The organism is Acetobacter vaccinii (assembly GCF_008365315.1).
GTDB lineage: Bacteria > Pseudomonadota > Alphaproteobacteria > Acetobacterales > Acetobacteraceae > Acetobacter > Acetobacter vaccinii.
Map to the genome: position 1 here is coordinate 115343 of NZ_CP043506.1, position 57111 is coordinate 172453.

The following is a 57111-nucleotide window of genomic DNA, read 5'->3' on the forward strand; positions in this document are numbered from 1 at the left end:
TTGCGGGCAATGCGGCGCAGTTCCAGAGTGCCGTCAACAACGAACCACTGCTGGTTCTCGCCGCCCTCGTTGCTGTCTATGTCACCCTTGGTATTCTGTATGAAAGCTATGTGCACCCGCTGACCATTCTTTCCACCCTGCCTTCCGCCGGGGTGGGAGCACTGCTGGCCCTGCAACTGGCTGGGGAGGAGTTCTCCCTGATTGCCATGATCGGGATTATCCTGCTGATTGGGATCGTCAAGAAAAACGCCATCATGCTGGTGGATTTTGCCATTACCGCCGAGCGTGATGAGGGGCTGTCACCGCTGGAAGCCATACGCACCGCCTGCCTGCTACGCTTCCGCCCGATCATGATGACATCGGTTGCTGCGGCACTAGGGGCCGCCCCACTGATTATTGCCAACGGCTATGGGGCCGAGTTGCGGCGCCCCCTTGGCATTGCCATTGTCGGCGGGCTTATCGTCAGCCAGGCGCTGACCCTGTACACAACCCCTGTTATCTACCTGACATTCGACAAATTACGCCTGCGGGCCAGCACGCTGGCCGCCCGCTCCTTCTTCCTTCGCAGCACCAGACAGGACATCTGATGGCCCCGTCGTCTTCCTCCTCTCCCCGTTTTCATTTCCGGCATCTGGGCGCACTGCTGCTTCCTGTCCTGGCAGCCGGATGCATGGTGGGACCTGACTACAAACGCCCCAGCGCCGTGATTTCACCCACCTTCAAGGAACTGCGCCCCGCTCCCGGCTGGCATTATGCCAACCCGCAGATGGCAGAACTGCCCAAGGGAGCCTGGTGGCGCATTTACAATGACCCGCTGCTAAACCAGTTTGAAGCGCAGGTTGAAATCAACAACCAGAATGTCCTGCAATACGAAGCCCGCTATCGCAACGCCCGCGCGGCCATTAACGCAATCCGCGCCCAGCTTTATCCAACACTCAGCGGCTCCCTCTCCTTCAACCGTCAGAGTTCGGGGCGTGGGTCGCGCTCATCGGGCACCATTATCAACTATGGATCGTCCACTACCAGCAGTGTTGCGTCCAACTCGACCGAGAACACCTATGCCCAAGGGCTTAATGCCTCCTGGGACCTTGACCTGTGGGGGCGCATCCGTCGGCAGATCCAGGCCCAGGTGACAGAAGCCCAAGCCTCTGCCGCCGATCTGGCCAATGCCAAGCTGTCCTATCAGGCACAGTTGGCGACTGCCTATTTCAACCTGCGCTATCAGGACAGTCTGCACGACATGCTTGAGCGCAATGTTGCGTTCTATGAGCGCTCTTACCAGATTACCAAAAACCAGTATGAGGCGGGCACAACAGACCCCACCACCCTCATGCAGGCCAAAACGCAGTTGGAACAGACACGCGCCCAAGCCATTGCCACCGACGCCGCCCGCGCGCAGTACGAGCACGCCATAGCCACCCTGATGGGCAAAGCCCCGGCAGACCTGTCCATCCCCCGTGGTGCCCTGCCCATGGCCATTCCGCCCGTGCCGGTGGCCCTGCCTGCCGCCCTGCTGCAACGCAGGCCCGATATTGCTGCTGCCGAACGCCGGATGGAAGAATACAACGCGCAGATTGGTACCGCGATTGCCGCCTTCTACCCCGATGTCAAACTGACTGCTTCCTATTCCTATAGCGGTGACCCCATTGGTTCTCTGGTGCAGGTGGCCAACCGTATCTGGTCACTTGGTGCCTCGGCCACGGAAACCCTGTTTGAAGGGGGTGCCCGTACCGCCGCCGTGCGGGAAGCCAACACCAATTACGATGCCTACGTCGCCACTTACCGCCAGACCGTGCTGACCGCCCTGCAAGCTGTGGAAGACCAGTTGGCCAACCTGCGGGTCTTGTCCGATCAGGCCCAGCAACAGGCCATTGCTGTTGAAAGCGCCAACCGCGCCGCCACCATTGCCTTCAACCAGTACATGGCAGGCACGGCTATTTACACCACGGTGATTACGGCGGAGGTCACCGCCCTTTCCAATGCCGAGACCTCCTTGCAAATCCAGCAAAGCCGCATTCTGGACTCTGTCAGCCTGATCGAGGCTCTGGGCGGTGGGTGGGATGCAACAAGCCTGCCCAGCAAGAACTCCATGCAGCAGGACAACCCGCTGCTGCCCTCCTTTATCCAAAAAGACAAAAACTGACAGCACGCCCCTTCGGCACAAAAAAGCCCTCCCGCTGTTTCGGCGGGAGGGCTTTTTGTTAACGGGCAGCCTCTGGCTTTGGTTCTGGCCTGCTATTTCATAATGCTGCGTCCGGCGACAAGCGCCACCACCAGGAAAACGACAAACAGCATAATACCGATAAAAAACAGGATCTTCGCCATGCCAGCAGCGGCAGAGGAAATGCCGCCAAAACCAAAAAGGCCAGCAACAAGCGAGACCACCAGAAAAAACAGAGCCAGTTTAAGCATATCGGTTGTCCTTTATGTTGTATGGTCCCCGTACGGCAAGGTCAGCCTATCAGCCTTTGCGCCGTAACAGAATACCGACGATGAAGCCGCACAGGCTTGCGGTGAACACCGCAAACAGAGGCTGGTCTATCACCACATCACGCATGGCTTCCGCCAGGGCAGAGCGCCCACCGGGGGTCAGCGCATCATACTCCGGGGTTTTACCAAACAGGCCGTCTGCCCCGTCCTGAACCCGGCCAATGCCATCTTCCAGCATGTGTTCCACTTTTTTTTCTTCACTCATGCGGGTCTTTCCTTACACCTGCTTCTGGTCATAACGCGGCATACCACTTTTTGGATGCATACAACCGCGCTCACCCCTGGGTCATATCTCGGCAGAGCGCCAGTAGGAGGCACCACCAGGGTCTGCCTCCCCCGCGATCATGGCGCGCAACCGCGTGGCATACATCCGAAATGCCGGAGAATCTGGGTCTCTTTCCGGCAGGTCGAGTGTAATTTCACCCGTAATGCCCGCCGGTGGCCCCCCTGCCAACACCACAACACGCGTGGCAAGGCGCAGGGCCTCGTCAATATCATGGGTGACGAACAGAACCGTTTTATGGGTTTCAATCCAGATCCGCCGCAGCTCATCCTGCAAGCCGGTGCGGGTTATGGGGTCCAACGCACCAAAGGGTTCGTCCATCAGCAACAGGTCCGGGTCCACTGTCAGGGCACGGGCAACGCCAACACGCTGCCTCTGCCCGCCCGACAGGCGGCGTGGCAGGCGCGTAGCCTCGGCCTCCAGTCCGACCAGACGCAGGGCCTCAAGCGCACGCTGCTTTCTGTCATCCCCCGACAGCCCCAAGCCTTCCAGCCCGAAAGCAACATTACGCAGGACCGAGCGCCATGGCATCAGCCGGGCATCCTGAAACACCATGGCGCTGCTGCGTCGGCCATCGCGCACAGCCGGGCCACCGGGGGCACAGGCGGTACCGCCAGTCTGGCCTTCAGTCGGCGGCACAAGCCCCATCAACACCCGCAAAAGGGTCGATTTACCAACGCCCGACGGCCCTAGCAGGCACACAAACTCGCCTCGCTCCAAGGTAAGATTGACACCGCGGAAGACAAACTGCCCGCCACCATCATGCGACAGCCCCCCATTGTGCAGGGAAGCAACGCTCTGCACACCAGCACTCATGGCTGCCACCGCAGCACACGGGCACGGACAAAGCCAAACAGAAAATCGGTCACTGCATACAACAAAGCCATGGTCAGCATGTAAACGACCACGACATCCGTTGCCAGCAGGCTTGAAGCCTGCATCATGCGGGCGCCAATCCCCGGCACACCAAACAGTTCCGCCGCCACAACCGACATCCAGCCCTGCCCCAGCCCTGTTCTTAACCCTGCCATGATCCCTGGGGCCGAGGCAGGCAGAACAATCTTGCCCAACCGCCCCAGAAAGCTGCCATGCCCAAAGGCTGCTGCCAGTTCAAAAAACTCAGGATCAACGCCTTTGACCGCGCCATAAGCCGCGTAAAAATTGATCCAGAAAACAGAAATCGCGATAATAAAGGTGGCACCCGCCGTATTGAGCCCAAACCAGAGAATGGCAAAGGGCACCCAGGCCAGCCCTGGCACAGGGCGCAACAGGCGCACAACCCCTTCCAGCAGGCTGTCCACAACCACCAGCATGCCGCAGACAACGCCCAGGGCGCAGCCCAGAATGGAGCCGATCAGCAGCCCCAGCGAGTAATGCTGCAAGCTGTCCCACACGGCCTGTTGCCAAAAACCGCCCCGGACTTCGTCCAGCCAGGCATCGCCCAGGCTGCTGGGAGCTGGCACCATACTGACAGGCAAAAAGCCGCAGCGCACTGCGGCTTCCCACCCCCCCACAAACACAACCAGCCCCAACATGGCCAGCCCAAGACGGGCCTGTTTACTTAAACTCTCCGTCACGGTGTCCCCTGCCGCCACAAATCCTGAATGAACAGGTCTTCCACTGGCTGCGCCTTACGCAGAAGCCCCTGCGCGACCTCAAAATCCTGCAAGTCACGCACGCCGGGAATAATCCTAGCTGGATCACTGATAAAGTGTGCTGCGGAATGCTCAAGTGCTTCTTTCATGAGTTCCTCGCTCACCAGCCCCCCACCGAGCACTTTCTGCACATAAGGCACCGCTTCATCCGGGTGCTGGGACAGCAGGGTCGTGGCGCGCACAAACAATGCCGTCAACGTCTTGGTCCACCCCTGCCTGTCAGGTGCCGTTGGGCGAAGGATGGCCAGCACAGACCCCGGCTGGTCAGGCATCATGCCTTGGCCATCCACAAAAATCCGCGCATCAGGCAGGCGGCGGCGCACGACGGTCAGCGCAGGCTCACGCAGCACGGCAGCGTCAACCGCACCGGCAAGAAAAGCCTGCTGGGCGGCATCAATATCCACACCAACAATGGTTGTGGCTGCGGCAAGGTCCGTAATACCAACCCGCTGCTTCAGCCAATACCGCAGCAGCGTATCAGGCACAGAGCCCGGCGGCTGTGTGGCAATACGCGGCAGACGCCCCTGTGTCGTATGGAAATGCTCAAACACCTCACGCGTAGCCTGTGCGCTCAGCGGTGCCTGCCCGTCTGCCGGCACTGAGGCTGCCAACGGGCCGCGCGCGATAACCGACAACTCATCGACGGATGCTGCGGCCACTACCTTAACATCTGCCCCATGGGCACGAGCCTGCAACAGCGGCAGAACACCCGCCACGTACCCATCAATCCGACCGGCAACCAGAGCCTGAATAGCCTGCGGCCCGGATGTAAAACGCACCAGTTCGAGTGTCAGTCCGGCATCCTTGGCCCAACCCTTGCCATCCAGCACAAACAGGGCGGAGGAACCCAGTACAGGAATATAACCAACCCGGATTGTTTCTGCCGCCTGCACAGGGGCCTGGGTGGTCACGGCCGCGACAGCCACGGCGGCCATCATTTTCAGAAAAAAGCGTCTCATTATACGCATGCTCCCGTATTGAAATGAAAAGAGAATTAGATATTACATTTTATATCAGTTAAAAATATTTTGAACATCACTATAACACTTGGGTCTGCGCCCTTAAGTGCCTGCAAGCCGCACGCTCTCCCATGCTTGAGGGAAAACCCTCCTGTGCTGACATAGACCCAACCAGCTTAAGACCGACTTTTCTGCGGACATAAAAAAAGCTGGCTCTTTTGCAAGAGCCAGCTTTTTCAAATCCGACAGAAGGAAACCCTTAGGCCGCGAGATCCTGAGAGGCTTCAACTTCCGGACGGGGGCCGCTGTCCTGGCCCTTGGCGCTGACATCGCGGTCAACCAGCTCGATGACAGCCATGGATGCTGCATCACCGTAGCGCACGCCAGCACGCAGGACGCGGGTGTAACCACCGTTACGGGCCTTGTAACGCTCTGCCACAGCCGAGAACAGCTTGCGGACAATCACGTCGTCACGCAGCACGGCAAAAGCCTGACGGCGGGCGTGCAGGTCACCACGCTTGCCGAGCGTGATCAGCTTTTCCACAACCGGGCGCAGTTCCTTCGCCTTGGGCAGGGTGGTGGTGATCTGCTCGTGCTTGATGAGGGCAACAGCCATGTTGCGGAACATGGCAGCACGATGAGAAGAGGTAACGCCGAGCTTTCTGCCGGCAATGCGGTGACGCATGGTTCAGTTCCTAGTTCAGTGAAAAGTCAGCTCAGAACGGCTCATCAAGCCGCTTGGCCAACTCTTCAATATTTTCCGGCGGCCAAGCCGGGACATTCATACCCAAGGACAGACCCATGGAGGTCAGGACTTCCTTGATCTCATTAAGGGACTTACGGCCAAAGTTCGGCGTGCGCAGCATTTCCTGCTCACTCTTCTGAACCAGATCCCCGATGTAGATGATATTGTCGTTCTTCAGGCAGTTTGCACTACGAACAGACAATTCAAGCTCATCCACCTTACGCAGCAGATTGCGGTTGAACGGCAGGTCATCTTCCGGCTCATCAGCCTGGACCGGACGCGGCTCATCAAAGTTGATGAACAGCTGGAGCTGGTCCTGCAGGATGCGGGCGGCCAGAGCCACTGCATCTTCCGGGGTTACAGCGCCGTTGGTCTCGACCGTCAGCAGCAGCTTGTCATAGTCGGTCACCTGGCCAACACGGGTCGGCTCGACCTTGTAGGACACGCGCTTGACCGGAGCGTAGATGGCGTCAATCGGAATCAGGCCAATGGGGGCATCTTCCGGCCGGTTGGCCAGAGCAGGCACGTAGCCCTTGCCCGTATTGACAATGAATTCCATGCCCAGGCGTACGCCGTCATCCAGTGTGCAGATAACAAGATCAGGATTCATGATCTCGATATCGTGCCCGGTCTGGATCTGACTGGCGCGGACCTCACCGGGGCCGGTTGCCGTCAGCACCATACGCTTTGGCCCTTCGCCATGCATGCGCAGTGCCAGCTGCTTGATGTTCAGGACAATGTCAGTGACATCTTCCCGCACGCCAGCAACAGACGAAAACTCATGCAGGACGCCGTCAATCTGAACCGCCGTGACAGCAGCACCCTGGAGGGAAGACAGCAGCACCCGCCGCAGCGCATTCCCCAGCGTCATGCCAAAGCCACGCTCAAGAGGCTCGGCCACCACGGTTGCGATGCGCGCTGGCTCGACACCTGACTCGACCTCAAGCTTTTCCGGCTTGATCAGCGATTGCCAGTTTTTCTGAAGGACCAATGGACCGGCCTTTCAATACGAAAAACCACTGCGATACAGTGATTTTTCTGAAGTGGACACAACAACCTAAAAGCGGTTTCCGGCGGGGAAACCGCTTCCCGAACAGCGTTCAGACGCGCCGACGCTTGCGCGGGCGGCAGCCGTTGTGCGGGACAGGTGTCATATCACGGATAGAGGTGATCGTGAAACCCACGGCCTGCAGGGCACGCAGTGCGCTTTCACGCCCCGAACCAGGACCGGAAACCTCGATTTCGAGGGTTTCCATGCCATGTTCACGCGCCTTGCGACCAGCGTCTTCCGCCGCAACCTGCGCCGCGTACGGCGTTGACTTCCGCGATCCCTTGAAGCCCTGAGCACCAGCGGAAGACCAGGAAATAGCATTCCCCTGGGCATCCGAGATGGTGATCATGGTGTTGTTGAACGTGGAAAGCACATGTGCCACGCCCGAAATAATGTTCTTGCGCTCTTTTTTGCGAATACGCGGTGTTGCGGCTTTCGCCATGTCTTTTCTACCTCAGTCCCTGCCCGATCCCTGTGTGTGCACAGGCCGGGCATTTTAGCGAGTATTGGATTAACGCGTGGCTTTCTTCTTGCCAGCGATCGCCACGGCCTTACCCTTACGGGTACGGGCGTTGGTGTGGGTCCGCTGACCACGCACCGGCAGGCCACGACGGTGGCGCAGGCCACGGTAGCAACCCAGGTCCATCAGGCGCTTGATGTTCATTGCCACTTCACGGCGCAGATCACCTTCAACGCGGTAATCACTGTCGATCAGTTCACGCAGCTTCTGGATTTCATCGTCGCTCAGCTCGTTCACGCGCTTCGCTTCCGCGATGCCCGTAGCCTTGCAGATTTCAGCCGCGCGGGTTGCGCCAACCCCATAAATGTACTGAAGCCCGATAACAACGCGCTTGTTTGTCGGGACATTCACGCCGGCAATACGTGCCACGCTTTATACTCCTGTACGCCCACCATAATGGCGAACGGCTCTGTAGCCCATGCCTGGGCAAATTTCACTTGGTGGCCGCGAAATATACTGGCCACCGGCACAAGTCAACGAAAACTGATCACTTCTTCGTGAGGTCTTTCGTTTCCCCAAGGGCTGCTTCAATTTCTGCTGTGACATCAGAGGTCGGCAACATGCCGTTGATGGCATGCAAACGACCGGACTTTTCATAGAACGGCAGAATCGGCGCAGTCAGCCTGCGGTATTCCTTCAGGCGTTCAACAACCGTATCACGGTTGTCATCAGCCCGACGCTTGAACTCATGGCTTCCACAGGCATCGCACACACCCGCAGCCTTGGGTGGGTTGGAGACCTCGTTGTAGGTCTTGCCACAGTTCGCACAGGTAAAGCGGCCCGCAATGCGATCGGCCAGAATGTCTTCATCAACATTCAGGAACAGCACCGCATCAATGCTCTTGCCATCAGCCTCCAGCATCCGCTCAAGCGCTTCTGCCTGAGCTTCAGTCCGGGGGAAGCCATCAAGGATAAACCCGTTCTGGCAATCCGGCTGGGCAATACGGTCCTTGAGCATGGCAATGATCAGATCATCCGGCACAAGCTTGCCAGAGTCCATCAGAGCCTTAGCCTGCTTCCCGACATCGGAGCCACGTGCCACTTCCGCCCGTAGCATGTCCCCTGTCGAGATCTGGATCATGCCGTATTTCTTTTCCAGAAACACGGACTGAGTCCCCTTGCCTGCCCCAGGTGGGCCAAGAAAGATAATGTTCATCGTCTGACAATCCTCTGTTTCTTGCCGCCACGTGTCTTGCGCATCAGGCCCTGATACTGGTGGGCCACCAGGTGTGACTGTATCTGGGTCACCGTATCGATCGTCACTGACACGATAATGATCAGACTGGTGCCGCCAAAGTAGAATGGCACATTATAATGACTGATCAGTATCTGCGGCAGAAGGCAGACTGCAACCATGTAGGCCGCGCCAATAGTGGTCAGGCGCGTCAGGATCTTGTCAAAGTAGGCGGCTGTAGCAGCACCGGGCCGAACAGTGGGAATAAACCCACCCTGCTTGCGCAGGTTATCTGCCGTTTCCATGGGGTTGAAGCTGACTGCCGCGTAGAAATACGAGAAGAAGACAATCATCAACGCGTAGAACAGCATATAGAGCGGTTGCCCCTGCCCCAGCTCTTCCCCAAGGAAAGAAAGCCAGCCAGGAAGCGACTTGCCATTCATCAGGCCAGCCAGCGTCACGGGGATCAACAGCACAGACGAGGCGAAAATCGGCGGAATAACACCCGCGGTATTCACCTTCAGCGGCATATGCGTCGTGTCACCACCAAACATACGCTGCCCCATCTGACGCTTGGGATACTGGATCACCACGCGCCTCTGAGCCTGCTCCATGAACACGATGAACATGATTGTCAGCGCAGCCAGCACCAGAAACAGGAGCACAAAGATCGGCGACAACGCCCCTGTGTACCCCAGCTGGAAGAGACTGGCCAAAGCATGGGGCAGATTGGCGACAATACCGGCAAAGATGATCAGTGAGATACCATTGCCAACACCGCGCGAGGTTATCTGCTCCCCCAGCCACATCAGGAACATGGTGCCACCCACAAGGGCAGTCACACAGGTGACCAGAAACAGCGGTCCAGGATCAACAACAGCGGCACCACTTTGCACATTCTCCAGCCCCAGGGCGATGCCGTAAGCCTGAAAAACCGCAATCAGCACTGTCAGATAGCGTGTGTACTGGTTGAGCTTCTTACGCCCCTGCTCACCTTCCTTCTTGAGGGCCTCAAGAGAGGGCAGCGCGGTGGACATAAGCTGGACGATGATCGACGCCGAAATATACGGCATGATGTTCAGGGCAAAGACAGTCATGCGCCCCAGCGCACCACCGGAGAACATGTTGAACATGCCCAGAATGCCGCCCTGATGCTGCGCAAGCAGCTGCCCCATCACTGTGGCGTCCACTCCCGGCACGGGAATATAGGTGCCAAGCCGATAGACAATAAGCGCACCCAGGGTAAACCAGATCCGCTTCTTGAGTTCCGTCGCCTTTGCGAACGACCCCACATTGAAATTGGCAGCCAGTTGTTCGGCCGCGGAAGCCATACATTCACCCTTTCATACAAACAGCGTCACCACAGGGTGTGGAGACGCTGGCATGATAGTCTGAAAAAATCCCAGACAGCAGTTCTGCAGACCATGAAAGGGGGAAAACAGCACAGTGTACTGCCTCCCCCCATCTCATGCTCAGGAAGCGCTAGCTTCCGCCACAACCGGCCCGAGCAGCTTGATACTGCCCCCGACCTTTTCAATGGCGACGCGGGCAGAAGCGGAAACGCCAGAAACTTCGAACGTTACGCTCTTTGTCAGTTCGCCCTCAGCAAGGATACGGACGCCCGCATACTTGCCAGAACCAACCAGCCCAGCTTGCTTCAGCGCTGCTTCCGTCACCGGAGCCGAAGCTTCCAGCTTGCCGTCAGCAATTGCCTGTTCAACAGCACCAAGGTTTACAGGAGCATACACCTTGCGAAAGATGTTCTTGAAACCACGCTTGGGCAGACGACGGTAGATAGGCAGCTGACCACCTTCAAAACCGTTCAGCGACACGCCTTCACGTGCCTTCTGACCCTTGACACCCTTACCGGAGGTCTTGCCCTTGCCGGAGCCGATGCCGCGCCCGAGACGCTTCTTGCGATAGCGCGAGCCTTCGTTATCACGAAGTTCGTTCAGTTTCATTTCAATCCTCCACCTTCACCAGGTGGGCCACCTTGCGGACCATACCCCGTGTGGACGGCGTATCTTCCAGAACCTTTTCCCGACCGATCTTGTTCAGACCGAGTCCGACCAGGGTTTCCTTCTGGCCAGGCTTACGCCCGTTGCCAGAAGCGATCTGAACGACCTTGAATGTCTTTTTCTCAGACATCAGCGCCCTCCACAGCCTGATCACGCTTGCCGAAGATTTCTGCAACCTTCTTGCCACGACGGCTGGCAACAGCGCGGGGGCTGGCGCAGCGCGTCAGGGCGTCAAACGTGGCCTTGACCATGTTGTGGGGGTTACGTGTCCCGAGGGACTTGGCCACCACGTCGTTGATCCCAAGGCTTTCGAAAACAGCGCGCATCGGGCCACCAGCGATGATCCCGGTCCCGGCTTCTGCCGAGCGCAGGACAACCTTACCTGCCCCGAAGTGGCCAGCCACATCGTGATGCAGGGTACGGCCTTCCTTCATCGGGACGCGGATCATGCTGCGCTTGGCGCGTTCCGTGGCCTTCCGGATTGCTTCCGGAACTTCACGGGCCTTACCAGCACCATAACCGACGCGACCCTTCTGGTCACCAACAACAACCAGAGCGGCAAAAGCAAAGCGCCGACCACCCTTCACAACCTTCGCAACGCGATTGATTGTGACGAGCTTGTCTACGAGCTCATCAGCTTCGCGCTCACGCTCACGGCCGCCTCGACCGCCTTCTCTTGGTTCACGAGCCATTGCGTGATCCTTTCCTCAGAAGGAGAGACCGCCCTCACGGGCCGCCTCCGCCAGGGCCTTGACACGCCCGTGATAAAGATAAGACCCCCTGTCGAAAACGACCAGAGAGACACCAGCAGCGACAGCGCGCTCGGCAATCAGCTTGCCAACAGCGCCAGCACTATCCTGGGTCGCACCGTTTTTAAGGGTCGCGCGCAGCTCTTTATCCAGAGTCGATGCCGAGGCAAGGGTCAGACCCTGTGCATCGTCAATGACCTGAGCATAAATGTTCTTGCCAGACCGGAAAACCGACAAACGAGGACGGCCACCAGCCTTGCGGCGAAGCTGGAAACGAAGGCGCGCACGCCGCCGGTTCCGCAGTTCCTGCTGAGTGCTCATTTCTTCTTGCCTTCCTTGCGACGAATGGTTTCCGTATCATAACGCACGCCCTTGCCCTTGTAGGGTTCCGGCTTGCGGTAGTTACGGATGTCCAGCGCCACCTGCCCAACCTGCTGCTTGTCGATACCTTCCACGACGACAGCGGTCGGACGCGGCGTGGTGATCTTGATCCCCGCAGGAATCGGATAAACCACGTCGTGAGAAAAGCCGAGGTTCAGCACAAGGTTGGAACCCTGCACCGCTGCACGATAACCAGTGCCGGTAATTTCCAGGGTCTTGGAGAACCCTTCGGAAACACCCTTAACCGCAGATGCGATCAGCGCACGGGTGGTGCCCCACATCATGCGTGCCTGGCTGGCGGTGCCAACCGGCTGCACAACAACCTTGCTGTCCTGCACTTCTGCCGCAACATGGGAAGAAATAGGCAGAGAAAGCTCGCCCAGCTTCCCTTTGGCACGGAACACGCCGTCCGTAATGGAAACGGTAACCCCCGCCGGCACTTCGACGGGATATTTGCCTACACGTGACATGTATCCCTCCTCAGAACACGCGGCAGAGGACTTCGCCGCCAACATTGGCGGCCCGTGCCTCTACGTCGGACAGCACACCACGAGGCGTGGACAGGATGGAAACACCCAGCCCGGCGCACACGCGCGGCAGTTCCTTGATTTTAGAATAAACGCGGCGGCCCGGGCGGGAAACACGCTGGATTTCCCGGATCACCGGTTCACCTTCAGCATATTTCAGCTCGATATGCAGCTGGGCGACACCCTTGCGCACTTCTTCGCGCTTGTAACCACGGATGTAACCCTCGCGCTGCAGCGCCTCCAGAACGTTTGCACGCAGGCTGGAAGCCGGTGCAACGCAGGAGTTATGACGCGCACGCTGAGCGTTGCGAATACGGGTGAGCATATCACCCAACGGATCAGAAAGAGACATGTCGCGCCCTTACCAGCTAGCTTTGACCACTCCCGGAATCTGGCCTGTAGACGCCAGATCACGGAAAGCGACACGACACAGTTCGAACTTGCGGTAGTTACCGCGAGAACGACCCGTGAGCTTGCACCGCAGACGCACGCGCACGCGCGAGCTGTTGCGGGGCAGTTCAGCCAGCTTCAGGGACGCATCAAACCGATCTTCCACGGGCAGAGAGCGATCCATCACGATGTTCTTGAGAGCTGTACGCTTCTCTTTATCCCGTGCCGCCATGCGCGCGCGTTTCGCATTACGCAGGATGGCAGATGTTTTAGCCATATAACATTACCTCCGGAACCCTTCGAAAACCTTCGACGGTTTTCCAAGATCAGACAATAGAGCCCGCCTGTATCATCCCGCGAAGGGAAGATCAAACGCCTTAAGCAGAGCCTTGGCTTCCGCATCCGTTTTCGCGCTGGTCACGAACACGACATCCATACCGCGGACATCGTCCACTTTGTCGTAATCGATTTCAGGGAAAACAATCTGTTCCTTCAGACCGAGGGCAAAGTTGCCACGGCCATCGAAACCCTTCGTAGCCGGCAGGCCACGGAAGTCACGGATACGGGGCATGGCAATGGTCACCAGGCGGTCAAGGAATTCGTACATCCTTGCCCGACGCAGGGTCACTTTGCAGCCAATCGGCAGGCCTTCACGAATCTTGAAGCCCGCAATTGCCTTCTTAGCCAGCGTCTTGACAGGCTTCTGGCCTGCAATCAGCGTCATTTCAGCAAAAGCAGCATCAAGCTTCTTCTGGTCACCCGCAGCTTCGCCGACGCCCATATTCAGGACGATCTTTTCAAGCTTGGGCACCTGCATTTCATTGCTGTAACCAAACTGTTCTTTCAGTTTGGCACGCAGTTCGTCCTCGTAGCGCTGCTGAAGGCGCGGGAGAGAACGGCTTCCGTTGTTCGCAGTCATTGGTGGTTTCTCAGCCTTCAATCACTTCACCTGTCGCCTTGGCGACACGGACTTTCCTGCCGTCTTCCAGCACCCGGAAACCAACGCGAGTCGGCTTCTTGGAGGCCGGATCCACCAGCTTCAGATTGGAAAGATGAACGGGCGCTTCACGAGCGATGATCCCGCCTTCTTCCCCCATACGACGGGCGCGCTGGTGGCGCTTGGCCACTGCAACACCACGAACAACCGCACGGTTCTCGGAAGGACGAACTTCCAGAACTTCCCCCTGGGTACCCTTGGAGGAACCGCTGATGACGAGAACCGTATCGCCTTTTTTAATACGGGCAGCCATTACAGCACCTCCGGTGCCAGAGAGATGATCTTCATGAACTTTTTGGCACGCAGTTCGCGCACAACCGGCCCGAAGATACGGGTACCAATCGGCTCCTGCTGCTTGTTGATCAGCACCGCCGCGTTCCGGTCGAAACGGATGGCGCTTCCATCAGGCCGACGGACGGGGTACGATGTCCGCACGATAACAGCCTGGTGAACGTCGCCCTTCTTCACCTTCCCACGGGGGATGGCTTCCTTGACGGACACGACGATCACGTCGCCGACCGAGGCGGACTTCCTCTTGGAACCGCCCAGCACCTTGATGCACTGCACCTGACGCGCGCCGGAATTGTCAGCGACGTCAAGGTTGGTCTCGGGATGGATCATAACCTAGATATCCTTACGTTAGACCGACGCGCCAGCTTCCACGCCCACGGTCTCGCCGTTGCGGGAAATCACGGTCCACGTCTTGCGCCGCGAAATAGGCGGGCATTCGACAATCCGCACGGTGTCACCCACCTTGCAGATGTTTTCCTCATCGTGCGCCGCGTATTTCTTGGAGCGACGGATGAACTTCTTGTAGAGCGGATGCATGACGCGACGATCAACAAGAACCGTAATGGTCTTGTCCATCTTGTCGCTGGTCACACGCCCGCTCAGGACGCGCCTTGGCATCGGCTAACTCTCCTCAGGCAGTGGCGGCAGATGTTGTTGCACCTGCTGCTGTCTTAGTATTCTGCGCGACAATTGTCTTGATACGCGCAATTTCACGGCGAACCGTACGGATACGGCTCTGCGCTTCGTTCTGGCCCGTCGCCTGCTGAAAACGCAGGTTGAGCTGTTCACGCTTCAGTTCAACCAGACGAGCCTGAAGCTCGTCTGGGGTCTTTGCGCGCAAATCAGCCGGCTTAACCGCCTTTGCCATCTCACGCATCTCCAATTCGGGTTACAAACTTGGTCTTGATCGGCAGCTTTGCCGCACCAAGAGCAAGCGCTTCACGCGCCAGCTCCGGCGGCACACCTTCGATCTCGAACAGGATGCGACCAGGCTTCACACGGGCCACCCAGTATTCGGGAGAACCTTTACCGGAGCCCATACGCACTTCTGCGGGCTTTGTCGAGACCGGAATATCAGGGAAGATACGAATCCACACCCGACCGGCACGTTTCATAGCACGCGTGATAGCCCGACGGGATGCTTCGATCTGCCGTGCGGTGATACGCTCGGGCTGAAGCGCCTTGAGGCCAAAGGTACCAAAGTTCAGAGTGGTACCACTTTTTGCAAGGCCGTGAATCCGGCCTTTGTGAGCTTTACGGAATTTTGTCCGCTTCGGGGAAAGCATTGTCTTTTATCCCTCTCCTCAGCGCTGAGGAGCCTGTTCGGCCGCCCGGCGATCCTGAGCCAACGGATCATGGGCAAGAATTTCGCCCTTGAAGATCCAGACCTTCACACCGCATGCACCATAGGTGGTCATTGCAGTTGCTGTGCCGTAATCGATATCGGCGCGCAGCGTGTGAAGAGGCACGCGGCCTTCACGGTACCACTCGATACGAGCGATTTCCGCACCACCAAGACGACCGGAGCAGTTGATCCGGATACCCTGGGCACCAAGACGCATGGCGGACTGCACCGCACGCTTCATGGCACGACGGAAAGCCACACGGCGTTCCAGCTGCTGGGCGATGTTTTCGGCAACCAGAGTCGCGTCGATTTCCGGCTTGCGGATTTCAACGATGTTGAGCGCAACTTCGGTGCCGGCCATACGGGTCAGCTCCTTACGCAGCGCGTCAATGTCCTGACCCTTCTTACCGATCACAACACCCGGGCGAGCCGCGTAGATCGTCACGCGCGGCTTTTTGGCCGGGCGTTCGATCACAACGCGGGAAACACCCGCACCAGCCAGCTTGCGGCGCAGGAACGCACGCAGCTTCAGGTCTTCATGCAGAAGGCGGGAATAGTCAGCGCCAGCGTACCAGCGGCTATCCCAGGTGCGGTTGATACCGAGCCGCAGCCCGATCGGATTGACTTTATGTCCCATACCTCAGGCCGCCTTCTGCTCAGAGGGGGCCGCTTCAGGCTCTACCGCCCGTTCGGCCACAACAATCTTCAGGTGACTGAAAAACTTTTCGATCCGTGCGGAACGACCACGGCCACGCGCATGGAAGCGACGCATGACAATGGACTTGCCCACTTCGGCCGTCTTGACCACCAGCTGGTCAACGTCCAGCTGGTGATTGTTTTCAGCGTTGGCGATCGCGCTTTCCAGCGTCTTCTTCACCTGCTGGGCGATACGGCGCTTGGAGAATGTCAGCGTCGCAATAGCCTGGGCTGCAGGCTTGTTACGAATCAGGCCAGCCACAAGGTTAAGCTTGCGGGGGCTAACCCGGATGTTACGCGTGACAGCTTGCGCTTCTGTTTCCGCGAGCGTGCGCGGATGCTTCGGCTTGCTCATCTGTGCTCTTAGCCCCGCTTAGACTTCTTGTCAGCACCATGCCCGTGGAATGTACGGGTCGGAGAGAATTCGCCAAACTTATGGCCAACCATGTTCTCCGTAACCTGCACAGGCAGGAACTTCTGACCGTTATAAACACCGAACGTCAGTCCCACGAACTGAGGAAGAATCGTGGAACGACGGGACCAGATCTTGATCACTTCGTTTCGGCCCGATGCGCGGGATACTTCAGCTTTGTTCAGCAGATACCCGTCGACGAACGGACCTTTCCAGACGGAACGTGCCATCTTCTATTGCCCCTTACTTGCCGGTCTTCCGGCGACGGATAATCAGACTGTCCGTCCGCTTGTTGACCCGAGTTTTGTAACCTTTGGTCGGCTTGCCCCACGGTGTAACCGGATGACGGCCACCAGAGGTACGACCTTCACCACCACCATGCGGGTGATCGACCGGGTTCATGACCACGCCGCGGTTATGCGGACGACGGCCCAGCCAGCGCGAACGCCCGGCCTTACCCATGTGCTGGTTCATGTTGTCCGGGTTTGAAACCGCACCAACAGTTGCCATGCATTCGCCGCGCACAACGCGCAGTTCACCGGACTGCAGCTTGATCTGGGCGTAGCCAGAATCCTTGCCGACCAGCTGGGCATATGTGCCAGCCGAACGCGCCAGCTTGCCACCAGCACCCTGCTTCAGCTCGATGTTGTGCACGATCGTGCCAACAGGGATTGCTGCCAGAGGCATGGCATTGCCAGGCTTGATGTCCGCACGGGCACCGGAAATGACCGTGTCACCAACCTTCAGACGCTGCGGAGCGAGGATGTAGGCGAGTTCGCCGTCCTCATACTTCACCAGCGCGATGAAAGCGGTGCGGTTGGGGTCATATTCCAGACGTTCAACCGTGCCGGCGACATCAAACTTGCGACGCTTGAAATCGACATAACGATAAGACTGCTTGTGCCCGCCCCCACGGAAGCGGGATGTAATCCGCCCGTTGTTGTTGCGACCACCTGTCTTGTTCTTGCCTTCAGTCAACTGCTTGACCGGCTTGCCCTTCCAGAGGTCCGCGCGGTCAATCAGAACCGTACCACGCAGGCTGGGCGTGACAGGATTAAAGTGCTTCAGTGCCATCAGTTTCTACCCCTGATCACGCCAGCTTTGCCGTAAGGTCGATTGACTGACCTTCAGCAAGCTGCACGAACGCCTTTTTCACGTCGGAACGCTGGCCCGTGCGCCCCTTGAAGCGCTTGACCTTGCCCTTCTGGATCAGGGTGTTGACACCAACAACCTTCACCCCGAACAGCGTTTCCACCGCAACCTTGATCTCAGGCTTGCTGGCCGACAGAGCAACCTTGAACACAACCTGATTCTTTTCAGAAAGCGCAGTCGCCTTTTCAGTGATCACGGGCGTACGAACGATGTCGTACAGTGCTTCCCGCGACAGACGCTGAGCTTTCCGGCGAATGGCAAGAATGTTGGTCATGCCAGGCGCTCCTTCAGCCCTTCGAGGCCAGCCCGCGTAATCGCAAGCACCTCGTGGTTGAGAATATCATACACGTTCGCGCCAATGGTCGGCAGGACGTCGATGCGCGGCAGGTTGCGTGCAGCACGCACAAAGCCTTCATCAACGGCACCGTCAACGATCAGAGCGGACACCAGCCCGAGGTCTTTCAGCTTCTTGGCCAGCTCGGTCGTCTTCGTCACGCCAGAAGCGGACTCCAGAACGATCAGCTTGCCATCCTGCGCCTTCTGCGACAGGGCGGAGATCAGACCCAGACGACGCACCTTCTTGGGCAGGTCATAGCCATGATCACGAACGACCGGACCATGAACAGCGCCACCGGTGCGGTACTGCGGCGCACGCAGAGAGCCCTGACGGGCGCTGCCGGTGCCTTTCTGACGGTACGGCTTCTTGGTCGTGCCGGACACTTCACCCATGCCCTTGACCTTGTGCGTACCGGCGCGGCGCTTGGCCAACTGCCAGTGAACAACACGCGCCATGATGTCGGCACGCGGTGCAACCGCAAAAATGTCATCGGGCAGAGTGGCGGAGCCAGCCGTGCCGTTATCAAGTGTCTTGATTTCGATTTCCATGATCTCAGCCCTCCGCCGTCACAAGGCCGGCCGGATAAGGCGCGTCACCATGGCGGGCTTTCTTGATCGCGTCACGAATGAGAACAACACCGTTCTTTGCCCCGGGGACGGAGCCACGAACCATGATGATATTCTTTTCCGGATCGACCGCTGCGATTTCCAGATTCAAGGTGGTCACGCGCTCATCGCCCAGGTGACCAGCCATTTTCTTGTTTTTGAAGGTCTTACCGGGATCCTGGCGGTTACCGGTCGAACCATGCGAACGGTGCGAAATGGACACACCATGCGTGGCTTCAAGACCGGCAAAATTCCAGCGCTTCATGGCGCCAGCAAATCCCTTACCCTTGCTGAGACCCGTGACGTCAACCTTCTGGCCAACGACAAAGTGGGACGCAGACAAGCTGGCTCCGACTTCCAGCGTAGCGTCATCGGCTACACGGAATTCACGAACCACCTTCTTGGGTTCAACCTTCACACGGGCAAAATGGCCGCGATTGGGCTTTGTGACATTCTTCACCTTGGCGTTGCCCAGACCCAGCTGAACAGCGACATAGCCGTCCCGCTCCTGGGTGCGGACATCAACCACCTGCACTTCATCAAGATGCAGGACAGTGACAGGCACATGCGTGCCATCTTCCTTGAACAGTCGGGACATGCCCAACTTCTTTGCGATCAATCCGGTGCGCATCGTCTGGACCTTAGAGTTTGATCTCGACATCCACGCCAGCGGCGAGGTCGAGCTTCATGAGAGCGTCCACGGTCTGCGGAGTGGGCTCAACAATATCAAGCAGACGCCGATGAGTCCGAATTTCGAACTGCTCGCGGCTCTTCTTGTCTACGTGAGGCGAACGGTTAACCGTAAACCGTTCAATATGCGTCGGCAGCGGGATAGGACCCCGAACCCGCGCACCCGTACGCTTCGCCGTGTTTACGATTTCCTTCGTGCTGTTGTCGAGCACACGGTGGTCGTAAGCCTTCAGGCGAATGCGGATGTTCTGGTTGTCCATTTGTTTCTTAGTCCAACACTTAACTTGTCCGGGAAACCCGGCCGCCAAGTAAGACCCCGGCCGGTGGAGCCGGCCGGGGCTACTCAGGCTCTAGTTCCCTTATCGATTACTCGATAATGGTAGCAACAACGCCTGCGCCAACCGTACGGCCGCCTTCGCGGATAGCGAAGCGCAGACCTTCGTCCATGGCGATCGGAGCAATCAGCTCGACATCCATAGCGCAGTTGTCACCCGGCATCACCATTTCGGTGCCTTCCGGCAGATGCACAACACCCGTCACGTCCGTCGTACGGAAGTAGAACTGCGGACGATAGTTGGTGAAGAACGGCGTATGACGGCCACCTTCTTCCTTCGTCAGGATGTAGGCTTCAGCCTTGAACTTCTTGTGCGGCGTGATGGAGCCGGGCTTGGCCAGAACCTGACCGCGCTCAACGTCTTCACGCTTCGTGCCACGCACCAGAGCGCCGATGTTGTCGCCAGCTTCACCGCGATCAAGCAGCTTGCGGAACATTTCAACGCCGGTAACGGTGGTCTTGGTGGTGTCTTTCAGGCCGACGATTTCAACTTCGTCACCCACGTTGATCACACCACGCTCCACACGACCGGTCACGACGGTGCCGCGGCCAGAGATGGAGAACACGTCTTCGATCGGCATCAGGAACGGACGATCAACCGGACGCTCGGGCTGCGGAATGTAGGAGTCAACCGCATCCATCAGGTCCAGAACGCGGTTTTCACCGATTTCTGCGTCGCCGTCTTCGAGGGTCACCAGAGCGGAGCCCTTGATGATCGGCACATCGTCGCCGGGGAACTGGTAGGAAGACAGAAGTTCACGAACTTCCATTTCAACCAGCTCAAGCAGTTCCGGATCATCAACCTGGTCAACCTTGTTCAGGAAGACGACCAGAGCAGGCACACCGACCTGACGGGCGAGCAGGATGTGCTCACGCGTCTGGGGCATCGGGCCATCAGCTGCGGACACAACCAGGATCGCGCCGTCCATCTGCGCGGCACCGGTGATCATGTTCTTCACATAGTCAGCGTGTCCGGGGCAGTCGACGTGGGCGTAGTGACGCTTGTCGGTTTCATATTCCACGTGAGCGGTGGAAATGGTGATGCCGCGAGCGCGTTCTTCAGGAGCAGCGTCGATCTGGTCGTACGCCTTGAACTCAGCGCCACCCTTCTTCGCCAGCGTCTTGGTGATAGCTGCCGTCAGAGAGGTCTTACCATGGTCAACGTGACCAATGGTGCCGATATTGCAGTGCGGTTTTGTCCGCTCAAATTTAGCCTTAGCCATTGTTTACTCCATACCCCAAAATATTCGGGATGCAGTTGTTATAAGCCCGCTCACCACCTCGCAAGGGGGAAAGCTGAACTTTCACGTAGTTACCAGCGGTAGTGGCTGAATGCCTTGTTGGCTTCGGCCATACGGTGCGTGTCTTCGCGCTTCTTGACTGCCGCGCCACGGTTGTTGACGGCATCAAGCAGTTCGTTCGACAGGCGATCCTGCATGGTGTTTTCACCACGCTTGCGGGCTGCATCGATCAGCCAGCGGATTGCCAGAGCCTGACGGCGGTCGGAACGCACTTCAACGGGCACCTGGTAGGTCGCACCACCAACACGGCGGGAACGAACTTCAACAGCAGGCTTTACGTTATCCAGAGCGTTGTGGAACAACGCGACCGGATCGGACGCTGCACCGTTGCGACGTGCCATGGCGTCAAGCGCGCCATACACGATCTTTTCGGCGGTGGACTTCTTGCCATCGAACATCAGCGCATTCATGAAACGCGTGACAACGATGTCTCCGAACTTCGGATCGGGAAGGATCTCGCGCTTTACAGCGCGATGACGGCGACTCATACCTGGACTTCCTCTTACTTCGGACGCTTGGCGCCATAGAGCGAACGACGCTGGCGCCGCTTGGCGATACCCTGCGTATCGAGAACACCACGAAGGATGTGATAACGAACACCCGGCAAGTCCTTTACGCGACCGCCGCGGATAAGCACAACGCTATGTTCCTGAAGGTTGTGGCCTTCACCTGGAATATAGCTCACCACCTCATAGCCGTTGGTCAGACGCACCTTGGCAACTTTACGCAGTGCGGAGTTCGGCTTCTTCGGTGTCGTCGTATAAACACGGGTGCAGACCCCGCGCTTCTGGGGGCAACCCTGCAGTGCGGGCACTTTATTGCGCTTGACTGCAGGCTTACGCCCCTTGGCAATGAGCTGGTTGATGGTCGGCATGCGCCTTTCCCGATCCTTACACAGTTCGGTCGGCCAGTCTGTTTCTGACTGCCGACTTTCATTAAAAAATCCCATACGGCAAATGCCAGCATGAGGCTATATTGACATCCGGCCTTACTTCCACCGGAAGCGCGCCGCATGCTGGAAACTCATACAGAAAAACCTGAGCGCTTTTTCCATCCCAAGGATGATAAAAGCTGAGGGCCGTTTCCTAACCCTCCCCCCTTCAGAAGTCAAGCTTTGCCTTGCGATTCTCCCGGGGGTAATCCACAGGCACAAAAAAAGGCCGGAGTTTTTCCGGCCTTTTCCTGTGGATAACACTGTCTGGTCGCCGGTGTTACTCGGCGGCAGAACGTCCAACACGCTGACGGTCCTGGTCCGCCGCAATGGCACGCAGGCGCTTCATCACGCTGCCTGTCCCTGCGGGGATCAGACGGCCGACAATCACGTTCTCCTTCAGCCCCATGAGCCTGTCCACCTTGCCCGCTGTTGCGGCCTCAGTCAGCACACGTGTGGTCTCCTGGAAAGAGGCCGCAGAGATGAAGGACTGCGTCTGCAGCGAAGCCTTGGTGATACCCTGTAGCACCGGCATGGCCAGGGCGGGGCGTTCACCCGCATTCAGGCACTTGGTATTTTCAACCTCGAACTCAATGCGATCAACGGTTTCGCCAATCAGGTAGGTTGTATCGCCAGGCTCCAGAATTTCGACCTTCTGGAGCATCTGCCGGACAATCACCTCAATGTGCTTGTCGTTGATTTTCACGCCCTGCAGACGATACACATCCTGAATTTCGTTGATGAGGTAGTCGGACAGTGCCTCAACCCCCATCACCTTCAGAATGTCATGCGGCACGCGCGGACCGTCGACCAGGGGATCGCCCTTTTCGACAAAGTCCCCTTCCTGAACAGAAATATGCTTGCCCTTGGGGATCAGATATTCCTGCTCTTCTCCGCTCTCATCGTTCTTCACGACAATACGGCGCTTGGACTTGTAGTCCTTACCGAACTCAACCCGACCTTCCATCTCGGCAATGATGGCATGGTCCTTGGGCCGCCGTGCTTCAAACAGTTCAGCCACACGTGGCAGACCGCCGGTAATGTCACGCGTCTTGGAGCCTTCACGCGGCAGACGGGCAAGCACGTCACCCGCGTTAACCTCGGACCCGTTTTCAACTGAAAGCAGGGTTTCAGGCGACAGGAAGTAACGTGCGTCAGACCCGTTATCGAGCTTGACGACCTCGCCATTGGCATCCTTGAGCTGCAAGCGCGGCCGCAGGTCAACACCCTTGCCTGCCTGCTTATAGTCCACCACCACCTTGGCAGTCAGGCCTGTCACCTCGTCCATACGCTCGACGAGCGTGATGGAGTCGATGAGGTCAAGATACTCAACCTTACCGGCCTTCTCGGTGATGATCGGCAGGGTGTAGGGATCCCACTCAGCCAGCTTCTGGCCACGGGCGACAGTTGTGCCATCCACTGCCAGCAAGCGGGCACCGTAAGGCACACGGTAACGCACCTTCTCGACACCGTTTTCGTCTGTCAGCAGAATTTCGCAGTTACGGGCCATGACGATCAGGACGTTCTGGCTGTTCTGCACAACGTTGCGGTTGCGGATAACCACCTTGCCATCGCGCGAGGCTTCGATCATCGACTGCTCGGCACCACGCTGGGCCGCACCACCGATATGGAAGGTACGCATGGTCAGCTGTGTGCCCGGCTCACCAATGGACTGAGCAGCAATAACGCCCACAGCCTCACCAATGTTGACCGGGGTGCCGCGCGCCAGGTCACGCCCGTAGCAGCTCCCGCAGACACCAACCCGGCTATCGCAGGTCAGAACCGAACGGATGTGAACGGTTTCAACGCCCGACTTCTCAATGCGTTCGGCGTCTGCTTCCTCAATGAGGGAGTTACGCGCCACCAGCACTGTACCCGTTGCCGGATCGACAATGTCCGTGGCCGCCGTACGGCCCAGAATCCGCTCGGACAGAGACGCAACAACCTCACCACCATCCATGACGGCGCGAACTGTCAGACCGCGTTCGCTACCGCAGTCTTCTTCGATGATGATGCTGTCCTGCGCCACGTCCACCAGACGGCGTGTCAGATAACCGGAGTTCGCTGTCTTCAGCGCGGTATCCGCCAGCCCCTTACGCGCACCGTGGGTGGAGGTGAAGTAGTCGAGAACCGACAGGCCTTCTTTAAAGTTGGCGATAATCGGCTGCTCAATAATTTCACCCGACGGCTTGGCCATAAGACCGCGCATACCGGCAAGCTGCTTCATCTGTGCCGGCGACCCACGGGCCCCAGAGTGGCTCATCATCCACACGGAGTTGATGGGCTTGCCAATTTCCTGACGGGAAATTTCCTTGGTCATCGCGGCCTGGACTTCGTCCGTGCAGCGCGACCAGGCATCAACCACCTTGTTGTAGCGTTCACCAGCCGTGATCAGACCATCCTGATACTGCTGTTCGAATTCCTTTACCTCGGTCGCGGTGCGATCAACCAGTTCCTTCTTTTCTGCCGGGATGATCATGTCATCCTTGCCGAAGGAAATGCCTGCCTTGGCCGCGTGGCGGAAACCCAGAGCCATCAGACGGTCACAGAAAATGACCGCTTCTTTCTGACCGCAGTGGCGGTAGACCGTGTCGATCACGTCCGACACAGCTTTTTTAGTCAGCTGGCGGTTAATGAGCGAGAACGGCACAGCCTGATGCTTGGGAAGAATCTGAGCAATCAGAACGCGGCCGGGCGTGGTCACCGTGGTTTCGAACACACGTGAGCCATCAGCTGCAACATGCTCGAAGCGGGCACGGATTTTGTCATGCAGCTTCAGGCCACCAGCGCTGAGCGCGTATTCGACTTCGTTGATCGAACCGAATGCCGTCGCCCCTTCGCGCAGCAGCGCGCCGGTCTGGGCATCGTATTCGCTCTTGTCCGGCGTGACCTTGAACTCAGGCGTTTCGAGGCTGAGGTAATACAGCCCGAGCACGATATCCTGAGACGGCACAATAATCGGCTTGCCGTTTGCAGGGCTGAGGATGTTGTTGGTCGACATCATCAGCACGCGTGCTTCAAGCTGGGCCTCAAGGCTCAGCGGCACGTGCACGGCCATCTGGTCACCGTCGAAGTCCGCGTTGAAGGCGGTGCAGACGAGCGGGTGAAGCTGAATGGCCTTGCCTTCAACCAGCACGGGTTCAAAGGCCTGAATACCCAGACGGTGCAGTGTAGGAGCGCGGTTCAGCAGAACCGGATGCTCGCGGATAACCTCTTCGAGGATATCCCACACTTCGGGACGTTCCTTTTCCACCATCCGCTTGGCAGCTTTAATGGTGGTGGCGTGGCCGTATTTTTCCAACTTGGCGTAGATGAAGGGCTTGAACAGTTCCAGCGCCATCTTCTTGGGCAGGCCGCACTGGTGCAGTTTCAGCTCAGGCCCGACGACGATCACAGAACGGCCGGAATAGTCAACGCGCTTACCAAGCAGGTTCTGACGGAAGCGACCCTGCTTGCCCTTGAGCATGTCGGACAGGGACTTCAGCGGACGCTTGTTGGCACCCGTAATGGCACGACCGCGGCGACCGTTGTCGAACAATGCGTCAACGGCTTCCTGCAGCATGCGCTTTTCGTTACGCACGATAATATCGGGCGCACGCAGTTCGATCAGCCGCTTCAGACGGTTGTTACGGTTGATAACACGACGGTAAAGGTCGTTCAGGTCGGACGTAGCAAAACGGCCACCGTCCAGCGGCACCAGCGGACGCAGTTCCGGCGGAATGACCGGCACCATGTCCAGAATCATCCATTCCGGGCGGCAGCCGCTTTCTGCAAACGCTTCAATCAGCTTCAGGCGCTTGACGAGCTTCTTGCGGCGGGCTTCGGACGTGGTTTCCTTCAGTTCCTGGCGCAGTTCCACCTTTTCGGCGTCGCAATCAATGCGCTCCAGAACCTTCTTGATGGCTTCCGCGCCAATCCCGACTTCAACACCTTCGTCACCATATTCGTCCATGGCGTCGAGATACTGTTCCTCGGTCAGCAGGGAATACTGCTTCAGCGGCGACGTGCCGGGCTCGAGAACCAGATAGCTTTCGAAGTAGAGAACCTTTTCCAGATCCTTGAGCGTCAGATCGACCATCAGGCCGATACGGCTTGGCAGCGACTTCAGGAACCAGATATGGGCAACCGGGCTGGCAAGCTGGATATGGCCCATGCGCTCACGGCGGACCTTGGCCAGCGTGACTTCAACGCCGCATTTTTCGCAGATAATACCGCGGAACTTCATCCGCTTGTATTTGCCGCACAGACATTCGTAGTCCTTGATCGGGCCAAAAATGCGCGCGCAGAACAGCCCGTCACGCTCCGGCTTGAACGTACGGTAGTTGATGGTCTCGGGCTTCTTGATTTCACCATAAGACCAGGAACGGATCTGCTCGGGCGATGCAAGCTGGATCTTGATCTGGTCGAAGGTCATCGCCTGGCCAGTCTGGCCAAGAATTTTCATGAGTTCATTCATGTGCCGAAGCCCCCAAAGGGAAACGGAGGGCCAGCACAACGTGGCTGGCCTCTCCCTTGAAATAAGAATGGATCGTGGCTGGGACGCGCACCGTTATTCGGCCCCCTGCTCGAGCTCCACGTTCAGACCCAGGGACTTGAGTTCCTTGATCAGAACGTTGAAGCTTTCGGGAATACCGGCTTCAAAGTCATCCTGCTCGCGCACAATGGCTTCATACACCTTTGTACGACCCGAGACGTCGTCCGACTTGACTGTCAGCATTTCCTGCAGCGTGTAAGCCGCACCGTAAGCTTCCAGCGCCCAGACTTCCATTTCACCAAAGCGCTGACCACCAAACTGAGCCTTACCACCCAGCGGCTGCTGGGTAACCAGCGAGTACGGCCCGATGGAGCGTGCATGGATCTTGTCGTCAACAAGGTGATGCAGCTTGAGCATGTAGATGTAACCGACTGTCGTCTTACGCTCGAACTGCTCACCCGTGCGCCCGTCGATCAGCTGGGACTGCCCGCTGCGGTTGACACCAGCCTTTTCCAGCATGGCCTCAATATCGGGAATGGACGCACCGTCAAACACCGGCGTTGCGATCGGCACGCCTTTGCGCAGGTTACCGGCCAGTTCTACCAGCTCATTGTTGTTCATGTTGGCAATGGCTTCGTCAAACACGGCCTCGCCATACACGTCCTTCAGACGATCGAGCAGTTCCTGACGCTTTTCACCCGTGCGCTGGTAGTCATCGACCAGATCACCGATACCACGACCGATGTTGGCACAGGCCCAACCCAGGTGGGTTTCCAGAATCTGCCCCACGTTCATACGTGACGGCACACCCAGCGGGTTCAGAACCAGGTCAACCGGTGTTCCATCTTCCAGGAACGGCATGTCTTCAACAGGCACAACGCGGGAGACAACACCCTTGTTACCATGACGACCGGCCATTTTGTCACCAGGCTGCAGCTTACGCTTCACAGCCACAAAGACCTTGACCATCTTCATGACGCCCGGCGGCAGTTCATCACCGCGCTGCAACTTTTCAACCTTGCTTTCAAAACGGGCCTGAATACGGGCAATAGCCGCATCATATTCCCGACGCAGGGTTTCCAACTCGGCCATGACACTGTCAGAGGTTACGACAATGTGGCGCCACGTTGCACGCGGGTGCTCATCAAGCACCTCGTTGGTGATCACGGTGCCAGAACGGATGCCCTTGTAGCCCGCACCTGCGGTCTGATCGAGCAGCTTTTCACGCAGACGGCTGTGGAAGGAACGCTCCTGAATACCACGTTCGTCATCGCGGTCCTTGGCCAGACGTTCGATCTCGGAACGCTCGATCGCCATGGCGCGCTCGTCCTTGTCCACGCCACGGCGGGAGAACACGCGCACATCCACGATGGTGCCTGTTGTCCCCGGCGGCAGACGCAGGGAGGTATCGCGCACGTCGGAAGCTTTTTCACCGAAGATGGCACGCAGAAGTTTTTCTTCCGGCGTCATCGGGCTTTCGCCCTTGGGTGTCACCTTCCCGATCAGAATGTCGCCCGGATTAACTTCCGCACCGACATAGACAATCCCGGCTTCGTCGAGGTTGCGCAGAGCTTCCTCACCGACGTTGGGAATATCGCGGGTGATTTCTTCCTGACCCAGCTTGGTATCGCGGGCCATGACTTCGAACTCCTCGATGTGGATCGAGGTGAAAACGTCATCCTTGGCAATCCGTTCGGAAATAAGGATGGAGTCTTCGAAGTTGTAACCATTCCAGGGCATGAACGCGACCAGCACGTTACGGCCCAGTGCCAGTTCCCCAAGCTCGGTAGAAGGGCCATCGGCAATAATATCGCCAGCCTTCACCTGGTCCCCGACAAAGACCAGCGGACGCTGGTTGATGCAGGTGGACTGGTTGGAGCGCGAGTATTTACGCAGACGGTAGATATCAACGCCCTGGGTAGACCCCGTGCTGTCCGTTGCACGCACAACAATACGCGCACCGTCGATCTGGTCGACAATACCATCGCGCTTGGCAACGATTGTCGCACCGGAATCACGCGCCACAGCGGCTTCCATACCCGTACCAACCAGCGGTGCGTCGGAACGAACCAGCGGCACAGCCTGACGCTGCATGTTCGAGCCCATGAGGGCGCGGTTCGCGTCATCGTTTTCAAGGAACGGGATCAGAGCAGCTGCAACCGATACAAGCTGCTTGGGCGACACGTCGCAGGCAGTCACTTCGGTCGGCGGAACGAGGCGGAAGTCACCGTTACGACGCACGGAAATCAAGTCGCTGGTCAGCGCGCCGGTCTGTTCGTCAACCTTGGCATCAGCCTGGGCAACAACCAGCCGCTCTTCTTCCATAGCGGAAAGATACTTCCAGCCATCCTGCAGTATGCCGTCCTTCACCAGGCGATACGGCGTTTCAATAAAGCCGTATTTATTGACTTTGGCATAGGTGGCCAGTGAGTTGATCAGACCGATGTTCGGGCCTTCAGGCGTTTCAATCGGGCAGATACGGCCGTAATGCGTGGGATGAACGTCACGGACTTCAAAGCCTGCGCGTTCACGGGTCAGACCGCCCGGACCAAGCGCCGAAAGGCGACGCTTATGCGTAACTTCCGACAGCGGATTGGTCTGGTCCATGAACTGGCTGAGCTGGGACGAGCCGAAGAACTCGCGCACAGCAGCCGCAGCCGGTTTGGCGTTGATGAGGTCATGCGGCATGACCGTATCAATATCGACAGAGCCCATCCGTTCACGGATGGCGCGTTCCATGCGCAGCAGGCCAATACGATACTGGTTTTCCATCAACTCGCCCACGGACCGCACGCGACGGTTGCCGAGGTTGTCGATGTCATCAATCTGACCGCGACCATCCTTAAGGTCACACAGAACCTTGATGGTACGCAGGATGTCGTCCTTGCGAAGGACACGCACCGTATCGGGCACATCCATGTCAAGGCGCATGTTCATCTTTACACGACCAACAGCGGACAGGTCGTAACGATCGGGGTCGAAGAACAGGCCCTGAAGCATCGCTTCTGCCGTTTCAGCCGTCGGGGGTTCACCCGGACGCATGACACGGTAGATATCGATCAGCGCCTCATCACGGCTGGTGTTCTTATCAACCGTCAGCGTGTTGCGGATCCAGGGACCCTTGGCGCCGTCGATGGCCAGAACCGGCAGTTCGGTAACGCCAGCTTCTTCCAGGGATGCCAGGCGTGCTTCGGTGATTTCCTCGCCCGCTTCGCCATAGATCTCACCGGTGTTCATGTTCACAATGTCGTGCGCGATGAAACGCCCGATCAGGTCAACATCACCCACCAGCACTTCGCGGGTTTTTTCCGCAATCTGGCGCACCAGACGGGCCGTCAGCTTGGTTTCAGCCTCGGCAACAACTTCACCGGTTTCAGCGTCCACCAGCGGGGCCAGCAGCTTCATGCCACGGAAGGAATCCGCATCAAACGGACGGGCCCAGCCTTTGGCAGTCTTGGTGAAGTTAACCGTGTCGTAGAAACGACCCAGGATTTCGTTGGCGTCCATGCCATGGATGTCCATGGCGTCAACATCACCCCCTTCTGCACGCTTGGCGGCACGGGCAGCAGCAGAGGCCTCACCTTCCAGCGCGTAAAGCAGGGTCGTGACCGGCAGCTTACGCTTGCGGTCGATACGGACATAAAGCAGGTCCTTGGCATCAAACTCGAAGTCGAGCCAGGAGCCACGGTAGGGGATGACACGCGCGGCAAACAGATACTTGCCAGACGAGTGTGTCTTGCCCTTATCGTGGTCAAAGAACACGCCCGGAGAGCGGTGCATCTGACTGACAATGACGCGCTCTGTGCCGTTGACAATAAAGGTACCGTTGTCGGTCATGAGCGGCATGTCGCCCATATAGACCGGCTGTTCCTTGATGTCGCGGATGGAGCGGGAGCCCGTGTCCTCGTCCACATCCCACACGATCAGACGCAGGATAACCTTCAGGGGCGCTGCAAATGTCAGGCCGCGCTGAATGCACTCTTCGACGTCGTATTTGGGCTCTTCAAATTCGTAGCTGACGAACTCCAGGCGGCCACGCCCGGCAAAATCGTTAATCGGGAAAACAGACCGGAAAACTTCCTGCAAACCCGTCGGCACGCGTGCATCAGGCGACACATTGGCCTGAAGAAATGTCTCGTAAGACGCACGCTGCACGTCAATCAGGTTCGGCATCGGAGCGATTTCGGGGATCCGCCCGAAACTTTTGCGAATCCGCTTCCGTCCTGTGAACGATTTAGTGATTGCGTTCATCGTTGCTCCTGCCCCGCCCTTATTTCGGACCATCATGCCTGCGGCCCGCCGCAAGCCTGATGGTCCGAACTGTTACGGCTTTCGATCACCGACCAGGTGCCACCCTGACCAGACCCGTTCCGGACCAGCCCGAAACAGGTAAACGGGCAGAGGTATACACCCCCACCCGAAAACCCTGCATCCATAACCCCGCCAGAGTGGCGGGATAATGGAAACTTACTTCACTTCGACGGTCGCGCCGTTGTCTTCAAGAAGCTTCTTGATCTTGCCAGCTTCTTCCTTGTTGACGCCTTCCTTCACGACCTTCGGTGCACCTTCGACCAGGTCCTTAGCTTCCTTCAGGCCCAGGCCGGTGATGCCACGGATTTCCTTGATCACGTTGATCTTCTTTTCGCCAGCGGATGCCAGAACGACCGTGAATTCGGTCTGCTCTTCAGCAGCCGGAGCAGCAGCGCCAGCCGGAGCAGCAGCAACTGCAACCGGAGCAGCAGCGGACACGCCCCACTTTTCTTCGAGCAGCTTGGAGAGTTCAGCGGCTTCCAGAACGGTCAGAGCGGACAGTTCGTCAACGAGCTTTGCGAGATCAGCCATGGTTAGTCTTCCTAATATAAATACTGATTGAGAGAACGCAACCCCCTGTCGGGAGTCACGCGGGTATCCTGTCAATCCCTTCCGAGGAAGGGATTGCGTCAGGCAGCCTCACCCGTTTTGGCATAGGCCCCAAAAACACGAGCAAGCTGCGCGGCAGGTGCCTGCGTAACGGCTGCGATACGTGTAGCCGGCGTGGAGATGAGCCCCACAAGCTGCGCACGCAGAACGTCAAGCGACGGCAGCTCGGCCAGAGCCTTGATCCCAGATACATCAAGCACCTGCGAACCAAGAGAACCACCAAGCACCACAAGCTTGTCATTGGTTTTGGCGAACTCAACGATCACCTTCGCCACTGCCACAGGGTCGTCCGCCCACGCAAGCGCGGTCGGTCCCTTGAGCATCGGCACGATGCCGCTGAACTGGGTCCCATCCAGGGCGAGAGTTGCCAGCCGGTTTTTAGCGACTTTATAGTTCGCACCCGCTGCACGCACCTTGCGCCGCAGATCCGTCACATGTGCCACGGTCAGACCAGCATTCTGGGTGACCACAACCATGGACGTCTGGGCGAAAACGCTGGACAGAGAGGCTACTAAAGCCTTCTTTTCCGTACGGTCCAAATCCCGTCTCCGTCTTGTTCCACTTGGCTGACGCCAGGCGAAACGGGTTGCCCTTTGGACCCCACCGGCATGACCAGCAAGGTCCGCTCGCCTGTCCTTGAAACGGAATATCTGAGGCTGGCTGAAATGTTCAGCCTGCGATCAGCATCCCCGTCATACCTCCCGCCGGCGTTACCACCGATTAAGACCCAAGGCCGCGTGAGGTTTCGGACAGGTATAAGAAGACGCCATTACAACATCTTCATGCACAGCCCCACCTCACGGCGGGGCCATGACATTCTTGCTTCAGCCAGCGAAGGCCGAAACGTCAACAGACACACCAGGCCCCATGGTGGAGGACAGAGCTGCCTTTTTCAGGTAGGTCCCCTTCGCACCGGTCGGACGGGCGCGCTGCACGGCATCAACAAACGCGCGGATGTTTTCCGCCAGCTTGTCGGAACCGAAAGAGGCCTTGCCAACGCCAGCGTGGATGATGCCGGTCTTTTCGGCGCGGTATTCAACCTGGCCAGACTTCGCAGCTTCAACCGCACCCTTGACGTCCATGGTCACGGTGCCCAGCTTGGGGTTGGGCATCAGGCCACGCGGGCCGAGGATCTTGCCCAGACGACCAACCAGAGCCATCATGTCCGGTGTGGCGATGCAGCGGTCGAAACCGATTTCACCAGCCTGCACCTTTTCCATCAGGTCTTCCGCACCGACGATATCGGCACCGGCTGCCTTGGCTTCTTCAGCCTTGGGGCCACGTGCGAACACGCCAATACGCAGGGTCTTGCCCGTGCCGTTGGGCAGGGAGACAAAACCGCGCACCATCTGGTCAGCATGACGCGGGTCAATGCCCAGGTTCAGTGCGATTTCGATGGTTTCATCGAACTTGGCAGTCGCATTGCCCTTTACCAGAGCAACGGCGTCATCAAGCCCGTAAGCCTGAGTGGCGACAACTTTGGCCCGAGCAGCGGCCAGACGTTTGTTCTTTGCCATGATGCTCAGCCTTCCACCACTTCAAGACCCATGGAGCGGGCAGAGCCCACCAGCATACGCACGGCGCCATCGAGGTCGTTGGCGTTCATGTCCTGCTGCTTCTGCTCGGCGATCTCACGGATCTGAGCGATCGTCACCTTACCAACAGCCGCACCCTTGCCAACCGTCTGGCTGCCCTTGGAGACCTTGGCGGCCTTGAGCAGGAAGTAGGTGTTGGGCGGGGTTTTGGTGATGAAGCTGAACGTACGGTCAGCATAAGCGGTAATGACGACAGGAATCGGCATGCCCGGCTCAAGACCCTGGGTCTTGGCATTAAAGGCCTTGCAGAATTCCATGATATTCAGACCGCGCTGACCCAGCGCCGGACCAACCGGCGGTGACGGGTTGGCTTTACCCGCGGGAATCTGAAGCTTGATGTAGCCAACAACTTTTTTGGCCATATCCGGGACTCCTTATAATTGAACCCGGACCGCGGTTCGTGCGATTCCAGCCAGTGCGTATTGCTCTGGCTGCAACCTCCCGCGTTCCGAAACAGGAAAGGCGCGCTTACCGGGCCTTGGGCGTGCTGTCAAGCCCTGACGCCCCCTGCCTCATCAGATTGGCGGACGCCGGGTCGCGCTCGGTGCTGATCCCCCCGGCGGCAGGGGCATGCCGCAGGTGACTGTAATCCAGCGGCCCGAACGGCATGATCGCCCGCGCCCCATCGGGCAGGCTTGCACGTGACCAGCCACCCCCAAGTGCGCGCACAAGCTGCACATGGGCGTCCACCTCACGTGTCTGAGCCTGCACGAGGGAGATCCGGGCATTCAGGGCTGCAACCTGCGCGACAACGACATCAAGATAATTGGTCAGCCCGCCGGTATAGAGGGCCATAGTCATACCCTGCGTGCGTACGGCGGCATCCACCGCACTTTTTTCCTGCTCGACCTGTGTTTTCAGGCGTCCAGAACGGGTCAGATTATCTTCCACCTCCCGGAAGGCATCCAGCACGGTGCCGCGATAAATATCTTCCGCCTGCCGGTACTGAGACCAGCTCCGCTGAAGGTCAGCCCGCCGCAACCCACCCTGAAACAGGGGCACAACCGCACTGGCACCAAACTGGTACATGGCATTGTAAAGCGAGGCGAGGTCAAACCCGTTATCCATGAAGCCTGTCATGGCATTGAATGTCACATGCGGATAAAACGCCGCACGCGACACCCCGATGGCCCGATTGGCCTGGGCCATGCGCCTTTCTGCCATGGCAATATCGGGCCTACGCTCCAGCAAGGTGGAGGGCAGCACCAGAGGCGGTGTGCTTACCTGAAAGGGCAGACTGTCAACCGGAGCGATGTGGAAGCTGGCGGGCGCCTGATTAACCAGCACCGCTATGGTATGCTCCATGACATCGCGCTGCGACTTGATGTCAGTTTCCTGCGCCTGTGTGGCATAAAGCTGCGCTTCGGCCCGCGAGACATCCATACCTGGGGCAATGGCCCCTGACAGACGCAGCTTGGTCACCTCCACCGCCGCCTGATAATAGCGTATGGCGCTGCGGTAGACAGCTGCCTGAGCATCCAGCCCCCGCAGCAGCACGTAGTCACTGGCCAGTTCCGCCTGAATACTCAACCGCGAGAGGGCAAACTGGGCGGCCTGCTCCTGCACACCCTGTTCAGCCATACGGGTGCGGTTGCGGATAGCGGACCAGAAATCCGGCTCCCAGCTTGCCGTGGCCGAATACTGCTCCGACGACATATACATAGGCCCGGTGGCCCCGGCACCACGCCAGAGCCTATGGGCCGACCCCTTGTATTTCTGGCCGCTCGCCATGCCATTAAGCTGGGGGTACAGGTGCGACCGCGCCTCCATGGCCAGATCACGCGCCTGAAGGAAAATTTCCGCCTGCGCCTGAATGTCCGGATTAAGGCGCATCGCCTGATCTTCCAGCGCATTCAGTTGGGCGTCACCCAGCATGCTCCACCAGTCATGCCGCAAGGCGGCATCATCCGGGTGGGCGGGTTTGAAAATACCCGTGCCCTCCCAATTGTCTGGCAGCACAAATTTTTCAGGCTTGTACCGTGGCGCAAGGTCGCAACCAACAAGCAGGCTACCCGCACACCCCAGCAGGATACCGCGCGCCACAAACCCAAGACCACGGCGCGGACCATGCACCCTCATGGCTTGTGCTCCGCTGGCGGCTTGGTGTCGTGCGCAGCCTCATCGACCGACTCATCTGCGCGTGAGCCATACCCCAGTGCGCCGGGGACAAGGCGGACTTTCTGCCCATCCAGAATACCGGCATCCGGGTTGTTGATGACCCGGTCGGTCTTCTTCAACCCTTTGCGGATCTGGATTGTCTTGCCGTAGTTGGTGCCTACCGTTACCGGCACCAGACGCACGCGGCCTGAATCATCCACCAGCGCCACCTCCGCACCATCGGCACGGAACAGGATGGCACCCAGAGGCAGTGTCAGTTCATTGGGGTCACCGGGGGCGTGGAATGTGGCGGTCGCATAGGCGTTGGGCCAGAGTTCCCCATCCTTGTTGTCCAGCAGGAGTTCCGTCGTCACCGTGCGGGTGGCCGGGTTAAAGGCCGTGGCATTGGCCAGGAAACGGGCATGGAATGTGCGTTCGGGATATTGCGGCACATTCAGCTCCGCCTCCAGACGGGGCGTGATAATGTCCGAGTAATCCTGCGGCACGGCCACAAAAACACGCATGGCATGCACATCGGCCACGCTGAACAGTTCTGTCGCCTGCCCACGGGCTGTGACATCACCCCGCCCGGCGTTGACATAGTCCCCCACGTCCGCAAGGCGGGTTGTGACGATGCCGTCAAACGGGGCAACAATTTTCTTGAACCCTTCCAGCGCCGCATACCGCTCAACATCGTGCTGCGCGGCTTCCATTTGTGCCTGCTGAGCTTCAGCATTGGCAGCCTGCACGTCCACTTCCTGCTGTGACACAGCCTGTGTGCCTTGCAGGGCTTTCCAGCGTTTGGCTGTTATCTGGGCCAGACGATAGCGTGCCGCCGCCACATTGTAATTGGCCTTGGCCGCCGCATATTCCGCATCCAGGCCGGGTGTATCAATTTCGGCCAGCACGTCGCCCGCCTTTACCCGTGCGCCAAAGTCCTTGTACCACATTTTCACATAGCCCGAGACCTGGGCGTAAATGGGGGCCTGGTACCAAGCCGCAATATTGGCAGGCAACGACAGGGTGCGCTCGGTTGGCCCCGGCTGGGGGGTAATGACCTGCACTGTGGGGATGGCGTTCTGCTCTGCCTCACCCGCAAGCTGCACAAAAGCCGTGTGCCGCTGGGCTATGCCCACCACAGCCAGAAGAGCTGCCACCCCGGCAACGGCCAGATAGCCTGCCTTTCTCCGCCGGGCTGCCTGCGATGCGGGGGCCTGCCCGGTGCTGTCGTTCTGATCCGGGCTCATACCCTACCCTCCTCTTGGGCTGTCGTGGCCCGATGTTTCCTGCCGTGCACCATGGTGAACACACACGGCACAAAAAGTAGCGTTGCCAGGGTGGCCACAATCAGCCCCCCCATGACCGCCCTGCCCAGCGGCGCATTCTGGGAATTGCTCAGCGACATGGGCAGCATGCCGATAATCATGGCCGAGGCCGTCATCAAAACAGGCCGTATCCGCTCAAACCCGGCTTCCAGCGCCGCCAGAAAGGCATCGCCATGTTCGGCCAGCCTTTCCCGCGCGAAGGACACCACCAGAATGGCATTGGCCGTGGCCGTGCCCATGCACATGATAGCCCCCGTCAGCGCAGGCACCGACAGCGGTGTGTGGGTCAGGAACAGGCTCCATGCGATACCGGCAAGTGCTCCCGGCAACGCCGTGATGATAATGAACGGGTCCAGCCAGGACTGAAAATTGACAACAATCAGCAGGTAAACCAGCAGGATGGACAGGCCGAGCCCCCCCACAAGCTGGGTATAGGCGCTGTTCATCGTCACAGCCTGCCCCCGCACGACCAGAGTTGACCCCTGCGGCAGGTCAGCCTGGGACTGGGCGACAATGTCATTCACCTCATGCGAGACCTCACCCAGATCAAGCCCCACATTGCTGGCGTAGATGTCGAACACCGGCATGATGTTGTAGTGCGCGACCTCTGCGGGAGTGCCGACCTGCTCGATCTTGCTCAGCCCGCCCAGTATCTGCGGTGTCTTGCCATCAGGATTGCCATCCCCCTTGTCTATGGGGGTCAGTTCCAGATCATTCAGGCTTTGCAGGAAGGGCGCAGGCGTCTGAATATCAATCAGATGGGAGACGCCGGTCGTTGTATCCAGCCAGTACACCTGCCCGACCTGCGAACTGCCCGACAGGGACACCAGTGCATTGTTGGCAACATCTGCCTCGGTAATACCGGTGCCCAGAGCGTAAATACGCCGCACATTCACCCGCAGGGTCGGGGTTGTCATGGGCTGCTGGACAAACACGTCAACCAGCCCCGGCACACGGCGCAGCCTTGCTGCCAGCTTGTTGGCAAACGCAAAATTACCTGCAAGATCGCGCCCCATCACCTGCACATCCAGCGGGGCTGGCAGGCCGAAGTTCAGGATCTTGGCGGTCAGGTCACCCGGCTGGAAGGAAAACTGCGTGCCGGGAAAAGCCTCTGCCAGACTGTGCCGCAGGCGCTGTCGGTATTCCGCCACCGGCGCTTCTGCACTTTTAAGCGCGATCGTAATGTCGCAGTCCTGCGTGCCGACCGATGGTGTGGGCAGATAGGCCTGATTAAGCGCGCTGAATGGCAGGCCGCAATTGTCCACCAGGCTTTCCACCTGCCCCGGCAGAGTGCGCATGATCTCCTGATTGACCAGTTGGGATATTCTGCCGGACTCTTCGAGCCGCGTGCCAATGGGCGCGCGCATGTGCATGGCAATAACGTCGGAATCCACCTCGGGGAAAAAGTCCCGCCCGACAAAATATAGCAGCCCCAGAGACCCGACACTGCACAGGACAAAGATCGGCACAAACCGCTTGCGCACTGTCAGCAGGTGCAACAGCAGTTCGCGGTACTGCACCCGAAAGCGCTCAAACCCGTTCTGAAAGCCGCGCTGGAAACGGCCAAACACGCTTTTGGGCTCGCCGCCCCCATGGGCATGGGCCGCGACCTGAGCCGCCAGCATGTATTTGGCCATGGTCGGCACCAGAGTACGCGATAGGATGAACGAGGCCAGCATGGCAAAAATAATGGCTTCCGCCATGGGCATAAACAGCCAGCCCGCAACCCCTGTCAGTTGGAACAGTGGCATCCAGACAATGCAGATGCACAAGGTCGAGACAAAGGTGGGAATAACGATCTGATTAGCGGCGTCGATAATAGCGTTTTCGAGGTCTTTCCCCATTTCCAGATGGGCATCAATATTCTCGATCATCACCGTCGCATCATCCACAAGGATACCGACGGCAAGCGCCAGCCCCCCCAGTGTCATGACGTTGATGGTCTGCCCCGCCCAGCCCAGCGCAATAATGGAGCACAGCATGGCCAGCGGGATGGAGGTGGCAATAATAACCGTGGAACGCCACGAACCAAGGAACAGCAACACCACAAGCCCGGTCAGACACGCGGCGGTCAGCATTTCCCGCAGCACGTCGTGGACTGATTCCTTAACAAAGATCGAGGCGTCATTCAGCACCCGGATACTGACCCCCGGCGGCAGGGTCCGCACAATGCCCGGCAGTGCCGATTTAATGCCCGCCGCCACATCCAGGGTCGAGGCATCACCACTTTTCATGACGACAATCAGAACGCCCTGCTGCCCTTTGACCAGCACCAGGTTGGTCTGTGGTGGTCCGCCTCGGTGCACCCAGGCTACATCACGCAATCGGACGACAGAATTGCCCATCTGCTTGATGGGCACATCATTCAGATCCTCCATCGCGCGGGGGGAGGCATTGGTCTGCACCATCCAGTCAAACGGGCCTATGCGCTGGTCACCGGCGGGAAGCACAATGTTCTGACTATTCAATGCGCGGGAGACATCAACCGGGGACAGGCTGTGCGCCAGCAGTTTGATGGGGTCCAGATCAACCATCACATTCCCCGGCTGCCCGCCGTACGGGTTGGGAATGGCCGACCCCGGCACGGACACCAGCGCCGGACGGATGAGGTTGGACGCCATGTCGTAGATTTCGGACGCGGTCATGGAGGTCGATGAGACCTGCAACGTCATAACTGGCACCGACGATGCATTATACGCCAGGATCAACGGTGGAGTAGACCCGGTTGGCATCTGCTTGATCACCGTTTGCGAGACGGAGGTGATCTGGGTCTGCGCCACCGATGTATCGGTGCCCGGCTGGAAGAAGATCTTGACGATCCCGCGCCCGTAATAGGACTGGCTTTCAATATGCTCGATATTGTTGACCGTGGCTGTCAGCGCGCGTTCATAATAATAAATGACGCGGCCCGACATATCCTCGGGCATCAGGCCGGAATACTGCCAGACAACAGCCACCACCGGCACGCGGATGTTGGGAAAGACATCGGTCGGTGTGCTGAAAACGGACCTGAGACCGAATACGACGATCAGGATCGCCAGCACCACAAAGGTATAGGGCCTTTTAAGGGCTGTAATGACAATCCCGTTCATAGGAGGAAACCCCGCAACGAAACGGGAATAGGAAGCAGCGCTATATTAATACCCATAAACCCCAGCAATGCACATAAACTCCCGCCCGACCAGTGAAAATTGGATGAACCCCTGCGCACAGCGGCCACCCTACGTTGGGAAAACAATCCGGAAACAGGTGCCCACACCGTGCGTTCCGGTCTCGATACTGACAGAGGCTTCATGCAGGTGGGCAATGGCGCTGACCAGGCTCAGGCCAAGCCCGCTGCCCGGCACATGCCTGCTTTTGTCAGAACGGTAAAAACGCGACAGAACAACCTGCCGTTCTTCCGGGGCTATGCCTACTCCGGTATCTGTCACCATCAGCATGGCACAGCCCGGCGCACTGCCGAAATCAAGGGTAATGCTGCCGCCTTCAGGGGTGAACTTGATGGCATTGTCCACCAGATTGGCCAGCATTTCTATCAGCAGGTGCCTGTCACCCCAAACCTGCACAACCGTGGACTGAGGGTGCTTTAACAGCCGCTTACCCTCCATTTCCGCAATGGGTTCGTACAGGTCGAAAACATCCTCCACCAGTTCCCCTAGGGAGACCTCGGCAAAGCCCTCCGTGCGGCGGCTGTTCTCCAGTTCGGCAATCCGCAACAGGGCGGTGATAATGCCCAGACACTGGTCCAGATCATCCACAGCACGGCTCATGGCCGCTTTCTGCCCTTCCACCCCATCCCCCGCAGCCACAGCGCGTTCCAGCCGCGCCCGCACCCGGGACAGGGGGGTGCGCAGGTCGTGGGCAATGTCGTTGCCCACTTCACGCATGCCGTCCATCAGATGTTCCAGCCTGTCGAGCATGCGGTTCACGCTCCCGGCCAGTCGTTCCACATCATCCCGCTCTTTGGCGGCGGGCAGGCGCTCGTGGATATCACCCGCCATGATGCGGTCTATCGCCTCGTGCATATCCTTGACGCGGGACAAGGCACGGTGGCTGAGCACAATGCCCAGAAACAACGCGAACATGAATGTCGGGGCCGCAGCCACCAGCATTGTGTGCCGCAGCATCAGCTTCTGTTCCGCCAGAAGGTGGAAGCTGCGGCCAAGCACCAGCACCGTGCCGTTGGACAGCGTAACAGCCAGAAGGCGCAGGGGGTAAGGGTCACCCTCCTCCGGATAAATCCTGACGTTATGCGGCTTGCCATCGGGCTTGAGGCCATGCGGCCATGTGTGCATGTCGCCCGCTATCAACGCATGCCCTGGGTCAAACAGACCCACACTGCTGATAAGCAGCCGCAGGTCGCCCGTTGCACGCCTGCGGATGACATATTCCAGATGTTCGGGCGACATCTGGGACAAAAGTTCGGCCTCGCCTTCCAGAATTTCGGTGGAGCGGCGGGATTCCACAGCTTCCATCTGGGCATAGACCAGACCGAACTGCATGATCATGACACCAGCCATGGCGGCCAGCGCCATGAGCGTGATGCGAAAAGTTGCGGTGCGGAAAAGTTCAGTCAGAAACACGCAACTGGAACCCTGCCCCCCGGATACTCTGGATCAGGGGTTCCTCCCCCGGCACATCGATCTTGCGGCGCAGCTTGCCGATATGCACGTCCACCAGGTTGGTGCGAGGGATGAAACGATACTGCCAGACATCCTCCAGCAGCATGGAGCGGGTCAGCACCTGTCCGGGCCTGCGCATGAGGTATTCCAGCAGCCGGAACTCCCTTGGCAGCAGGTCAATCTCACGCCCGTCACGCCAGACACGCCGCTCGATCAGGTCCATTTCCAGCGGGCCTGCGCGCAGCTTGGTCACGCGCGTGTCATCCGGGCGGCGGAGCAGAGCTTCCAACCGGGCGATCAGTTCCTCGGCTGCAAAGGGTTTTGTCAGGTAATCATCCCCGCCCGCCTTCAGCCCGCTCACGCGGTCATCAACAGCCGACAGGGCCGAAAGCACCAGCACCGGGGTGCGCACACCCTGCTGGCGCATGTTCTCGATCACGCTCAACCCATCCATACCGGGCAGAAGACGGTCCACAACCATGACATCGGCTTCGCCCAGCAAGGCGGTTTCCAGCCCTGTGTCACCCCGCGCTGCGTGGCGCACAAAAAAACCGCGGGCCTTCAGTTCGCCTATGACTTCTTCCGCGATCGCGCTGTCATCTTCGATCAGAAGAACCGTTCTGCCTTCCTGTTCCTGGAATGCGGTATCCTCTTTCGCCATATCCACCTTCCTGTTCCATCCTTACTGTGATGCCGCCATGTCCCCCGCTGCGCCAGTAAATTCGATTTCAGAGTCATCCCCTTCAGGCGTGCTGCCTGTGGGTTCATCCATATCTTTCAGTCTGCGGCTGACAACACGCGTGCGCCTGCGGGCCTCCTCGATCGAAAAGGACATGGCCTGGGCATTTTTGGCCAGCTTGTCCAAAACGGCGTCCATACGCAGCATTTCCTGCCGTGTTGAACCCAGCAGACGGGCAATGGTTTCCGTTCTTTCCTCCAGCGCCAGCGTCACATACCCCAGATGGATGGTTCTGAGCATGGCGGGCATGAGTGCTGGCCCCATGATCATGATCCGGAACTGGCGGCCGATTTCATCAATCAGCCCCGGAATACGTGCGACCTCTGTGTAAAGCCCATCTGTTGGCAGGTAGAGCACCGCAAACTCCACGGTCTGCGGAGGGTGGATGTATTTTGTCGCAATCTTGCGGGCTTCCAGCCGCACTGTGCTTTCCAGCGATTTGCGGGCGGCCTTTTCGGCCGCGGCATTGCCTTCCTCCGCTGCGTTCAGCAACCGCTCATACGCTTCGGTGGGGAATTTGCTGTCCAGTGGCATCAGCGGTGGTGTTGTGGAGCGCACAGGCATACGGATGGCAAATTCAACCACCTCGTTGCCCGTGCCCAGCCGCACGTTACTTTCATAGGCCTCGGGTGGCAGCACATCGTCAAGAATGGAGCGCAACTGGGCCTCCCCCCAGCCACCCCGCGTCTTGACGTTGCCAAACAGCCGCTTGAGGTCGCTGATCTGCGCGGTCATGGCCTGAACTTCGCCCATGGCTTTCTGCATGGCCGAAAACTGCTCCAGCACACGCTGGAACGATGTCTGCATCTGGCGCTCCACCGCCTGATGCAACTGCTCTGTCACCGCTGTGCGTATGGTTTCGATCTGCCGGGCCGATGTTTCCGCCAGAGCCTGCAAGGACTGCGCCTGTGCTGCGCGGGCCTCGGCCTGCTCCCGCCCCATGGCACCGGCCAGTGCGCCCAGTTGTTCAGCCAGAGCCGAGCGCATTCTTTCCGTGCGCTCCCCCATGCCCCGCTCCATCTCAGCCAGAGCCGAACGTTGGGAGGCGGTTTCCGAACGGGTGATGGCGGTTTCCCGCTCGATCATGACATACAGGCGGGCCAGCAGGTCTGAATCCGCGCTGCCTTTTTCCTTCCGCCCCAGCAGCAGGGCCAAGGACACGCCAAGAACCACCCCACCAATCAGTGCGCATACAAGAACAATTAAAGAACTCATAGCCTGTTTTGTCTCATGTCCAGGCCAAGGGCAAGTATCCTTTACACGTCTTGCTTACATGCCCACACGACCCCGTGCCCCCTGCTGACAATGGCCGAAAAAAAATGATAAGCCATAGCCTCACACCAGGCATGTTCAGAACACAGAACAACACGCTGAACATCAGAGGAGCGGAATTTGAACACACTGCAACGCATCCGCGGCATGCTTGCTGGCTCGGCTGGCAACCTGCTGGAGTATTTTGACTGGTATGTCTACTCCTCCTTCACAATCTACTTTGCCCATGCCTTTTTCCCGCATGGCAACCAGACCGCCGAACTGCTGAACGCTGCCGCAGTCTTTGCCGTGGGCTTTCTCATGCGCCCGGTCGGTGGCTGGCTGCTGGGCATGGCGGCCGATAAATATGGCAGGCGGCAGGCGCTCAGCTTTTCCGTGCTGGCAATGTGCCTTGGCTCGCTCTCCATCGCGGTTTGCCCCACCTATGCCCAGATCGGCCTGCTGTCGCCTGTGATCCTTGTCTGCGCACGCCTATTACAGGGCCTGAGCCTGGGGGGAGAATACGGGGCCTCCGCCACCTATCTGGCCGAGGTAGCAACACCCCAGAACCGGGGCTTCTGGTCTGGCTTCCTGTATGTCACGCTGGTCATGGGGCAGTTGCTGGCCCTGCTGCTGCTACTGTTCATGCAGTATGTGCTGCTGACCCCGCAGCAGATTGAGGACTGGGGCTGGCGCATTCCCTTCCTGATTGGTGCGTGCGGGGCTGTGCTTGTGTTCTGGCTGCGCCGCAACATGGTGGAAAGCGACAGCTTTGAAAAATCCCGCCAGAAGAATGATACAGGTGGCCTTGCCGTTATGCTGCAATACTGGCCTGCCGTGCTGCGGGTTTGCGGGCTGACACTGGGGGGCACGGTCGCCTTTTACACCTACACCATTTACATGCAGAAATACCTGGCCAACAGCCTGCACTTCTCGCGTGAGAGTGCGACCCTGATCTCGGCCCTCAGCCTGCTGGTCTTTGCCGCCATACAGCCCGTTTTTGGTGCCGTGTCTGACAAAATAGGCCGTAAACCTCTGCTGCTGTTTTTTGGCTTTGGCGCAACGCTGTGCACAGCCCCCCTGCTCGCCCTGCTCTCTCATGCCTCCTCCGCCTGGATGGCGTTTGGGCTGATTGTTGCTGCGCTGGTTGTGGCCTCGGGCTACACCTCGATCAACGCCATTGTTAAGGCCGAGCTTTTCCCAACCCGTGTGCGTGCCTTGGGGGTTGCGTTCCCCTATGCGCTGACAGTCTCGATCTTTGGTGGAACGACAGAATACATTGCCCTGTGGTTCAAACACATTGGGCATGAAAGCTGGTTTGCCTGGTATGTTTCAGCCTGTGCTGCGGTAACGCTGATAACCGTCCTGACCCTGCCCCGCATTGACCGGATTTCGGAAGAACAAAAATCCTGACAAACTACCGAGCAGGCAAGGCCATCGCCTTGCCTGTCAGCTGTCACAAAGGGCGCGGAGACATGCAGGAGCCGAGCCTTAACGGGCCTGTGGCTTCTTGAGACGGAATACTCAGCCCGTCCTATCAAACCGTAAAAATAGACCGTGGAGAAGGAGGCTGGCCTAGACCCACCTCCTTACCGTTCAGTCCTTGCTGGCAAAGGCCTTCATCCACGGCCCTATATCTGCCGGGGGCATGGGTCTGCCGAACAGATAGCCCTGCATGACATCGCACCCGATTTCTGACAGCTTGGCTTCCTGCGTGGCGTCTTCCACACCTTCCGTCACAACCCGCACGCCCAGGCGCTTACCAATGGTAATGGCGGCCTCAGTCACGATCAGGGAACTGACATCCTGCCCAAAGTTCATGACAAAGCTGCGGTCAATCTTGATCTCGGTCAGAGGTAGTTGTGCCAAGCGGGACAAGGACGAAAAGCCTGTCCCAAAGTCATCCAGCGACAGGCCAACCCCTATCTCGCGAATAGCGGCGAGAATGGCTTTGCTCTGCGCTGTCTGATGCATCATCGCACCTTCTGTAATCTCGATTGTCAGGCGTTCGGGGGCCAGTTGGTATTTGCTCAGCAGGTCTGCGATATCCCGGTCCAGCCCCGGCACGGCAAACTGCGCAGCCGAGACATTGACGCTGACCACAGGCACCACAATACCCGCCTGATCCCATTCGACCATCTGGCGGCAGGCTTCCTCCATCGACCAGCGGCCCAGAGCTTCGATCTGTCCGGTCTCTTCCGCGATCGGGATAAAACGTGCCGGAGAGATGGCCCCAAGCGTTGAATGCCGCCAGCGCGACAACGCCTCCACCCCGTATAACGTGCGCGAACCGTTGCAGATCTGGGGTTGGTAAAACAGCTTGAGTTCCGAATTGCGGATCGCCCGACGCAATGCGGAACCAATAATCAGACGTGAGCGAACCTCATCATTCACAACCGTATCGAGCAGGCGGAAACTGCCACGCGCGGTCTTTTTGGCGTCGCGCATGGCCACTTCAGCATGGGTGAAAATCTGCTCAACTTCCCTGCCATCATCAGGGTAAAGGCTGATCCCAATGCTGAAGGACAATACGAGTTCCTGCCCGTTGACCTCAATCGGCTCTGTCATGGCCACTGTCAGGCTCTCGGCAAAGCTGCTGGCAATGTCACGGTTGCCTTCGGGAATGACAATGACAAAGTCATCCCCACCCAGACGGCTGATAATGAAGTTGCTCCGGCATTGCATGGACAGGCGCTGGGCCACATTGCGCAGCACCGCATCGCCCTGGTCATGCCCAAGGAAATTATTGATGTCCTGAAACAGGTCCAGATCCAGCACCAGCAAAGCAAATGGCTGGGGGGTTTCCTGCGACGTCATCCGCTTGAGTATGGCTGACAAAGACGTACGGTTTAGCAACCCAGTCAGAGAGTCATAACGGCCCAGGCGACGCAGGCGCTGCTGTGTTTTGCCTTTTTCAATAATCGCCGCACAGGACGGCACGCAGCCTGAGACAATTTTCTGGGGCCAGTCGGTCAGCTTGTCGCGGTTGCGGGAGTAGAGGGCAAAAATCCCCACCAGTTCTCCCGCATGATTGCAAATAGCCGAAGCCCAGCAATCCAGCAGTTCCAGTTCCTGCCCGTCATCCATGCCCCCTAGCCAGACCAGGGCCCGGGCCTCCTCCGGCTGGGCGATCAGGGCGGCAACATCCGCATCGGTCAGGGTCAGGCGCATAAGCATGCTGACCTTGCGCCTTGGCAGGCCCTCACCCGACAGAATTTCCAGCCCGCGGTCTTCTGTCACCTGCAAGAGGGTTGCCACAGTATTGGGCACCAGCTTTTCGGCCTCGGCACACAATCTGTCGGCAATGTCCTGCTCGGTTGCATCACCTGCAAGCTGGGTAAAAACCTGGCTCTGAAGCTCCAGCAACTTACGGCGGTGGCTTTCCTCGCTCATACCTTTAACAAAAGCCATGTAATAACGATGCTTTTCCGGCCCGATCAGAGCTGTTGAAATGGACATTTCGGCGGCCACATAATCACCCGTGCTACGGGTAAATGTGACCTCGCGCGATGTGCCGACAATGCGGTTGACGCCTGTCTGGCGGTTTTGATCAATATAGCCGTCATGACGACCCTGATGTTCCATGGGCACAAGGCAACTTACGTTGCGGCCCACGACCTCAGCAGCTGGCACACCCCACAATCGCTCTGCTGCATCATTAAAAAACACAACTCTATTGTTGTGATCTATAATAATAACCCCATCCGCTGCCTGCTGAAGCATGTCAGCATAGAGCGCGATATCGTGCAAAACTGCCACTTCTGGCGCTGAGGGCAAAGACATTATGCAACCTTAAGGATGAGACAGCTCAAATTTTTGATAATGTGCGGCTGGCGGGTGGAGAGGACCGCTCACCTCAAGCGTTACGGCTTTTCACACGCTATTCATCTTTTAGAAAGTTGTTAAGCTTTTTTTTCTTAATGCAAATATAGCATTTCTGGGCTTGACTATTGCAATAAACCATAGTGCAAAAAAAACAATTGTTTGCCATAACAACAGCATCGGCACCGCCGAGCGATTAACCTACTGTATCATCTGTTTAGTGTAGAGTTAAAGTCACTCTATTATATTGAAATTTAAAACAAGATCATATTAATAAACTAATACTTTTATGGAAAATATAAAAGTATGAATAAAATAAAAATAGAATTGAAAGTTTCGTTCCTGAACTTACTCACCAAGACGAATACTATTGGCTAAATTATGGAGAGACTGCACAAGGCTGTCTTTTTCTTGCTCAGTCCACATTTGTAGGGCATTGCCCAGGACCTGCTCGCACGCCGCATCAATCCGGGCCACGATATCATGCCCCGCTGACGTTATAACGGCCTGACGACTACGTCGATCAGCAGTGCTACAGCGCCGTACCACCAGGGCCAGACTTTCCAGCTTGGCAAGCTGGCGGCTGACTGTGGTGTAATCACGCCCCACACGCTCAGCCAGCTCCACCACACCAACCGGGCCACAACGGTCAACCAGCGCCAGAAGTGGAAACAAAGTACGGTCAAGCCGGATACCCGCTTCGCGGATAACCATTTCCTCCCGCAAGACACCGTTCAGCATGCCCATCACATCCAGCAATGCGCCATGCAGCGACCGCAGGCGGGCGTCTTTCTGGTTCTTTTGGTCCTGGTTACCCGCTATCATGCCGCATACTCCATATGGGCACCATACATACAAAAACCATTCCAAAAATAAAGGCGTATTACAATCGACTGAACACGCAAAAAATAACGCCTGTTCAGCCCTTGGGTTTTTCCACTTTCAGGAAAATTTATTTATTTCTTTAAAAGAACAATAATCACACCACAACATTACCTGCAAATAACGCTCAGGCTCCCTCCGACTTCTCAGCAACAGATTTGAGCAGCCCCTGATAATCCTGTTCCATTTTTGCCAGCAGAGCTTCCATATGCTCCATGGCCGCCTTTTCCATCTCTTCAACAGACGACAGGTTTGTAAGTTTGCTTCTGATATCTGCGGGCATTTTTTCATTCCCCAGAAGGGACTGAATGTCCTGCATTGCATCCGTATGTGCGTCAGCCAGAAGTTTGGCGTTTCTGGCGGCTGTCTTTTCTGCCTTGGCCAGTTTGGCTGACAGAAGCTTATCAAAGTCCGATTTTGCCTTGGCCTTGGCAGCGGCTTCTGCCTTAAGCATCTGTGCTGTCAGCTCGTCTGCCAGTGCCTGTGCCGTTTCCGGGCCTGCGCGTTTGCGGCCTCGGCAGACAACCTTCGCGATCTCATTACCATTGGCTGCACCAGGCACCACAGCGCGCCAGAGCAGTACCATTTCCTCAAGGTCAGGCCGCACAATCAACGTGTCGAGCCGTAGCGCCAAAGGCTGTGCACGGGTGGCACCCCGCAGCACGACAGCAGCGTAAGGCACAAAGTCCGGCAGGCCACATTCCAGCACTTTGTGACGTGGATGCATGTTATAAAGCTTCAGTAGTTCGCTGCCTGTTGGCTCGCCTTCCGCCTGCTGCCCGTCGGGGGCGGCATTTGTATAGCTTGGATCGTAATCCTTGGGGGGCAAGGGAGCCCGAAACAACCCCCAGCGGCGATCACGCTTACCCAGCTTACTGCGGCGCTGCTCAAACATCGGGGGCACCGGCGCCAGATTAACAGGCTGGGGCCGTGCATCCGGCGTCCAGGCCGGATCATTCATGCCCTCAATCATCGGCAGGTGATAAACCCCAGTACCTGAGGGGGCTCCCTCTTCACCCTCCACATCTTGACCAAGACCGAAAGGATTACGGGCGTCATCCAACCCGCCTGCGCTATACTCCCACCGCAGAGGCAGGTTTTGCAGGGGTTCAGGCCGGGTCACATGCCAGTGGCCGCCTGCATCCCTGACTGCCTGCCGGGCACCGACAATGCGCACCGCTTTTTCCATCGGCCCGAACTTAAAACCCGCCATCGACTGGCTAACAGGCAGACCATCGGGCGCGAAAAAAGACCCCAGAACAATAAAATCCAGATTAGGCTTGAATAACTCCAGATCACTCGGCCATGCCAGACTACGGCCAATATCATCACGAAATGGCGTATCTTCCATGAACATCGGCGGTCTGGAATGGAAAACGGCCGTTCCTGCCTGAACCAGCCTGAAGCACCCTTTAACAACAATGCTACAGGCCTGTTCTCTGTCACCCAATGCACCGTCAACTGATTTCAAAACCAGAGGGGTATCGTTTTCGACCAGCATAACCGTCAATCCATTGCTCAAAGGGCTATTATAGGCACCATCACGCTCCCTAACTGGCTTTGACCGCCATGGGCGTCACTTTCAGACTTGTAGCACTTGTTGCCAACTCGGCCTGCATAGGGGCATGCACTGTCGCACTGTCTGCCCCCAACTGCACATTAGCCCCTTCCTGTTTGCCAACAGCAAGCACACTTGCGCGCGTGGCAGCGGCAGTACTTTCGGCAGCTGTCACTGCCTGCTGCGCGGCTATCAGAGCAGTTTCAATCGCCTCTTTTACCGCAACAGCAGCCATGCTTTCTGCTGCCTGCTCCGCGCTCAACGCACTCTCTGCCGCTGCTACGGGCGCAGGTGCTGCATCTGGCGCTTGTGAAAGCGAAGGCGGTACAGCAGCAGTCGCATCGTCCATAGCCCCCTCTGCCCGTACAAGCTCCCGTTGAGCCGCAGCCTGCGCCACGTTACTTTGCACAACACTCGCAGCCGCAGCCGTTGCCACCACAGTTGCTTCTGTCGCCAGCATTTCCACTGCTTCGCCAGTAACCGTCACGGCGGCACCACCACCTTGCGCCATGCCAATCGTCGCGCCACTGTCCGTAGCAAAATTAAAGCTCGTCCCGTTCATTGTAATATCTGTGCCTGTAAAAGCGATCTTGCCATCTTTGCTCAACTGGATCCGGGCAGCACCGCAGGCAATCAGAACACTGTCTGCATCCATTTCCAGACCGACACCATCAACCCCGACGATCCCTTTTATGGCCGCCGCCTTGGTTTTGTAGCGCAATCCAATGGATAAAATGAGTGACAGCAGCAATATGGCGTCACGCGACTGGGTCAGAGCAAAAATAGTCTCCAGACGCGGCTTAACCGTCTTTGTCTTCTGGCTCTGGGTAATGCTTTCAGCCAAAGCAATTGTTGCAAGTTGCAAAAACTGGTTGGCACTCTGGAGAAGGAGTGCACTGCGCTCGTCCGCCGTCTTCAACGTTGAGAGTATGCTCGCTGGCGGGGGCTCTCTCACCACCATGGTAATTTCATTGCCAGCCTGCATGTTGACACTCTCAGCCTTGACGATCGTCTGTGCGGACTGACAGTGGGCGAAGAGTTTCCCTACACGAAAAAAATCCGCTTTAATCGCAGTTTCAAGTGCTGACTGGCTTTTGAGCGAGTAGGAAATGCCGCCCACACTGGCCATACTCAGAGTATTACTATGGGAAAACGTCCCCCCCACGACTGTCGAACTTGTCGCGCCAACAGTAAACTGGTCTGCCTTACCAAAGTTGTAGCCATACCCGTAGCCGTTATCGCTCCAAGCAATATTTTTCAGAGCGCCACTATTGGTATAGTTAAACGTTACATTGGCACCGAAAACATCGCTCCGTTTTTCTGCGGTAACAAGCGTGTACTTCGCGCTGTAAAGAGACGTCGCACTGTTTGAATACAGCAGAATACCATTATTCCACAATGCCGTCCCTTTGCTGCCCTGACCAGAAGGGTAATCAGCAATTGGAGTGGCTACGTCTTTTTCAACACTGGCATCAAACACACCAAGCCGGATCAGACTATTGATCTTCTGCCCGCCAGAATCAGGGACTGCCGTTAAAATGCTTGCCGTATCAGATGATTTTTCTGATGTATCGGACATACGTCATATCCTTCACCACGCAGATGCCACGAAGTTCACTGACTCTGGACAAGCGTTTCCATAGGGGCCTGCACCGAAATCTCTCCACCCCATGCACACAGGCATTTGCTTTTTACCGTAGCCAGGGCAACCCCGTTCCATGTCATGACCGGATCTGTCGGAGCCCAGGGCTGGGCGACAACAGGCACACAGGGCATAGGGGTCAAAACCCCCATTGCGGCTGACGTTGCCGAGGCCACTGTCGGATTGGACAGGCTCTGACACATGCCAAATGGCGGAATATTGGCCCCTGGGGCAATATCTGTTGCGATACCTGCGGAAAAAGCGTTGAGGATGACGGGCTTGCCCGGCAGGTTGAGTGTCTGGAACACGCTGGGAGCCATGCCAAACGTGCATCGCAACGGGCAGCCGTTTGTCAGAATTTCCGTCATGCTTGCGCTCCCTTCCCAAACAGCCCTGTGCTGGCCTTAGTCCTTGAAACGCATGATCAGGCCAGAACGGGTCCTGATCTCGTTAACAGAGGCTGTCTCCTGCCCGACGAGGCTGGTCTGCGTGTTATAATCAGGGGCCACCCCGATAATGGAAGGCCTGTTAGGGTCCCCATTATTAAATGCCACCAGCACTGCTGTATCCGCCAGAAGTGGAAAGTGCACACCAACATTTTTGCCGCCATAAAGCGTGGCAAGCGGCATGGGCAGTAACACAGCATCGGGCTCTCGCGTGGACTGGCCAGTGCCGCCAAACAGAACCATCGCAACACCCGGCAGCTTGACGCTGTAAAACCCTTCCTGACTTAACGGTGAAGGTGCAGGTTTATCCAGGTTTTTAGCAGAATCCGGGCGTTTACTGGCCCCAAAGTCCCCTGGTGGCACAACAACACCACGCAAGAACCCACTGATACGGGGCTCCGCCTTCTCTACCACTGGGTGATAAGGAGCGCTGGCTTCTATGGCCTCAAAATGCACTTTGCAGAAGGACCTGGTCTCTGCCAGATCACCCACCATAAGGGGGGCCAGTTCAGGCGGTGTAAACTGGCACGAATGGACAGTCTTTGTGGCTATATAGCTTGGTGCATCATCGTGTTCGGCGGTGCCGGTTATGTTTTCGTCCCCCACACCCCACACGACCTTAAAGCTCATCCCAGCCCACAAAGACAGATCAGGGGTAACGCCTGTCACACGTCGCTTGTGCGCCTGCCCAGCATGAAAACGCCTTTCAGCAATTGTCTTGCCCCATAATTTGGCATAATCGCTTGCAATTCTGGCCCCCGAAGGGTCCTGCCCCCCTTTGGGTCTGAAATACTGGGCCTGAAATACGCCAGTATCATACTCAATAGTTTCCCCCAGAGTGGCAAAGGACGCACTGTTACCAATGACCTGCAAGTCTGCGGTAGAGGTCTGGGCTTCTCCATCGTGAGTATAATAATTCCAGTCCCGCAAGGACACCTTGTCCTGCACCAGACCCTGCGACCACCCAACCTGATAAACAATAAAGTCTGCTTCTTCATCTGCCGTTGTCGGCGCATCTGGGCAGCTACCCGACTTGAATCTAAAAACCCGAGGGTGCTGAGGAAAACTGTCTTTATTGACTGCAAAGATCAGTTTTTCTGTCATATCGGCATCATCGGCCTGCCGCTCGGCACTGCTGAACCAGAATGCGCCGTACTGCGCTGTCACCCGTGTGAGAAAATCCAGATCATTTTCATCATACTGCAAAACAGATGCGATCATGGGCGTATCGCATTTCAGCATCGCGGCTGTATTTTGCTCGAATGTGACGGTGCCTTTTAGCTGCTCACATTTAAAATCCAGATCAGCCGTTTGCAGGCCTTCACGCGGCAAGGTGCAGACAGCCTTGACCAGCCGTTCCAGATCATGCTCCCACTGATTGGGTGGGGCTTCATAGTTTTCATTACGCCACAGCGTCCGACGATGAAAATACGCCAGCGCTTCCAGCTTTGAAGCAACACGCACACGATACCAGAAACGATGTGTGGAGCCCTCGTCCACCCCACGGGCAGCGGGAAACTCCCTTACAAATTCAATATCAGTGATCATTCCTGCAAGGGTTGTGTGTCTTTGGTTGATGTTTTCACCAAAGCCAACCAGAGCACTTTCACGCAGGGTCTCTTTTGCAACAATGCGCGTTGAGCAGAACAGATCAACCCAGGCAGAAAAACAGGTGGAAATAGCCTGCGTCACTTCTAGCCGGAATAGTGAAAATTCACCGACACAGGAGGGAAGCTGGACAAAAACACGCACCCTGCTGTTTTCTTCCCCGCCATATACGACCGACATGCCCCGCCCCTTCCAGCTATTTTTCTTTACGCACTACTCAGGCACATACCCTTAAAATAGAAAGTCCGGCAGCCCGCAAAAGCTGCCGGACCCATAAGAATGTATCCCGGATCAGGACTTGGGCTTACGCCAGTCGTCAGCACCAGACGTGCCAGCAACTGCGTGTGTCACTTCGATCTTGCGATACGTAAAATGCAGTTCATCCATATCACGGAAGGCAGCGTTGTCCGGGTCCAGAGCGAGCGGGGTGTAGGCCTTGTAGTCAACCGCGATAGCATCCGTAAACTTGACCGTATAATACTTTTCCTGCCGGCCCATGCTGGAGGTGCGGTAATAGGTTGCCTCAATCTGCAGCACTTCGCCCGATGCAATGGCGTTCAGCAGCAGAGGGGAGGATTTATCGACATATTTGGTCAGGGATGCAGGCAGATGCACGCGCTGGCCTGTAACCTGACCGCTCTGCGGGTCACGCGGCAGGGTCACGTTATAGGTCATGGCCTGACAGAAGGCTTCGTCTTCATGTCCTTCCTGATAGATATTGCCAACGCTATCAGCAGTGAACGCACCTTTTGTGATTTCACCCTGAGAAGAACCCGAAATTTTGACGTACAGAGGCTGTGACATGGCTTTAAAGCTCCCGATTACAGACTATCTTCCAGCCTTCCCGCTCTACATGCCGCGCTTATGCTGCAATGTAATGGAACGCTTAGGTAACGCCCCATTAACCACCCAGCATGATTACGTTGTCAACCCAAAAAGATGAAGAATTATATTAAAATAAACCAAAAACTTTGTATGCTAAGCAATAATATTGTTAAATTCAGGACACTATTAGTCCGATCAACACAACACAGACTTTGTAATATCACACAGCCTTCCGTATTTTTCTAAGGGCAACATTTTAGTTTAATTCGATTTCGAAACTAACGTGACACATCATTACAGAGACATATTTACAAAAGCACCTACAGTCCTTGCATAGGGAAATCCTGCCCTATCGTCGGATTTATACAAATCCAACATCAATCGCCTGCTCTCCCTGCGGGCTTAGCCAACTTGTCCAGCCCAGATGACTTTCCCCCAACCGGAAAGCCGCGTTTGCAGCCTGCTCAATCACAACGTCAATGCGGCAGGCCAGAGGGTCGCGCATGATCGTGCGGGTAAAGGCACACAGTGCGCTGTGCCGCTCCCCTCCCGGCAAAAGGGCCTGCAAAGCCTCAGAATCCTGCGCCGTAATCGTAATGGCAATCGTCGTGCTGGTGTCCTCAAAGCTTTCACCCAGCCTGAGGCCCTGCCCCAACGCCACCCCCGCCGCACCCGGCAGAAACTGAGCAGCGCGCGGCAATACAATCCGCCTGAGGACACCCTCTACCACCCTCACGGTCATGCCCATGTAAGCGGACAGAATACGCTCCAGCACAGGGGCCGAACGTTCGTACTGCGACAGCAGCCCGCTCAGCGGCAGCAGCCGCAAACATTCCTTATCCGACAAAACCGCGCTATCCAGCCCCCCCAGCGCCAGAAATGGTTGGGCAAAGGCTTTGACATCAGCATTGCGAAACTGCGCGTACAGGTGACAATGCCGCCAGATATCCCCCAGAATATGGACAAGCGGATTCCCGAACAGATCAAGCAGGTCGCGGATGTTATCGGCCGCCTGACCACCAGCCAGTACCCGCTCTGTCCAGAAATTCGGCAACGGTGAGGACGTGCCATAAAACCCCAGGAAAGTGACTTCTGCTTCCAGCGGCCAATCTTCGCTCTCCGGCAAGGCCTTCAGGCTGGCGACTTCACCACCAGGAAAGCCAAAGGACGGGAAAGAACGAAACAGAATGGAATCCCGGAAAGGAGTTTTGCGCCCGGTCTTTTCCATTTCACGTCGGGCGTACGCCTGAGCAAAGCGTAGCAGGTTAGGAAACGCAAGCTGTCCGGGGTCTGGCAACTGGGGCAGCACCTCCACTTCTGGAGTGTCGGCCGCTAATGCCTGCGGGTTGTCATCATCCTCTGTCATGACAGGCTTGTCCGCCCCTGCCGCACAGGAAAAACAAAGCGGATATTGCCGTAGGTATCATGCACCTCCAGGCACCAGACGGAATTGACCGAGGCATAAACACCCAGGAATGCGTCCATAGCCGTGGCAAACAGATAAAGCTCCTCCAGGCTGGAAAACCCCGTCCGTTGCAGTTCTATAATGGTGCGCCGCCCCCGCACGGGGGTGCCCCGCAGAATGTGGTCAAATGCCTCAGTCCGAACAGCAGCAAGCGAGGCCAGCATATTCTGACTTTTCAGTCGGGCCTGCTCATTTGCCTTGGCGCGGAAGTCATGCGCTTCAATCAGCAGGCGCAGGGCATCCACATTGTCCAATGGCTGAAGGGTCCGCAGCAGCCCGCTTACCAGACGCCACAGAATACTGCTCTGCAAGGGCGGTGACACACCCGCATAAACCGGCACAATATTACGGACCTGGGTAATGCCCATAACCCCGCCGCCCATGCGGCATATGCCCCCCACCGGCACTCTGGCGGCCAATGCCCCGTTGGTACACAGCAGGGACGAGCTGACAACGTCCATCTGCGGCACCACGGTATGGTCTTTCATATCCATGAAACTCAGCCATGTTTCACTCCCATACCCGATAACAGCCTGCCGGATATGGGCGGAATAGCAGTAGCCAGCTTCATCCGCGTTCACCTGGGTAAAGGCGTTGAAGTTCTGGATGGGAATATCCCCCTTATACCCCCGTCTGCGACCCCATACGGCACTGATATTGAAGATCTGCGCCTGTGCAGCATACGGCAGGGCGGGCAGCAGCAGATATTCCACCCGGTCCTGTGCAGGGCGGATAGGCTGACCATCACAGCGGAAAAGATTGACCACCGGCACGCAGTTCAAGCGCAGGTCTTCCGGTCCCAGTTCCACCGGCAGTTCCAGCCTGCTGCGAAAGGTCAGGACAAAGGTGACCTCGCCCGCGGGCAATGCCACATCCGCCGGGATCGCAGGCAGGTCAACAAACAGGAAACGATCGGGGAAAGCCAGATATTCCAGCAAAATCCGGTAGGCCGGGGCACAATTGGCAGGCCATGGCAGCATGGCCTCACTCTCGGCAAAACCCGCCTGACTGATCGCAGAGCCAAGATGATGCGGGCGGTCCCCCAGCATGACCTCAACCGATGCCAGACCGGTCATCAGCATATGCAGCAGTATCCGCCCCGAGCGCTGGTCCCTGCCGCCCCCCAGAAACAAACGCAGCTTCTGGCTAGCCAGCTTCTGGGTCGACGCCCCCGGTTGCATGGAAAGCGTTACATACAGCCGCGTTATACCCGCATTTTCCTGCTGCCTGACCCCCGACACCACGGCAGGCACCAAAGGGACATCCCCGCAGGTCTGGAACGAACAGACCGAGGATTCAACGGGCACTGACAGCACCTCACTGCCAGAGGGCAGCACCGTATCGTGCCCCTCCTTTGCAGGGGTCAATTCAACAATGGACATCGCAGGCAGCGGACGCAGATAGTACGGTGCCAGCAGCGCCATGACGCCATGGGCCAGTTCGGGCAGACCTTCCTCCAGGCGCTGGCGTAGCTTGGCGGTCAGGAAGGCAAAAGCCTCCATCAGCCGTTCGATATCCGGGTCGTGGGACTGCTGGGACAAAAGCCCCGCAATCTGGGGGTTAGCCCGCCCGAATGCCGACCCGAGTTCTCTCAGATACGCCAGTTCATCTTCATAATAGCGCCTGTTGGAAATTTTCTCCTCCATGCCCTGCTGCCCTTCCTATTGCGAGATACGCACCTGGCCGTTCTGGCTTATCTGAGTATCCACCTTTATTTTTCTGCCACCATCAGGCGTTTCCAACACAACATGAATGGCAAAGCCAATCGTGCCGGGTTTGTCCCTGTCAGGAATGTAGCGGACGTTCA

The 57111-nt window shown here is 57.6% G+C and carries 60 protein-coding genes (2 of these 60 only partly in view); 3 read left to right on the forward strand and 57 right to left on the reverse strand.

The genetic code is table 11. From position 1 onward, the window contains the following. Together FLP30_RS00450 and FLP30_RS00455 are read left to right on the forward strand one after the other, a co-directional pair. Nucleotides 1–587 carry the final stretch of an efflux RND transporter permease subunit gene (locus tag FLP30_RS00450; protein WP_149277854.1) on the forward strand. The gene continues 2701 nt to the left of window position 1, outside the view, so 587 of the gene's 3288 nt are visible here — the last part of the coding sequence; the start codon falls outside the window, past its left edge; its stop codon occupies nt 585–587. After that, nucleotides 584–2143 carry an efflux transporter outer membrane subunit gene (locus tag FLP30_RS00455; protein WP_408834571.1) on the forward strand — a complete coding sequence of 520 codons (1560 nt, stop codon included), beginning with the start codon at nt 584–586 and terminating at the stop codon, nt 2141–2143. The genes FLP30_RS00450 and FLP30_RS00455 overlap by 4 nt, the downstream gene beginning before the upstream one ends. 92 nt (nt 2144–2235) lie before the next feature. Here FLP30_RS00455 and FLP30_RS00460 read toward each other — a convergent pair whose 3' ends face one another. The 47 genes from FLP30_RS00460 to FLP30_RS00690 form a co-directional block, all read right to left on the reverse strand. Then, complete coding sequence (locus tag FLP30_RS00460) at nt 2236–2412, reverse strand: DUF1328 domain-containing protein (RefSeq protein ID WP_149277856.1); 177 nt, start codon at nt 2410–2412, stop codon at nt 2236–2238. A 49-nt stretch (nt 2413–2461) separates the two neighbouring features. Beyond that, complete coding sequence (locus tag FLP30_RS00465) at nt 2462–2695, reverse strand: hypothetical protein (RefSeq protein WP_149277857.1); 234 nt, start codon at nt 2693–2695, stop codon at nt 2462–2464. Between the two features lie 81 nt (nt 2696–2776). After that, nucleotides 2777–3589: an ABC transporter ATP-binding protein gene (locus FLP30_RS00470; RefSeq protein WP_149277858.1), complete on the reverse strand. Its 813-nt coding sequence runs from the start codon at nt 3587–3589 to the stop codon at nt 2777–2779. Beyond that, nucleotides 3586–4308 (reverse strand): ABC transporter permease, encoded by a 723-nt coding sequence (locus FLP30_RS00475; RefSeq protein WP_149280132.1) that lies wholly within the window; start codon nt 4306–4308, stop codon nt 3586–3588. Before FLP30_RS00475 ends, FLP30_RS00470 begins: the two co-directional genes overlap by 4 nt. 38 nt (nt 4309–4346) lie before the next feature. Beyond that, nucleotides 4347–5387 carry an ABC transporter substrate-binding protein gene (locus FLP30_RS00480; RefSeq protein WP_149277859.1) on the reverse strand — a complete coding sequence of 347 codons (1041 nt, stop codon included), beginning with the start codon at nt 5385–5387 and terminating at the stop codon, nt 4347–4349. 259 nt (nt 5388–5646) lie between these two features. After that, nucleotides 5647–6072 carry a 50S ribosomal protein L17 gene (gene rplQ / locus FLP30_RS00485; protein ID WP_149277860.1) on the reverse strand — a complete coding sequence of 142 codons (426 nt, stop codon included), beginning with the start codon at nt 6070–6072 and terminating at the stop codon, nt 5647–5649. A 31-nt stretch (nt 6073–6103) separates the two neighbouring features. Further along, a complete protein-coding gene (locus tag FLP30_RS00490) occupies nt 6104–7123 on the reverse strand; it encodes a DNA-directed RNA polymerase subunit alpha (protein WP_149277861.1) in 1020 nt (339 codons plus the stop codon). A gap of 109 nt (nt 7124–7232) precedes the next feature. Beyond that, nucleotides 7233–7625, reverse strand: a complete 393-nt coding sequence (rpsK, locus tag FLP30_RS00495; protein WP_003622750.1) for a 30S ribosomal protein S11 — start codon at nt 7623–7625, stop codon at nt 7233–7235. 69 nt (nt 7626–7694) lie between these two features. Continuing rightward, entirely contained in the window at nt 7695–8072 is a 378-nt protein-coding gene (gene rpsM / locus FLP30_RS00500; RefSeq protein WP_149277862.1) for a 30S ribosomal protein S13, read from the reverse strand. 118 nt (nt 8073–8190) lie between these two features. Then, complete coding sequence (locus FLP30_RS00505) at nt 8191–8859, reverse strand: adenylate kinase (RefSeq protein WP_149277863.1); 669 nt, start codon at nt 8857–8859, stop codon at nt 8191–8193. After that, complete coding sequence (secY, locus tag FLP30_RS00510; protein ID WP_149277864.1) at nt 8856–10208, reverse strand: preprotein translocase subunit SecY; 1353 nt, start codon at nt 10206–10208, stop codon at nt 8856–8858. Before secY ends, FLP30_RS00505 begins: the two co-directional genes overlap by 4 nt. 141 nt (nt 10209–10349) lie before the next feature. Then, the gene (gene rplO, locus FLP30_RS00515) at nt 10350–10838 is read right to left on the reverse strand and encodes a 50S ribosomal protein L15 (RefSeq protein ID WP_149277865.1); all 489 of its coding nucleotides are present in this window, start codon (nt 10836–10838) and stop codon (nt 10350–10352) included. A 1-nt stretch (nt 10839) separates the two neighbouring features. Next, on the reverse strand, nt 10840–11025 hold the full coding sequence (gene rpmD, locus FLP30_RS00520) for a 50S ribosomal protein L30 (protein WP_149277866.1): 186 nt from the start codon (nt 11023–11025) through the stop codon (nt 10840–10842). Further along, nucleotides 11018–11587 (reverse strand): 30S ribosomal protein S5, encoded by a 570-nt coding sequence (gene rpsE, locus FLP30_RS00525; protein ID WP_149277867.1) that lies wholly within the window; start codon nt 11585–11587, stop codon nt 11018–11020. The genes rpmD and rpsE overlap by 8 nt, the downstream gene beginning before the upstream one ends. 15 nt (nt 11588–11602) lie before the next feature. After that, nucleotides 11603–11965 carry a 50S ribosomal protein L18 gene (rplR, locus tag FLP30_RS00530; RefSeq protein WP_149277868.1) on the reverse strand — a complete coding sequence of 121 codons (363 nt, stop codon included), beginning with the start codon at nt 11963–11965 and terminating at the stop codon, nt 11603–11605. Then, nucleotides 11962–12495 carry a 50S ribosomal protein L6 gene (gene rplF, locus FLP30_RS00535; protein WP_149277869.1) on the reverse strand — a complete coding sequence of 178 codons (534 nt, stop codon included), beginning with the start codon at nt 12493–12495 and terminating at the stop codon, nt 11962–11964. The genes rplR and rplF overlap by 4 nt, the downstream gene beginning before the upstream one ends. A gap of 10 nt (nt 12496–12505) precedes the next feature. Next, nucleotides 12506–12904, reverse strand: coding sequence for a 30S ribosomal protein S8 (gene rpsH, locus FLP30_RS00540; protein WP_149277870.1), 399 nt, complete (start codon nt 12902–12904; stop codon nt 12506–12508). Nucleotides 12905–12913: 9 nt separating this feature from the next. Beyond that, the gene (gene rpsN / locus FLP30_RS00545) at nt 12914–13219 is read right to left on the reverse strand and encodes a 30S ribosomal protein S14 (protein ID WP_149277871.1); all 306 of its coding nucleotides are present in this window, start codon (nt 13217–13219) and stop codon (nt 12914–12916) included. A gap of 72 nt (nt 13220–13291) precedes the next feature. Continuing rightward, nucleotides 13292–13861 carry a 50S ribosomal protein L5 gene (gene rplE, locus FLP30_RS00550; RefSeq protein ID WP_149277872.1) on the reverse strand — a complete coding sequence of 190 codons (570 nt, stop codon included), beginning with the start codon at nt 13859–13861 and terminating at the stop codon, nt 13292–13294. Nucleotides 13862–13871: 10 nt separating this feature from the next. Continuing rightward, on the reverse strand, nt 13872–14192 hold the full coding sequence (rplX, locus tag FLP30_RS00555) for a 50S ribosomal protein L24 (RefSeq protein WP_149277873.1): 321 nt from the start codon (nt 14190–14192) through the stop codon (nt 13872–13874). Then, nucleotides 14192–14560, reverse strand: coding sequence for a 50S ribosomal protein L14 (rplN, locus tag FLP30_RS00560; RefSeq protein WP_025826951.1), 369 nt, complete (start codon nt 14558–14560; stop codon nt 14192–14194). Before rplN ends, rplX begins: the two co-directional genes overlap by 1 nt. Nucleotides 14561–14578: 18 nt before the next feature. Then, the gene (gene rpsQ / locus FLP30_RS00565; protein ID WP_149277874.1) at nt 14579–14848 is read right to left on the reverse strand and encodes a 30S ribosomal protein S17; all 270 of its coding nucleotides are present in this window, start codon (nt 14846–14848) and stop codon (nt 14579–14581) included. Nucleotides 14849–14861: 13 nt separating this feature from the next. Beyond that, nucleotides 14862–15098 carry a 50S ribosomal protein L29 gene (rpmC, locus tag FLP30_RS00570; protein ID WP_149280133.1) on the reverse strand — a complete coding sequence of 79 codons (237 nt, stop codon included), beginning with the start codon at nt 15096–15098 and terminating at the stop codon, nt 14862–14864. Between the two features lies 1 nt (nt 15099). Continuing rightward, nucleotides 15100–15516, reverse strand: coding sequence for a 50S ribosomal protein L16 (gene rplP, locus FLP30_RS00575; protein WP_048852983.1), 417 nt, complete (start codon nt 15514–15516; stop codon nt 15100–15102). Nucleotides 15517–15534: 18 nt separating this feature from the next. Further along, nucleotides 15535–16212: a 30S ribosomal protein S3 gene (gene rpsC / locus FLP30_RS00580; RefSeq protein WP_149277875.1), complete on the reverse strand. Its 678-nt coding sequence runs from the start codon at nt 16210–16212 to the stop codon at nt 15535–15537. Nucleotides 16213–16215: 3 nt separating this feature from the next. Further along, a complete protein-coding gene (rplV, locus tag FLP30_RS00585; RefSeq protein WP_149277876.1) occupies nt 16216–16626 on the reverse strand; it encodes a 50S ribosomal protein L22 in 411 nt (136 codons plus the stop codon). Between the two features lie 8 nt (nt 16627–16634). Then, nucleotides 16635–16913 carry a 30S ribosomal protein S19 gene (gene rpsS / locus FLP30_RS00590; protein ID WP_012812769.1) on the reverse strand — a complete coding sequence of 93 codons (279 nt, stop codon included), beginning with the start codon at nt 16911–16913 and terminating at the stop codon, nt 16635–16637. Between the two features lie 13 nt (nt 16914–16926). Next, nucleotides 16927–17757 carry a 50S ribosomal protein L2 gene (gene rplB, locus FLP30_RS00595; RefSeq protein WP_149277877.1) on the reverse strand — a complete coding sequence of 277 codons (831 nt, stop codon included), beginning with the start codon at nt 17755–17757 and terminating at the stop codon, nt 16927–16929. A 16-nt stretch (nt 17758–17773) separates the two neighbouring features. Beyond that, nucleotides 17774–18070: a 50S ribosomal protein L23 gene (locus tag FLP30_RS00600; RefSeq protein ID WP_210419326.1), complete on the reverse strand. Its 297-nt coding sequence runs from the start codon at nt 18068–18070 to the stop codon at nt 17774–17776. Nucleotides 18071–18105: 35 nt separating this feature from the next. Beyond that, on the reverse strand, nt 18106–18720 hold the full coding sequence (gene rplD / locus FLP30_RS00605; protein ID WP_149277879.1) for a 50S ribosomal protein L4: 615 nt from the start codon (nt 18718–18720) through the stop codon (nt 18106–18108). Nucleotides 18721–18724: 4 nt separating this feature from the next. Continuing rightward, complete coding sequence (gene rplC, locus FLP30_RS00610; RefSeq protein WP_149277880.1) at nt 18725–19408, reverse strand: 50S ribosomal protein L3; 684 nt, start codon at nt 19406–19408, stop codon at nt 18725–18727. Nucleotides 19409–19418: 10 nt separating this feature from the next. Next, complete coding sequence (gene rpsJ, locus FLP30_RS00615) at nt 19419–19727, reverse strand: 30S ribosomal protein S10 (RefSeq protein WP_007282720.1); 309 nt, start codon at nt 19725–19727, stop codon at nt 19419–19421. Nucleotides 19728–19833: 106 nt separating this feature from the next. Further along, nucleotides 19834–21024, reverse strand: a complete 1191-nt coding sequence (gene tuf, locus FLP30_RS00620; protein ID WP_149277881.1) for an elongation factor Tu — start codon at nt 21022–21024, stop codon at nt 19834–19836. 89 nt (nt 21025–21113) lie between these two features. Next, on the reverse strand, nt 21114–21590 hold the full coding sequence (gene rpsG / locus FLP30_RS00625) for a 30S ribosomal protein S7 (RefSeq protein ID WP_149277882.1): 477 nt from the start codon (nt 21588–21590) through the stop codon (nt 21114–21116). Nucleotides 21591–21604: 14 nt separating this feature from the next. Then, nucleotides 21605–21976 (reverse strand): 30S ribosomal protein S12, encoded by a 372-nt coding sequence (gene rpsL / locus FLP30_RS00630; RefSeq protein WP_003622698.1) that lies wholly within the window; start codon nt 21974–21976, stop codon nt 21605–21607. A 337-nt stretch (nt 21977–22313) separates the two neighbouring features. Continuing rightward, nucleotides 22314–26489, reverse strand: coding sequence for a DNA-directed RNA polymerase subunit beta' (rpoC, locus tag FLP30_RS00635; protein ID WP_149277883.1), 4176 nt, complete (start codon nt 26487–26489; stop codon nt 22314–22316). A gap of 93 nt (nt 26490–26582) precedes the next feature. Further along, complete coding sequence (gene rpoB, locus FLP30_RS00640; RefSeq protein WP_149277884.1) at nt 26583–30758, reverse strand: DNA-directed RNA polymerase subunit beta; 4176 nt, start codon at nt 30756–30758, stop codon at nt 26583–26585. A 216-nt stretch (nt 30759–30974) separates the two neighbouring features. Then, on the reverse strand, nt 30975–31349 hold the full coding sequence (gene rplL, locus FLP30_RS00645) for a 50S ribosomal protein L7/L12 (RefSeq protein ID WP_149277885.1): 375 nt from the start codon (nt 31347–31349) through the stop codon (nt 30975–30977). A gap of 98 nt (nt 31350–31447) precedes the next feature. Further along, on the reverse strand, nt 31448–31966 hold the full coding sequence (rplJ, locus tag FLP30_RS00650; protein WP_149277886.1) for a 50S ribosomal protein L10: 519 nt from the start codon (nt 31964–31966) through the stop codon (nt 31448–31450). A gap of 285 nt (nt 31967–32251) precedes the next feature. After that, nucleotides 32252–32944: a 50S ribosomal protein L1 gene (gene rplA, locus FLP30_RS00655; RefSeq protein WP_149277887.1), complete on the reverse strand. Its 693-nt coding sequence runs from the start codon at nt 32942–32944 to the stop codon at nt 32252–32254. Nucleotides 32945–32949: 5 nt separating this feature from the next. Beyond that, complete coding sequence (gene rplK / locus FLP30_RS00660) at nt 32950–33384, reverse strand: 50S ribosomal protein L11 (RefSeq protein ID WP_149277888.1); 435 nt, start codon at nt 33382–33384, stop codon at nt 32950–32952. A gap of 106 nt (nt 33385–33490) precedes the next feature. Then, nucleotides 33491–35101 carry an efflux transporter outer membrane subunit gene (locus FLP30_RS00665; RefSeq protein ID WP_149277889.1) on the reverse strand — a complete coding sequence of 537 codons (1611 nt, stop codon included), beginning with the start codon at nt 35099–35101 and terminating at the stop codon, nt 33491–33493. After that, nucleotides 35098–36366: an efflux RND transporter periplasmic adaptor subunit gene (locus FLP30_RS00670; RefSeq protein ID WP_149277890.1), complete on the reverse strand. Its 1269-nt coding sequence runs from the start codon at nt 36364–36366 to the stop codon at nt 35098–35100. The genes FLP30_RS00665 and FLP30_RS00670 overlap by 4 nt, the downstream gene beginning before the upstream one ends. Beyond that, nucleotides 36363–39536, reverse strand: a complete 3174-nt coding sequence (locus FLP30_RS00675; RefSeq protein WP_149277891.1) for an efflux RND transporter permease subunit — start codon at nt 39534–39536, stop codon at nt 36363–36365. The genes FLP30_RS00670 and FLP30_RS00675 overlap by 4 nt, the downstream gene beginning before the upstream one ends. 129 nt (nt 39537–39665) lie before the next feature. Further along, nucleotides 39666–41027, reverse strand: a complete 1362-nt coding sequence (locus tag FLP30_RS00680; protein WP_149277892.1) for a sensor histidine kinase — start codon at nt 41025–41027, stop codon at nt 39666–39668. Then, nucleotides 41014–41727, reverse strand: coding sequence for a response regulator transcription factor (locus tag FLP30_RS00685; protein WP_149277893.1), 714 nt, complete (start codon nt 41725–41727; stop codon nt 41014–41016). The genes FLP30_RS00680 and FLP30_RS00685 overlap by 14 nt, the downstream gene beginning before the upstream one ends. Before the next feature lie 21 nt (nt 41728–41748). Then, the gene (locus FLP30_RS00690; protein ID WP_149277894.1) at nt 41749–43020 is read right to left on the reverse strand and encodes a DNA recombination protein RmuC; all 1272 of its coding nucleotides are present in this window, start codon (nt 43018–43020) and stop codon (nt 41749–41751) included. A gap of 177 nt (nt 43021–43197) precedes the next feature. Here FLP30_RS00690 and FLP30_RS00695 point away from each other — a divergent pair, with 177 nt between their 5' ends. Beyond that, nucleotides 43198–44469, forward strand: coding sequence for an MFS transporter (locus tag FLP30_RS00695; RefSeq protein WP_149277895.1), 1272 nt, complete (start codon nt 43198–43200; stop codon nt 44467–44469). Between the two features lie 183 nt (nt 44470–44652). On the opposite strand, the gene FLP30_RS00700 is transcribed toward FLP30_RS00695, so the two are convergent. The 10 genes from FLP30_RS00700 to tssE all read right to left on the reverse strand — a co-directional run. Beyond that, nucleotides 44653–46839, reverse strand: a complete 2187-nt coding sequence (locus FLP30_RS00700; protein WP_149277896.1) for a sensor domain-containing protein — start codon at nt 46837–46839, stop codon at nt 44653–44655. Between the two features lie 387 nt (nt 46840–47226). Further along, complete coding sequence (locus FLP30_RS00705; protein WP_149277897.1) at nt 47227–47703, reverse strand: MarR family winged helix-turn-helix transcriptional regulator; 477 nt, start codon at nt 47701–47703, stop codon at nt 47227–47229. A gap of 184 nt (nt 47704–47887) precedes the next feature. Continuing rightward, on the reverse strand, nt 47888–49261 hold the full coding sequence (locus tag FLP30_RS00710) for a DUF2169 family type VI secretion system accessory protein (RefSeq protein WP_149277898.1): 1374 nt from the start codon (nt 49259–49261) through the stop codon (nt 47888–47890). Nucleotides 49262–49310: 49 nt separating this feature from the next. Beyond that, entirely contained in the window at nt 49311–50897 is a 1587-nt protein-coding gene (locus tag FLP30_RS00715) for a hypothetical protein (RefSeq protein ID WP_149277899.1), read from the reverse strand. A 35-nt stretch (nt 50898–50932) separates the two neighbouring features. Next, nucleotides 50933–51328, reverse strand: a complete 396-nt coding sequence (locus FLP30_RS00720) for a DUF4280 domain-containing protein (protein WP_149277900.1) — start codon at nt 51326–51328, stop codon at nt 50933–50935. A gap of 36 nt (nt 51329–51364) precedes the next feature. After that, entirely contained in the window at nt 51365–53194 is a 1830-nt protein-coding gene (locus FLP30_RS00725; protein ID WP_149277901.1) for a contractile injection system protein, VgrG/Pvc8 family, read from the reverse strand. Nucleotides 53195–53305: 111 nt separating this feature from the next. After that, entirely contained in the window at nt 53306–53818 is a 513-nt protein-coding gene (locus FLP30_RS00730; RefSeq protein WP_149277902.1) for an Hcp family type VI secretion system effector, read from the reverse strand. A gap of 382 nt (nt 53819–54200) precedes the next feature. Continuing rightward, nucleotides 54201–55205, reverse strand: a complete 1005-nt coding sequence (gene tssG / locus FLP30_RS00735) for a type VI secretion system baseplate subunit TssG (RefSeq protein ID WP_149277903.1) — start codon at nt 55203–55205, stop codon at nt 54201–54203. Continuing rightward, on the reverse strand, nt 55202–56950 hold the full coding sequence (gene tssF, locus FLP30_RS00740; protein WP_149277904.1) for a type VI secretion system baseplate subunit TssF: 1749 nt from the start codon (nt 56948–56950) through the stop codon (nt 55202–55204). Before tssF ends, tssG begins: the two co-directional genes overlap by 4 nt. Before the next feature lie 15 nt (nt 56951–56965). After that, nucleotides 56966–57111 carry the end of a type VI secretion system baseplate subunit TssE gene (gene tssE / locus FLP30_RS00745; RefSeq protein ID WP_149277905.1) on the reverse strand. 262 nt of this gene lie beyond the right edge of the window, so the window shows 146 of its 408 coding nt (coding positions 263–408); its start codon lies off the right edge, out of view; its stop codon occupies nt 56966–56968.

Bases quoted from the DNA above. Each gene is read 5' to 3' on its own strand.
- FLP30_RS00460 (WP_149277856.1), bottom strand. From the start codon at position 2,412: ATGCTTAAACTGGCTCTGTTTTTTCTGGTGGTCTCGCTTGTTGCTGGC.
- FLP30_RS00465 (WP_149277857.1), bottom strand. From the start codon at position 2,695: ATGAGTGAAGAAAAAAAAGTGGAACACATGCTGGAAGATGGCATTGGC.
- FLP30_RS00470 (WP_149277858.1), bottom strand. From the start codon at position 3,589: ATGAGTGCTGGTGTGCAGAGCGTTGCTTCCCTGCACAATGGGGGGCTG.
- FLP30_RS00475 (WP_149280132.1), bottom strand. From the start codon at position 4,308: ATGTTGGGGCTGGTTGTGTTTGTGGGGGGGTGGGAAGCCGCAGTGCGC.
- FLP30_RS00480 (WP_149277859.1), bottom strand. From the start codon at position 5,387: ATGAGACGCTTTTTTCTGAAAATGATGGCCGCCGTGGCTGTCGCGGCC.
- rplQ (WP_149277860.1), bottom strand. From the start codon at position 6,072: ATGCGTCACCGCATTGCCGGCAGAAAGCTCGGCGTTACCTCTTCTCAT.
- rpsK (WP_003622750.1), bottom strand. From the start codon at position 7,625: ATGGCGAAAGCCGCAACACCGCGTATTCGCAAAAAAGAGCGCAAGAAC.
- FLP30_RS00505 (WP_149277863.1), bottom strand. From the start codon at position 8,859: ATGAACATTATCTTTCTTGGCCCACCTGGGGCAGGCAAGGGGACTCAG.
- secY (WP_149277864.1), bottom strand. From the start codon at position 10,208: ATGGCTTCCGCGGCCGAACAACTGGCTGCCAATTTCAATGTGGGGTCG.
- rplO (WP_149277865.1), bottom strand. From the start codon at position 10,838: ATGAAACTGAACGAACTTCGTGATAACGAAGGCTCGCGCTATCGCAAG.
- rpmD (WP_149277866.1), bottom strand. From the start codon at position 11,025: ATGTCTGAGAAAAAGACATTCAAGGTCGTTCAGATCGCTTCTGGCAAC.
- rpsE (WP_149277867.1), bottom strand. From the start codon at position 11,587: ATGGCTCGTGAACCAAGAGAAGGCGGTCGAGGCGGCCGTGAGCGTGAG.
- rplR (WP_149277868.1), bottom strand. From the start codon at position 11,965: ATGAGCACTCAGCAGGAACTGCGGAACCGGCGGCGTGCGCGCCTTCGT.
- rplF (WP_149277869.1), bottom strand. From the start codon at position 12,495: ATGTCACGTGTAGGCAAATATCCCGTCGAAGTGCCGGCGGGGGTTACC.
- rpsH (WP_149277870.1), bottom strand. From the start codon at position 12,904: ATGTCTCTTTCTGATCCGTTGGGTGATATGCTCACCCGTATTCGCAAC.
- rpsN (WP_149277871.1), bottom strand. From the start codon at position 13,219: ATGGCTAAAACATCTGCCATCCTGCGTAATGCGAAACGCGCGCGCATG.
- rplE (WP_149277872.1), bottom strand. From the start codon at position 13,861: ATGACTGCGAACAACGGAAGCCGTTCTCTCCCGCGCCTTCAGCAGCGC.
- rplX (WP_149277873.1), bottom strand. From the start codon at position 14,192: ATGGCTGCCCGTATTAAAAAAGGCGATACGGTTCTCGTCATCAGCGGT.
- rplN (WP_025826951.1), bottom strand. From the start codon at position 14,560: ATGATCCATCCCGAGACCAACCTTGACGTCGCTGACAATTCCGGCGCG.
- rpsQ (WP_149277874.1), bottom strand. From the start codon at position 14,848: ATGCCAAGGCGCGTCCTGAGCGGGCGTGTGACCAGCGACAAGATGGAC.
- rpmC (WP_149280133.1), bottom strand. From the start codon at position 15,098: ATGGCAAAGGCGGTTAAGCCGGCTGATTTGCGCGCAAAGACCCCAGAC.
- rplP (WP_048852983.1), bottom strand. From the start codon at position 15,516: ATGCTTTCCCCGAAGCGGACAAAATTCCGTAAAGCTCACAAAGGCCGG.
- rpsC (WP_149277875.1), bottom strand. From the start codon at position 16,212: ATGGGACATAAAGTCAATCCGATCGGGCTGCGGCTCGGTATCAACCGC.
- rplV (WP_149277876.1), bottom strand. From the start codon at position 16,626: ATGAGCAAGCCGAAGCATCCGCGCACGCTCGCGGAAACAGAAGCGCAA.
- rpsS (WP_012812769.1), bottom strand. From the start codon at position 16,913: ATGGCACGTTCCGTCTGGAAAGGTCCGTTCGTCGACGGGTATCTGCTG.
- rplB (WP_149277877.1), bottom strand. From the start codon at position 17,757: ATGGCACTGAAGCACTTTAATCCTGTCACGCCCAGCCTGCGTGGTACG.
- rplD (WP_149277879.1), bottom strand. From the start codon at position 18,720: ATGGAAATCGAAATCAAGACACTTGATAACGGCACGGCTGGCTCCGCC.
- rplC (WP_149277880.1), bottom strand. From the start codon at position 19,408: ATGCGCACCGGATTGATCGCAAAGAAGTTGGGCATGTCCCGACTGTTC.
- rpsJ (WP_007282720.1), bottom strand. From the start codon at position 19,727: ATGGACAACCAGAACATCCGCATTCGCCTGAAGGCTTACGACCACCGT.
- tuf (WP_149277881.1), bottom strand. From the start codon at position 21,024: ATGGCTAAGGCTAAATTTGAGCGGACAAAACCGCACTGCAATATCGGC.
- rpsG (WP_149277882.1), bottom strand. From the start codon at position 21,590: ATGAGTCGCCGTCATCGCGCTGTAAAGCGCGAGATCCTTCCCGATCCG.
- rpsL (WP_003622698.1), bottom strand. From the start codon at position 21,976: ATGCCGACCATCAACCAGCTCATTGCCAAGGGGCGTAAGCCTGCAGTC.
- rpoC (WP_149277883.1), bottom strand. From the start codon at position 26,489: ATGAATGAACTCATGAAAATTCTTGGCCAGACTGGCCAGGCGATGACC.
- rpoB (WP_149277884.1), bottom strand. From the start codon at position 30,758: ATGAACGCAATCACTAAATCGTTCACAGGACGGAAGCGGATTCGCAAA.
- rplL (WP_149277885.1), bottom strand. From the start codon at position 31,349: ATGGCTGATCTCGCAAAGCTCGTTGACGAACTGTCCGCTCTGACCGTT.
- rplA (WP_149277887.1), bottom strand. From the start codon at position 32,944: ATGGCAAAGAACAAACGTCTGGCCGCTGCTCGGGCCAAAGTTGTCGCC.
- rplK (WP_149277888.1), bottom strand. From the start codon at position 33,384: ATGGCCAAAAAAGTTGTTGGCTACATCAAGCTTCAGATTCCCGCGGGT.
- FLP30_RS00665 (WP_149277889.1), bottom strand. From the start codon at position 35,101: ATGAGGGTGCATGGTCCGCGCCGTGGTCTTGGGTTTGTGGCGCGCGGT.
- FLP30_RS00670 (WP_149277890.1), bottom strand. From the start codon at position 36,366: ATGAGCCCGGATCAGAACGACAGCACCGGGCAGGCCCCCGCATCGCAG.
- FLP30_RS00675 (WP_149277891.1), bottom strand. From the start codon at position 39,536: ATGAACGGGATTGTCATTACAGCCCTTAAAAGGCCCTATACCTTTGTG.
- FLP30_RS00685 (WP_149277893.1), bottom strand. From the start codon at position 41,727: ATGGCGAAAGAGGATACCGCATTCCAGGAACAGGAAGGCAGAACGGTT.
- FLP30_RS00690 (WP_149277894.1), bottom strand. From the start codon at position 43,020: ATGAGTTCTTTAATTGTTCTTGTATGCGCACTGATTGGTGGGGTGGTT.
- FLP30_RS00700 (WP_149277896.1), bottom strand. From the start codon at position 46,839: ATGTCTTTGCCCTCAGCGCCAGAAGTGGCAGTTTTGCACGATATCGCG.
- FLP30_RS00705 (WP_149277897.1), bottom strand. From the start codon at position 47,703: ATGATAGCGGGTAACCAGGACCAAAAGAACCAGAAAGACGCCCGCCTG.
- FLP30_RS00710 (WP_149277898.1), bottom strand. From the start codon at position 49,261: ATGCTGGTCGAAAACGATACCCCTCTGGTTTTGAAATCAGTTGACGGT.
- FLP30_RS00715 (WP_149277899.1), bottom strand. From the start codon at position 50,897: ATGTCCGATACATCAGAAAAATCATCTGATACGGCAAGCATTTTAACG.
- FLP30_RS00720 (WP_149277900.1), bottom strand. From the start codon at position 51,328: ATGACGGAAATTCTGACAAACGGCTGCCCGTTGCGATGCACGTTTGGC.
- FLP30_RS00725 (WP_149277901.1), bottom strand. From the start codon at position 53,194: ATGTCGGTCGTATATGGCGGGGAAGAAAACAGCAGGGTGCGTGTTTTT.
- FLP30_RS00730 (WP_149277902.1), bottom strand. From the start codon at position 53,818: ATGTCACAGCCTCTGTACGTCAAAATTTCGGGTTCTTCTCAGGGTGAA.
- tssG (WP_149277903.1), bottom strand. From the start codon at position 55,205: ATGACAGAGGATGATGACAACCCGCAGGCATTAGCGGCCGACACTCCA.
- tssF (WP_149277904.1), bottom strand. From the start codon at position 56,950: ATGGAGGAGAAAATTTCCAACAGGCGCTATTATGAAGATGAACTGGCG.